This window comes from Metabacillus sp. KJ11-3, assembly GCF_055808295.1.
In genome coordinates this window covers 576,714-634,384 of sequence record NZ_CM147865.1, presented here as the reverse complement: position 1 = coordinate 634,384, position 57,671 = coordinate 576,714, and the positions used below count along the sequence as shown (strand labels likewise).

48 protein-coding genes and 2 pseudogenes (2 of these 50 cut by a window edge) are annotated in these 57,671 nt (G+C 36.0%); 14 read left to right on the top strand and 36 right to left on the bottom strand.

Translation table 11 applies throughout. From position 1 onward, the window contains the following. A protein-coding gene (locus tag AC0L8O_RS03270; protein WP_473448640.1) for an STAS domain-containing protein crosses the window boundary here: on the bottom strand, positions 1-15 show its beginning. Its footprint begins 1,026 nt before the window's first position; 15 of the gene's 1,041 nt are visible here — the first part of the coding sequence; its start codon is at positions 13-15; its stop codon lies beyond the left edge, outside the window. 134 nt (positions 16-149) lie between these two features. Between AC0L8O_RS03270 and AC0L8O_RS03265 the strand changes: the two genes are divergently transcribed. Next, positions 150-896, top strand: coding sequence for a YqcI/YcgG family protein (locus AC0L8O_RS03265; protein WP_473446580.1), 747 nt, complete (start codon positions 150-152; stop codon positions 894-896). A 120-nt stretch (positions 897-1,016) separates the two neighbouring features. After that, entirely contained in the window at positions 1,017-1,583 is a 567-nt protein-coding gene (locus AC0L8O_RS03260) for a cysteine hydrolase family protein (protein WP_473446579.1), read from the top strand. A 58-nt stretch (positions 1,584-1,641) separates the two neighbouring features. Here the strand turns inward: AC0L8O_RS03260 and AC0L8O_RS03255 are convergent, their stop codons facing one another. Next, positions 1,642-2,562, bottom strand: a complete 921-nt coding sequence (locus AC0L8O_RS03255; protein ID WP_473446578.1) for a DMT family transporter — start codon at positions 2,560-2,562, stop codon at positions 1,642-1,644. A gap of 107 nt (positions 2,563-2,669) precedes the next feature. Here AC0L8O_RS03255 and AC0L8O_RS03250 point away from each other — a divergent pair, with 107 nt between their 5' ends. Next, positions 2,670-4,079 carry an aminotransferase-like domain-containing protein gene (locus tag AC0L8O_RS03250; RefSeq protein WP_473446577.1) on the top strand — a complete coding sequence of 470 codons (1,410 nt, stop codon included), beginning with the start codon at positions 2,670-2,672 and terminating at the stop codon, positions 4,077-4,079. A 90-nt stretch (positions 4,080-4,169) separates the two neighbouring features. On the opposite strand, the gene AC0L8O_RS03245 is transcribed toward AC0L8O_RS03250, so the two are convergent. From AC0L8O_RS03245 to AC0L8O_RS03185, 13 genes are all read right to left on the bottom strand, one after another. Then, positions 4,170-5,432, bottom strand: coding sequence for an amidohydrolase family protein (locus AC0L8O_RS03245; protein ID WP_473446576.1), 1,263 nt, complete (start codon positions 5,430-5,432; stop codon positions 4,170-4,172). After that, positions 5,422-6,771: an amidohydrolase family protein gene (locus tag AC0L8O_RS03240; protein WP_473446575.1), complete on the bottom strand. Its 1,350-nt coding sequence runs from the start codon at positions 6,769-6,771 to the stop codon at positions 5,422-5,424. Before AC0L8O_RS03240 ends, AC0L8O_RS03245 begins: the two co-directional genes overlap by 11 nt. A gap of 1 nt (position 6,772) precedes the next feature. After that, positions 6,773-7,801: an ABC transporter substrate-binding protein gene (locus tag AC0L8O_RS03235; protein ID WP_473446574.1), complete on the bottom strand. Its 1,029-nt coding sequence runs from the start codon at positions 7,799-7,801 to the stop codon at positions 6,773-6,775. Positions 7,802-7,828: 27 nt separating this feature from the next. Next, positions 7,829-8,635 carry an ABC transporter permease gene (locus AC0L8O_RS03230; RefSeq protein WP_473448638.1) on the bottom strand — a complete coding sequence of 269 codons (807 nt, stop codon included), beginning with the start codon at positions 8,633-8,635 and terminating at the stop codon, positions 7,829-7,831. A 53-nt stretch (positions 8,636-8,688) separates the two neighbouring features. After that, positions 8,689-10,023 carry an FAD-binding oxidoreductase gene (locus AC0L8O_RS03225; protein ID WP_473446573.1) on the bottom strand — a complete coding sequence of 445 codons (1,335 nt, stop codon included), beginning with the start codon at positions 10,021-10,023 and terminating at the stop codon, positions 8,689-8,691. Between the two features lie 15 nt (positions 10,024-10,038). Continuing rightward, positions 10,039-10,830, bottom strand: coding sequence for an ABC transporter ATP-binding protein (locus AC0L8O_RS03220; RefSeq protein WP_473448636.1), 792 nt, complete (start codon positions 10,828-10,830; stop codon positions 10,039-10,041). A gap of 34 nt (positions 10,831-10,864) precedes the next feature. Further along, complete coding sequence (locus AC0L8O_RS03215) at positions 10,865-11,686, bottom strand: creatininase family protein (protein ID WP_473446572.1); 822 nt, start codon at positions 11,684-11,686, stop codon at positions 10,865-10,867. A 325-nt stretch (positions 11,687-12,011) separates the two neighbouring features. Further along, positions 12,012-13,892 (bottom strand): molecular chaperone HtpG, encoded by a 1,881-nt coding sequence (gene htpG, locus AC0L8O_RS03210; RefSeq protein ID WP_473446571.1) that lies wholly within the window; start codon positions 13,890-13,892, stop codon positions 12,012-12,014. Positions 13,893-14,029: 137 nt separating this feature from the next. Further along, positions 14,030-14,671, bottom strand: coding sequence for a YesL family protein (locus tag AC0L8O_RS03205; RefSeq protein ID WP_473446570.1), 642 nt, complete (start codon positions 14,669-14,671; stop codon positions 14,030-14,032). A 58-nt stretch (positions 14,672-14,729) separates the two neighbouring features. Further along, complete coding sequence (locus AC0L8O_RS03200) at positions 14,730-15,593, bottom strand: carbohydrate ABC transporter permease (protein ID WP_473448634.1); 864 nt, start codon at positions 15,591-15,593, stop codon at positions 14,730-14,732. A gap of 82 nt (positions 15,594-15,675) precedes the next feature. Next, a complete protein-coding gene (locus AC0L8O_RS03195) occupies positions 15,676-16,533 on the bottom strand; it encodes an ABC transporter permease (protein WP_473448632.1) in 858 nt (285 codons plus the stop codon). 183 nt (positions 16,534-16,716) lie between these two features. Beyond that, positions 16,717-18,327 (bottom strand): extracellular solute-binding protein, encoded by a 1,611-nt coding sequence (locus tag AC0L8O_RS03190; RefSeq protein WP_473446569.1) that lies wholly within the window; start codon positions 18,325-18,327, stop codon positions 16,717-16,719. Between the two features lie 370 nt (positions 18,328-18,697). Continuing rightward, entirely contained in the window at positions 18,698-20,989 is a 2,292-nt protein-coding gene (locus AC0L8O_RS03185; protein WP_473446568.1) for a beta-L-arabinofuranosidase domain-containing protein, read from the bottom strand. Positions 20,990-21,132: 143 nt separating this feature from the next. On the opposite strand from AC0L8O_RS03185, the gene AC0L8O_RS03180 reads away from it, so the two are divergent. Next, complete coding sequence (locus AC0L8O_RS03180; RefSeq protein WP_473446567.1) at positions 21,133-21,423, top strand: hypothetical protein; 291 nt, start codon at positions 21,133-21,135, stop codon at positions 21,421-21,423. Positions 21,424-21,473: 50 nt separating this feature from the next. Then, positions 21,474-22,004, top strand: a complete 531-nt coding sequence (locus AC0L8O_RS03175) for a helix-turn-helix domain-containing protein (RefSeq protein ID WP_473446566.1) — start codon at positions 21,474-21,476, stop codon at positions 22,002-22,004. A 41-nt stretch (positions 22,005-22,045) separates the two neighbouring features. Here the strand turns inward: AC0L8O_RS03175 and trhO are convergent, their stop codons facing one another. Then, positions 22,046-22,993: an oxygen-dependent tRNA uridine(34) hydroxylase TrhO gene (trhO, locus tag AC0L8O_RS03170; RefSeq protein ID WP_026562874.1), complete on the bottom strand. Its 948-nt coding sequence runs from the start codon at positions 22,991-22,993 to the stop codon at positions 22,046-22,048. A gap of 386 nt (positions 22,994-23,379) precedes the next feature. On the opposite strand from trhO, the gene AC0L8O_RS03165 reads away from it, so the two are divergent. The 4 genes from AC0L8O_RS03165 (at position 23,380) to AC0L8O_RS03150 (ending at position 26,375) form a co-directional block, all read left to right on the top strand. Beyond that, entirely contained in the window at positions 23,380-23,706 is a 327-nt protein-coding gene (locus AC0L8O_RS03165; protein WP_026562873.1) for a hypothetical protein, read from the top strand. Between the two features lie 98 nt (positions 23,707-23,804). Next, on the top strand, positions 23,805-24,875 hold the full coding sequence (locus AC0L8O_RS03160) for a PQQ-dependent sugar dehydrogenase (protein WP_473446565.1): 1,071 nt from the start codon (positions 23,805-23,807) through the stop codon (positions 24,873-24,875). A gap of 288 nt (positions 24,876-25,163) precedes the next feature. Then, positions 25,164-25,901, top strand: a complete 738-nt coding sequence (locus tag AC0L8O_RS03155) for a 3D domain-containing protein (protein WP_473446564.1) — start codon at positions 25,164-25,166, stop codon at positions 25,899-25,901. 288 nt (positions 25,902-26,189) lie between these two features. Next, complete coding sequence (locus tag AC0L8O_RS03150) at positions 26,190-26,375, top strand: hypothetical protein (protein ID WP_026562186.1); 186 nt, start codon at positions 26,190-26,192, stop codon at positions 26,373-26,375. A gap of 145 nt (positions 26,376-26,520) precedes the next feature. Here AC0L8O_RS03150 and AC0L8O_RS03145 read toward each other — a convergent pair whose 3' ends face one another. Next, the gene (locus AC0L8O_RS03145) at positions 26,521-27,051 is read right to left on the bottom strand and encodes a hypothetical protein (RefSeq protein WP_473446563.1); all 531 of its coding nucleotides are present in this window, start codon (positions 27,049-27,051) and stop codon (positions 26,521-26,523) included. Positions 27,052-27,462: 411 nt separating this feature from the next. Here AC0L8O_RS03145 and AC0L8O_RS03140 point away from each other — a divergent pair, with 411 nt between their 5' ends. After that, the gene (locus AC0L8O_RS03140; protein ID WP_034333088.1) at positions 27,463-27,555 is read left to right on the top strand and encodes a YjcZ family sporulation protein; all 93 of its coding nucleotides are present in this window, start codon (positions 27,463-27,465) and stop codon (positions 27,553-27,555) included. A gap of 116 nt (positions 27,556-27,671) precedes the next feature. Here the strand turns inward: AC0L8O_RS03140 and AC0L8O_RS03135 are convergent, their stop codons facing one another. The 6 genes and pseudogenes from AC0L8O_RS03135 to AC0L8O_RS03110 form a co-directional block, all read right to left on the bottom strand. Next, a complete protein-coding gene (locus tag AC0L8O_RS03135) occupies positions 27,672-28,067 on the bottom strand; it encodes a disulfide oxidoreductase (protein WP_473446562.1) in 396 nt (131 codons plus the stop codon). Positions 28,068-28,075: 8 nt separating this feature from the next. Further along, complete coding sequence (locus tag AC0L8O_RS03130; RefSeq protein WP_473446561.1) at positions 28,076-28,756, bottom strand: DsbA family protein; 681 nt, start codon at positions 28,754-28,756, stop codon at positions 28,076-28,078. A gap of 9 nt (positions 28,757-28,765) precedes the next feature. Then, positions 28,766-29,167 carry a DoxX family protein gene (locus tag AC0L8O_RS03125; protein WP_473446560.1) on the bottom strand — a complete coding sequence of 134 codons (402 nt, stop codon included), beginning with the start codon at positions 29,165-29,167 and terminating at the stop codon, positions 28,766-28,768. 132 nt (positions 29,168-29,299) lie between these two features. Then, positions 29,300-30,160, bottom strand: coding sequence for a M56 family metallopeptidase (locus AC0L8O_RS03120; protein WP_473446559.1), 861 nt, complete (start codon positions 30,158-30,160; stop codon positions 29,300-29,302). Beyond that, positions 30,157-30,575 (bottom strand): annotated as a pseudogene (locus tag AC0L8O_RS03115) (BlaI/MecI/CopY family transcriptional regulator). Before AC0L8O_RS03115 ends, AC0L8O_RS03120 begins: the two are co-directional and overlap by 4 nt. Positions 30,576-30,832: 257 nt before the next feature. Then, entirely contained in the window at positions 30,833-31,522 is a 690-nt protein-coding gene (locus AC0L8O_RS03110; RefSeq protein WP_473448629.1) for a TerC family protein, read from the bottom strand. Positions 31,523-32,152: 630 nt separating this feature from the next. On the opposite strand from AC0L8O_RS03110, the gene AC0L8O_RS03105 reads away from it, so the two are divergent. Both AC0L8O_RS03105 and AC0L8O_RS03100 read left to right on the top strand, forming a co-directional pair. Then, complete coding sequence (locus AC0L8O_RS03105) at positions 32,153-33,088, top strand: pectinesterase family protein (protein WP_473446558.1); 936 nt, start codon at positions 32,153-32,155, stop codon at positions 33,086-33,088. Positions 33,089-33,215: 127 nt separating this feature from the next. Beyond that, positions 33,216-34,001, top strand: coding sequence for an alpha/beta hydrolase (locus AC0L8O_RS03100; protein WP_473446557.1), 786 nt, complete (start codon positions 33,216-33,218; stop codon positions 33,999-34,001). A gap of 55 nt (positions 34,002-34,056) precedes the next feature. On the opposite strand, the gene AC0L8O_RS03095 is transcribed toward AC0L8O_RS03100, so the two are convergent. The 6 genes and pseudogenes from AC0L8O_RS03095 to AC0L8O_RS03070 form a co-directional block, all read right to left on the bottom strand. Further along, on the bottom strand, positions 34,057-35,406 hold the full coding sequence (locus tag AC0L8O_RS03095) for a glycoside hydrolase family 28 protein (RefSeq protein WP_473446556.1): 1,350 nt from the start codon (positions 35,404-35,406) through the stop codon (positions 34,057-34,059). A gap of 17 nt (positions 35,407-35,423) precedes the next feature. Beyond that, entirely contained in the window at positions 35,424-36,542 is a 1,119-nt protein-coding gene (locus AC0L8O_RS03090; protein WP_473446555.1) for a glycoside hydrolase family 88/105 protein, read from the bottom strand. Next, a complete protein-coding gene (locus AC0L8O_RS03085) occupies positions 36,520-38,133 on the bottom strand; it encodes a glycoside hydrolase family 43 protein (protein ID WP_473446554.1) in 1,614 nt (537 codons plus the stop codon). Before AC0L8O_RS03085 ends, AC0L8O_RS03090 begins: the two co-directional genes overlap by 23 nt. A 90-nt stretch (positions 38,134-38,223) precedes the next feature. Then, positions 38,224-39,735: an extracellular solute-binding protein gene (locus AC0L8O_RS03080; RefSeq protein WP_473446553.1), complete on the bottom strand. Its 1,512-nt coding sequence runs from the start codon at positions 39,733-39,735 to the stop codon at positions 38,224-38,226. 110 nt (positions 39,736-39,845) lie between these two features. Beyond that, entirely contained in the window at positions 39,846-40,469 is a 624-nt protein-coding gene (locus AC0L8O_RS03075; protein ID WP_473446552.1) for a YesL family protein, read from the bottom strand. A 47-nt stretch (positions 40,470-40,516) separates the two neighbouring features. Then, positions 40,517-41,373 (bottom strand): annotated as a pseudogene (locus tag AC0L8O_RS03070) (ABC transporter permease). Between the two features lie 429 nt (positions 41,374-41,802). Between AC0L8O_RS03070 and AC0L8O_RS03065 the strand changes: the two are divergent. Continuing rightward, positions 41,803-42,675: a carbohydrate ABC transporter permease gene (locus tag AC0L8O_RS03065; RefSeq protein ID WP_026562201.1), complete on the top strand. Its 873-nt coding sequence runs from the start codon at positions 41,803-41,805 to the stop codon at positions 42,673-42,675. Positions 42,676-43,084: 409 nt separating this feature from the next. On the opposite strand, the gene AC0L8O_RS03060 is transcribed toward AC0L8O_RS03065, so the two are convergent. The 3 genes from AC0L8O_RS03060 to AC0L8O_RS03050 all read right to left on the bottom strand — a co-directional run bounded on the left by AC0L8O_RS03060 (position 43,085) and on the right by AC0L8O_RS03050 (position 47,693). Beyond that, positions 43,085-45,364 (bottom strand): helix-turn-helix domain-containing protein, encoded by a 2,280-nt coding sequence (locus AC0L8O_RS03060; protein WP_473446551.1) that lies wholly within the window; start codon positions 45,362-45,364, stop codon positions 43,085-43,087. A 363-nt stretch (positions 45,365-45,727) separates the two neighbouring features. Beyond that, entirely contained in the window at positions 45,728-46,792 is a 1,065-nt protein-coding gene (locus AC0L8O_RS03055) for an alpha/beta hydrolase family protein (protein ID WP_473446550.1), read from the bottom strand. 166 nt (positions 46,793-46,958) lie between these two features. Further along, entirely contained in the window at positions 46,959-47,693 is a 735-nt protein-coding gene (locus AC0L8O_RS03050) for a rhamnogalacturonan acetylesterase (RefSeq protein WP_473446549.1), read from the bottom strand. Positions 47,694-47,878: 185 nt separating this feature from the next. Between AC0L8O_RS03050 and AC0L8O_RS03045 the strand changes: the two genes are divergently transcribed. Then, positions 47,879-48,760, top strand: a complete 882-nt coding sequence (locus AC0L8O_RS03045) for an AraC family transcriptional regulator (RefSeq protein WP_473446548.1) — start codon at positions 47,879-47,881, stop codon at positions 48,758-48,760. 32 nt (positions 48,761-48,792) lie between these two features. On the opposite strand, the gene AC0L8O_RS03040 is transcribed toward AC0L8O_RS03045, so the two are convergent. The 4 genes from AC0L8O_RS03040 to AC0L8O_RS03025 form a co-directional block, all read right to left on the bottom strand. Further along, positions 48,793-50,898: an ABC transporter ATP-binding protein gene (locus tag AC0L8O_RS03040; protein ID WP_473446547.1), complete on the bottom strand. Its 2,106-nt coding sequence runs from the start codon at positions 50,896-50,898 to the stop codon at positions 48,793-48,795. After that, positions 50,885-52,678 carry an ABC transporter ATP-binding protein gene (locus tag AC0L8O_RS03035; protein WP_473446546.1) on the bottom strand — a complete coding sequence of 598 codons (1,794 nt, stop codon included), beginning with the start codon at positions 52,676-52,678 and terminating at the stop codon, positions 50,885-50,887. The genes AC0L8O_RS03040 and AC0L8O_RS03035 overlap by 14 nt, the downstream gene beginning before the upstream one ends. Before the next feature lie 631 nt (positions 52,679-53,309). Then, entirely contained in the window at positions 53,310-54,095 is a 786-nt protein-coding gene (locus tag AC0L8O_RS03030) for an NAD-dependent epimerase/dehydratase family protein (protein WP_473446545.1), read from the bottom strand. 118 nt (positions 54,096-54,213) lie between these two features. After that, on the bottom strand, positions 54,214-57,671 hold the 3' portion of the coding sequence (locus AC0L8O_RS03025; RefSeq protein WP_473446544.1) for a GH32 C-terminal domain-containing protein. Its footprint extends 262 nt past the window's final position; only the last 3,458 of its 3,720 coding nucleotides appear in the window; the start codon falls outside the window, past its right edge; it ends in the stop codon at positions 54,214-54,216.

Here is a 57,671-nt window from a genome sequence, read left to right as displayed (position 1 = left end):
ACCACCTTTTCCCATCACATTTACCTTATATGTATTATAGTATGCAAATAAAGAAATTCCAATAGAAGGTAAATCTAAAGGAACAGTTAAAGACATTCACCTATCCCAATCCACATGAATAATGTGTACTGTGATAGGAGGTAAAAAAGATGGAACTCCTGAAAAGGGACTTAATAAACAAAGATAAATTGCCTTTCTGGAAAAGAGATGCTTTAGAAAAATTCGAAATGAAAATGATGGATAAAGATAAGCCTTTTCCATGCATTCCTGCTACACAAGGATTTTCCTTAAACCATTTACAATATGCATTTGTAGGAGATCCGAGAGAAGATTCATCTTCTTATGAATTGGCAGAATTGCTTTCATCTTATACATTGAATTCCAAAGAGCTAGGAAGATACACATCACTCATTGTCTTTTTCGAGACCCCACCTGACTTATGTGACACCTATAATGTAGAAAAGTTCGAACAGCTATTTTGGAAGCAGCTTAACAAGTTAACTGAATTAGATTCAGTCGAATGGCCAAATCACATCCCTTCTGATCCAACTCAACCTGCTTGGGAGTTTTGTTTCCATGGAGAACAATATTTTATGTATTGTGCCAGTCCAGCTCATAAAAATAGAACGAGCAGGTCATTTCCATATTTTATGCTTGCGATCACTCCCAGATGGGTGCTTGAATTATTTAATACTTCCCCGTCTTACTCAAAGAAAATAAAAGAAAACATTCGGAAACGATTAAATAAATACGACTCCATTTCCATCCATCCTGATCTAAATACGTATGGGAATTCGGATAATTTTGAATGGAAGCAATATTTTTTGCATGATGATGACTCGACATTAACTAAATGTCCTTTCCATAAGATAATAAATGAGGTCAAAAAATATTGATAAAAAGTTGAACTTCCCCATCTTTTCATTAAGTGGTGAAGTTTTTATTTTTCCAGAATGAAATGATTTATCAAGACCTACACTATCCTTAACTAGTAGATAGAAAGGAAGGGAATAAAATTGAGTCAACTATTTACACAACCTGCATTATTGGTCTTAGATGTTCAAAAGGGGTTTGATGATCCCTTTTGGGGAAAACGAAATAATGTACAAGCTGAAAATAATATTCAAACTTTACTAACTGAATGGAGAAAACGAGACTGGACAATCATTTATTCACAGCATTTATCACTTGATCCCCAATCTCCACTTTATTACAAAAATGCCAACCAAACAGAATTTATGGACATTGTAAGTCCACTTCCAGGTGAAATGATCATGCAAAAGAATGTAAATAGCGCCTTTATAGGAACTCAATTAGAAAGCTATTTAAAAAGCTATCAAATCAATTCTGTCGTTATTACAGGATTATCCACACAGCATTGTGTCTCAACGACAACAAGAATGAGCAGCAACCTTGGGTTCCAAACATTCCTTGTCTCTGATGCCACTGCTGCCTTTGAAATAACAGACCACACTGGGAAACGTCATACTCCAGAGGATATTCATCAATTTGAGCTTGCTACGTTACATAAAGAATTTGCAACGATTTTAAATACAGATGAAGTGATCACGCAACTTAGCTAAAATAAAATGTAAAAAATAGTCCGTATCACTTAATAAAGTGAGCGGACTATTTACAATGCTACATATGATTTCTTACCACTGACCTCCTGGCTGAAAAAATGTTACGTAAAGTCTGAAAGTTGATCAAGATAATACCAAAAATAATCGTTACAGCTCCTAATCCAGTGACAATTGAGAAATGTTCATCATATAGGAAAACCCCTAAAGCCAATGCAATGATTGGTGATATATAAAGCCATGTTGATGGAAATACCGGGTTTGTTTTTGAAACGAGCCAATAGTATAAGCTATGTCCTATCATTGATCCCGCAATAATTAAATAGATAAGAGATCCAGCAGATTCTGGTTGAAAAAATGCGCTAATTTGAATATCTTCTATGAAACTTGCTAATACGAGTAATAGGACTCCGCCATACATCATTTGGACAGCGTTTAACGCAATGGGTGAAGCTTCTTTATATCTTTCTGTTACTTTTCTCGTGTAAATTGTACCTGCAGCATAAAAAACTTCTCCAATTAAAATGGCCACACAGCCAGCCAGCCAAAAAGTGCTCATATCCATTGAAAGAGTTTCTTGCACAAGCAATAAAACCCCTATTATCCCTATAGCACACCCGAACACAGAAGGTAATGTCGCTTTTTGCCTTAACAGAAAACTTTGAATAAAAATAATCATCATCGGCCCTGTAGCTGATAAAACCGCTGCTATTCCGGAGGTTACATATTGCTCAGCCCAATATAATGTTGAAAAAGTCCCAAAAGTCAAACCAATACCTGAGAAAAACAGTTCTTTTCGAAATAATAACTGAAATAGGCCCTTATTTCTCATAATCATAAAACTAAAGATAAAAAAACCAGCCAGAAAAAACCGGACTCCTCCCGAAAAAAACGGTGTTAAACCTGAATCAATGCCAATCTTAATGGCTAAAAAAGTTGTTCCAAAAATGAAGCACATAAAACAAAAATTAATAAAGATCATTTCATTCTCCTCCTCTGCTTCATCTTAATAGAAGAGAAATAGAACAGTTTATTTTAAATAGAACAGATAGGGATATAAAATGGTAAAATCTTAATATAAGGGAGGAAATGAATGTGGAAAAAACAAAGGATAAACAGGATTATTTATTTAAACAAGTATATGAGTATGTCTTAAACCACATTGAACGAAATGAATGGAAAAAGGATGATAAACTCCCTTCTGTCAGGAGTTTAGCAGATCAGCTGAATGTTCATCGCCTAACGGTCTTAAGGGCATATCAGCTACTGAAACAACATAATAAAGTCTATGTGAAGGATAAATCAGGATATTTCGTTAGATCAGAACAGTCGGTTGATCCTACTAATACCGAACTCCCAATTATTTCAGCCTATAATCAAAAAAATCACTTATCTGATATACATCAGCATCAAGTAAAATATAATTTTTCTCAAGCACTTATTGACCCCAACTTATTGCCAAATCAATTTCTATCAGATTATGTAAAAAAAGTATTTGATTTATACCCTAAAGTACTTGCAACATATTCCACTGTACAAGGTGACGAGGAACTAAGAGAGGTACTGTCTCTTTACTTTGGAAAGCAATATAAAACTCCGCTTCATAAGGATGATTTATTAATTACATCCGGTTCTCAGCAAGCGATTCACTTAATCTCTGAAACTTTTGTTAAACCTAGAGACACAGTTTTACTCGAAAGACCAAGCTATAGTGCAGCAATTGATGTATTCAAAGCTCGAGGGGCAAATATTGCAACCATTGATATTAGCCAGAATGGTTATGATTTAGATCAGGTTGAAAGGCAGATGAAACTTTTTAAGCCTCGCCTCTTTTATCTGAATCCTACCTTTCATAATCCAACTGGTATAACAATTCCTCCAGAGCAACGAAAACAACTGGTGGACTTAGCTGAAAAATATAAATGCCTACTCGTTGAAGATGATGCATACTATGATACTTACTTTGATCAATGTCCCCCACTACCAATATATACATATGATACAGCTGGTATCGTCATTTATGTTCGAAGCTTTTGTAAATATATCTCTCCGGGGTTGCGGGTTGCATCAATCATCTGTCAATCACAGGCTACAATGAAGTCTTTATTATCATCTAAATCGCTAACAGATAACGGTTCACCACTTTTAAACCAGAAAATTTTTCTGCACTATTTTTCTTCATTGCGACTACAACAACATTTAGAAAAATTAAGAATAGCTTTACAAATTCGCAAGGAAATCATGGAAGAAGAGTTGGCTGCAACGAATTGGAAATGGCAAAGCCCAGATGGTGGATTAAATTTATGGATTGAACTGCCTAATGGAGTTTCCACGCAGGAATTGTACACAAAGGCAATTGAAAACGACATTTCCTTTGTACCCGGAGCCGTTTGTGATCCATTACAAGAGTCAACATCATTTTTCCGGTTGAGTTATTCCTATGTAAATGAAAAACAGATTCGAGAAGGGATTAGAAGATTAGTGGGTCTAACAAAATGAAGTTAAATAAGAAACTAAAAGCGACAAAGGAACCCCATCAAAATCAAGAGGCCTTTTAAACAGAAAAGGCCTCTTTTTAGACGCATATCATCAAGTCAAAGAGATTAAAGAATCCTTATACCAAATCGGTTCGGAAGGTTTCGTTTCCACAATTAGATGTCCATCTCGAATTACATAGCGACAAGCAGGCTGTTTACTCAGCATATCAACGACATTATCAACCGGGAGTATAATCATGTTTGCCCTATTACCAACTTCAATCCCATAGTGATCCTTTATACCAAATGCTTTTGCTCCATTTTTCGTAATCATATTGACCATATCAACTCTTTCAGCCTCACCTGACATATGAGCTAAATGTGCTCCCATATGTGCTGCTTGTAGAATATTTCCGTTACCGAAAGGATAAAAGGGTGTTTGTATATCATCGTGGGCAATACATACATTTACATCCGCTTCATTTAATTCTTTTATTCTTGTAATTCCTCTTCCTTTAGGATATGAATCGAAACGTCCCTGCATCGTACAATTTATTAAAGGGCACGATACAACCGTAATATCTGCTTTTTTCACAAGTGAAATGACTTTAGCTGCATAGCTATCAGAATAGTAAGCCATCGCATTTGTATGGCTTACTGTCACTCTTTCTCCCATTCCTTTGCTTATCGCCAAATCTGCTATGACTTCTAAAAAACGTGAGTGCTCATCATCCACTTCATCTGAAAAAATGTGGACAAATGAACCATAATGTTCCGCAATTGCAAAACACTCTTGTATTGACTTAATACCATTTTCACGGGTATGTTCAAGATGAGGGACAGCACTAACCGCATCTGCTCCTAGATGAACAGCTTCAACCAAACGATCTTTATTCTTAGGAGATGAAATAATTCCTTCTTGTGGAAAGGCAATAATCTGGATATCAATTATATGTTGTAATTTTGCTCGAAGTGAAATGATTGCTTTTAGAGCTGTTAATTCAGAATCAGATATATCAACCGCTGCACGCACATAAAGAATACCGTGTTGAATTAGTAGTTTAATCGCTTTTTCTGCTCGTTCAAGCACATCCTCATAAGTCAGCTTAGCTTTACGCTCCTGCCACAGCTCGATTCCTTCCATTAATGTTCCTGATAGATTTTTTAAATCTTTTCCTGATGTTAGCACAGTATCTAAATGGGTATGCATTTCAACAAAAGGCGGGAGGGCAATTCCTCCACCTGCCTCCCACTCTACTTTTCCATGAATGACATCCTCTGTCATTCTTGCAATCTTTCCATTTTTAATACCAATATGAAACAGTGAACTTTGTTCTAGTAATCTTACATTCTTAATAACTGTTTCATATACCATCTTCTCTCCCTCCAACACCTACAGCTTTTTCTGATATAAGAAATTGAGTCTCTGATGTTGTTCCGCTCACCCATCTTCCCTTATGATAAACGAAACGAGATGGAGAAAGATTTGCAAATAATTGATACATGTCTCTCCCTTCTAAAAGTACAAAGCTCGCATTTACCTTTTCCTGCACACCATGATTTTTCAGTCCATAAATTCCTGCAGGGGTCTCCGTCATCATCTTCATCACATGCTGAAGTTCACTTTCACTTCCTAAATGAGCAGTATAGGCTGTTAATAGACCAATTTGTAGTAAATCACATCTTCCAAAAGGATGAAAGGGATCATTGACATTATCTGAGGCTGTTGCGATTTCAACCCCACCGTTTAGGAATTCCTTTACTCTCGTAATGCCTCTTCGTATAATTCCTCTATCTTGTCTTCCTTGCAGATACATATTTGCACCCGGTAATGTAACAGCTCCTATTTTAGTAGCAGCCATCTCCTCTATTATAGTTGCAGCTCGTTTTTCATCCATTGCTGATAATGAACATAGATGACCTGCAACCACTTTTCCTTGATAATTGTATTCCTTCGTTTTTTGTATGATATGTTCGATCGTACATATAGAAGGATCATCCTGTTCATCAACATGCAGGTCAATAAATTTACCGAATTTCTCTGCCAACTGAAAGATGAAATCAATGTCTTCCATTGAATTTGGGGATAAATGTGGTGCTCCACCAATTCCGTCCACCCCATAGGATACCGCTTCTTCTATCACTTCCATCTGCTTTGTAGGACGGGATGATAGATAAGAAAACATAGGTACAACTTGTATTGACATGATTGAACGTAACTCTTCCCTCACCTCTAAAACAGCCTGCAGGTGACTAAGTGCTAACTTTTCATTCATATCCAATTCAAAATTCACATGTGTTCTAATATGAGTTGTTCCATAAGATAAAGATTGAATCGCTGCTTTTCTTACTCTCGCTTTGATCTCATGTTCTGAAAAAGATGCTGCCTTTTCACTATAATTTCTTATCGCCTCCTGCAGGGTGCCAGACCTATTAGGTACAGAAGTTAATGAAAATGCCTTATCCAGATGTGTATGGATATCAATAAAAGAAGGAAGAAGAAATCTTCCCTCAACATCAATGGCATTTTGTTCAGTTACATCACTTATGCATAATTTCGATATTTTTGCACCATGTAGCAGACTAGCAGAATCAGTTTGCTTTTGAATTGTTTCGTAAACACCATTTTTAATCGTTATAGAAAATAATTGACCTATTGAATCCTGTGGTAAACGTACATTATACAGGTGTAATTCATCTTGGTTATCTCTCATGTTATTGCTCCAGGAATTCCGTTGTAAAGGCTTTTGTAACATCAACTTCATTTTTTATAATGCCTAATTTTAATAGCTCCTCCTGTAGCATGCCCCAACGCTCTTCTGACATATACCCAAATCCATGCTCTTCAGCGTCTCCGCCAAAGATTAGTTCTTCTTCTGCTTTCGCTCCATATTCCATTTTCTCTAATGTTAATTCAGGGTTCGCTTCCTTAATATATGGATTCACATCTGCCCAGTTATCTCGATAGAATTCCCAACCCTTAACAGTTGCATCCATAAACGCCTGCACAAGCTCCGGGTTTTCTTTTATTACTTTTTCTGTAGTAAAAATAATGTTTGCATACGTTTCAAATCCTGAATCATGAATAAAGAGATAATCATTATTAACTCCTTGCTCATCTAATGAATATGGCTCAGATGTTACATAACCTTGTGTAACAGCATTCTCATCTTCAATAAATGTTGCTAGAGAACCAGTATATGACATTTCCTTTACTTCAGTGAGATCATATGCGGATTTGATATATTCCCAATATCCGCTTCCCGGAGCTGTATAAACCGTTTTACCATCAAGATCTTCAAAATCAGCCACAGTTCCTTCATGAGTAATTAATACTTGAGGGCTTTTTTGAAAGATAGCTCCGATTGCTACAAGAGGGATTCCTTTGTCACGAGCAATTAATAGATCTTCCGCTTGAGTATATCCAAATTGAGCTTCACCTGATGCAACAATTTGGGTAGCTGAAACTTGGGGACCACCAGGCTCAATCGTCATCTCCAATCCTTCTTCCTTATAAAAACCTTGCTGTAATGCTGCGTAGTTTCCTCCATGCTCAGGTTGTGCAAACCAATTGGTTACGAGTTTTGCCTCACCTAATTCTTTGCTTTCACTTGCTTTCGCTTTCTCATCACTATCAGAATTAGTACTAGAACTAGAAGATTCTGTGCTGCCACAGGCTGCTAGAAGGAATAGAGACAAAATACTAATCAACACACCAATCTTAGCCATTACTTTCCTTTTCATCGTATAATAACCCCCTGCATAATCGGTTTAGTTTTGTTTTTTCATTTCTGATTCATGCCAAGACCCTAGTAACAGCTTTGAAATCAAGTTCACAATGAGGAAAAAGACGATACCCAAGATGGCAGCTGAAATCCCACAGGCAAAGAGATAAGCTGTCTCTAACCTGGAGGAGGCAACAGTAATGGCATAACCGATTCCGCCGGCACCGCCTCCAATACCGGCGATATATTCTCCAACAATTGCCCCAATAACTGCTAATGTACAAGATATCTTCAAACCGGCCATTATATAAGGTAATGCAGCTGGTATACGAACCTTCCACATTATTTGCCATTTAGAAGCTTGATAGAGTTTGAGCAAGTGTATCATTCCACTGTTAGTAGAATTCAGGCCAATTAATGTATTAGATAGCATGGGAAAAAATCCAATCGTAAATGCTATAATAACGATCGCATTCATACCTGAACCAAACCAAATGACAATGATCGGAGCAATCGCCACAATAGGAATGGTTTGTAATAGAATGGCATAGGGATATAAGCTTTTCTCCAATAACTTAGAACTTGCCATAATAATAGCTCCTAAAACACCACCTACTACACTAAACACAAACCCAACAACAGCTTCTGTAATCGTCGTTAAGACAGCTGTGCTTAGATTTTCCCAATTGCTCACTGCAGCTTGAACGATATCACTTGGCTTTGGTAATAAATAGGTAGGAATTTGAAGGATTTGTGCTCCAAATTGCCAAAAAGAGAGAAATAAAACAAATACAACGACTGGAGGTATAATATTATTTGGAATATTCAGTTTTTTATTCTTACTTTTCTTCATAGGTACACTAGAAACCTCTAGTTGAGTATGTTCCATGAAAATAACCTCCTTTTCTATTGAACTATTTCTTTATTACTTGGAATTTTCCCGGGATTCAATAAATTGAAAGGATCATTTTTCTTTTTCATTTTTTCTATTTCTTTCATTCTTAAATTATAACCTCCAAATCCCAGCAGATAAGTATGGGGATTATTAATTTGGACCCCTACACTTTCGAAATAGTCAATAATTTCATTCAACCTATCTTCTGATTGATAAATGAGCACCGGAAGAGAGGCGGGAGTAATCTCACCCTTAATCTTAATAAACTCAAAATGAAATTGTACTTCATAGCCATATTTCTTACGAATGGCATCCATTTGCTCAAATATCCTATTCTTATCAAATCTAGCTTGTAAATAGGTGATATTCTCACCATGTTTATGTGCCCATAATGTGGCATGGTTCCAAGTAAAATCAGAAAGTTTCAACCCTTTTTGGTAGTTTTCAACAGGTATTTTAAACGTTATTTCTCCATAATATTCTTTAGCAAGCTGCTCTAACTTCTCTTCTGCCCCTTCACCAATTTCCAACATAACGATCGATTTCCCCTCTTGAAGGAATTTCTTTAAACCTGGGAAATGGGACGGAATTGGCCATTCACAAACTGATACTAATCGTTTAATAATCGCTTCGTTATGTGCAAGGGCATCACTAAACTCAACAGCCTTTTGAAATTCATCAAATGAAACAATATGCTGAGCCCAATCAGTCTTCGGTTCAATAAATAAAGTCGCCTCTACAACAATGCCTGTTGTTCCGTAGTTATGGATATATGTCTCCATTTCCTCGCCGCTTACTGTTAGTAGTTGCGGCTCCTCTTCAATGGTCATAACAGTAATAGATTGTATATTACCATCCCATAAATTTCCCCATCTAATAGACCCAATACCTCCTGATCCTCCACATAAAAATCCTCCTACTGTCGCTTTCATATAGGTACTAGGATAAATTCTTAATTCCTTTCCTTGTTGTCGCAGGTTTTTTTCTAATACACCAAGCTTCACTCCTGCTTGAACATGTACAGTGGCTTCTCTTATCTCTAAGATATGATCAAGCTTTGTTACATCTAAAACAATCCCCCCTTCCATTGGTATGGCCTGACCGTAATTACCAGTTCCCGCTCCCCTAACTGTAATAGGAACACGATTCTTCACGGCAAAGGCAACAATCTTTTCTACTTCATCAATTGATTCCGGCTGGACGGCACAATCTGCTCGTTTATCTTTTAATTGTTGATAAAGTACTGGGGAATACCAATAATAGTCTTTTGATAATCGTTCTTTAACAGTTTCTGAGATTAATACCTTTTCTTCTCCTATAAATTCAATTAACTGTTCAATCCACATACGTTTTCCCTCCTTTTAAAACTTTAAGTCTTGTGATACTTTTGCTGCAATATCACTAAATTGATGTGATGTTCTAATGTCTTCATTCCGCGGAAATGGGAGGGGGACATCTACTACAGATTCAACTTTTCCAGGACTAGGTGTCATAACCGCAATTTTTGTTGATAAATACACAGCTTCAAACACATTATGAGTAATAAATAAGACTGTCATCTTTTCGGTCTCCCAAATTCTTAGGAGTTCTGATTGTAAGTTTTGCCTTGTAATCTCATCCAGGGCCCCGAATGGTTCGTCCATTAATAATAATTTCGGTTTTGACACAAGCGCCCTTGCAATTGAAACACGCATTTTCATTCCACCCGAAAGTTCTCGAGGTAGCGCATTTGTATATTCTGATAATCCAACCATTTTAAGGACATGGTGAGCTTTCTCAAGCTTTTCCTGCTTTGTTACATTTCTGAATTCTAAGGGAAGCATGACATTATCTAATATAGAACGCCATGGTAAGAGTGTAGGTTCTTGAAAAACAAATGATACATCTGTGCTTTGTTGTCTTGCTAATGTTGGAGTTGTCCCAAGGATCTCCAGTTTTCCTACAGAATGCTCAATAATCCCGGAAATCATATTAAATATTGTCGATTTCCCACAACCGGAAGGACCAACAAATGATATAAATTCCCCTTCCTCAATCTCTAAGCTAACGTTTTGAACAGCTGTTTTTCCATTTGGGTATACTTTGCTCACATTTTCCATAAAAACAACTGGACGTTCTCGATTATGTTGCTTTGGTTTTGTTAATGTAGGCATTTCCTGCTTCAACACCATCGCCTCCTCTACCGTTTCACCATTTTTTTGTTAACCTATCAATATCAAAGTTACGCATTTCTCTTAATGCTTCAGCAATGGATTCAGAAATATATCGATTAATCTCCATCCCTTTCTCTATGGTGGCTTGTGTTGCATCTCCTGCAACTCCTGTAATAGAGATATCATTGATCACCCAAGCAAAATAGCTGGTTCCTTTTAAATAAAGATGCTTTGTATCCTCTGGCAATGTTACAAACTCAGTAGGAGATTTATCAGGGTGTACCCAGTTAGTTTTAAAGTCCAATACCATAGAAGTCTCTACATCTCCCCCATGTATGCCAAATTTTTGTTCACGCTCAGTGATGAGGTCATTTGTTTTCGATGAACCAGGATTTAATCGGAACACCATCATTCCTGTCTCAATTCTAATTTCTCTCGAGATCATATTTAATAAATCATGATTTCCGCCATGTGTATTAAATAAGAGAAGTCTTTTAAATCCACTTGCATGAACACTTTTCGCTATATCCGTGACAACAGCTTGTAAGGTAGCAGCAGATAATGTCATCGTACCAGGCATGCCTAGGTGCTCCGTACTCTTTCCATACGGCAATGGTGGCAATACCCAAATATTATCTTCCTCATCCAGCAATTCTAATGCCTGATTTAACAACCCTTCTCCAATCAAAGTATCCGTGTAAATTGGTAAATGAGGGCCATGCTGTTCAATCGCTCCAATAGGTAATATGATCAGTGCATCTTCCTTACTCAATTCCTTCACTTCCTCTGTTGTTAAACGAGGGAGAAACCTCTTTTCAAATGCAATTCCCTTATACCTTTCATTCAGCACCGCCATCAACCTCTCAATTAGGATTTTACATTTAGGAAATCACTTTCTGATTCGTTTGTTAGTTTTTCTAACAAACACTTCACTGCATATATCCTAAATTCTATAAAAGACCTAGTTTACGTTAATAAATGTAACATCTGTCCTCATTTTATTATAAATTTCTCTAATAATCATTGACGTATCTATTAAAAAGAAGAAATCCTTTTGTTCGAATTAACTAAAAATTCAGACTTCTTGTTAGATTATATGACATTGAACATCGATATTTATTCATAATTGAATGCAGAACAAAAACAACAGCCTCTTCCTTAAAGAAAGAGGCTGTTGTTTTTTACACCATCACTTTACACATATCATTTGTAAATTCAACTGGATCCTGAATTGGTAAGCCTTCAATTAATAAGGCCTGATTATATAGAAGGTTCGTATATAATTTCACTTTTTCTTTATCCTGATCAAAGGCGTTTTTCAATGATTGGAATACTTCGTGATTGCTGTTAATCTCCAACACTTTCTCAGCTTTTACATTTTGATTATCAGGCATTGCACTTAGAACCTTTTCCATCTCAATTGTTACTTCACCAACAGTTGATAAGCATACCGGATGAGATTTTAATCGTTTTGAAAGCTTTACATCGGATACTTTTCCTGCCAATACTTCTTTCATTAAATCAAAGAGATCTTTATTTTCAGTTTGTTCCGTTTCTGTTTGCTTTTGATCTTCTTCTGATTCGATTCCCAAGTCACCACTTGAAACAGATTTAAATTCTTTCTCACTATATGTCATGAGCATTTTGATCGCGAATTCATCAATATCCTCTGTAAAGTAAAGAATTTCATAGCCTTTTTCAGACACCATCTCTGTTTGAGGAAGTTTTTCAATTCTTTCGATTGATTCACCTGTAGCATAATAAATATATTTTTGATCCTCAGGCATTCTTGAGACATAGTCATCTAGTGAAACAAGTTTTTCCTCTTTTGAAGAGTGGAACATTAATAAGTCCTGAAGTACTTCTTTATTACTTCCAAAGTCATTGTATACTCCGAATTTCAGCTGTCTTCCAAAGGATTTATAAAACTCCTCATATTTTTCACGGTCATTTTTCATGAGGCTTTTTAATTCATTTTTAATTTTTTTGCTTATGTTTTTCGCAATAAACTTTACTTGGCGATCCTGTTGCAAAATTTCCCTTGAAATATTTAGAGATAAATCCTCAGAGTCTACCATACCTTTTACAAAGCTGAAGTAATCAGGTAAAAGCTCTGCACATTTATTCATGATTAAGACACCATTTGAATAAAGCTCAAGCCCTTTTTCATATTCCTTTGAATAAAAGTCAAAAGGAGTTTGACCAGGAATATAAAGAATCGCATTATAACGGACTGTCCCATCAACGTTAATATGAATATGTTTAATTGGCTTGTCAAATCCATAGTGCTTTTCTTGATAGAATGACTCATAGTCTTCATCTGTTAATTCACTCTTATTTTTTCTCCAAATTGGCACCATGCTATTAATAACTTGCTCTTCCGTATACTCTTCTAATTCATCATCTGTTCCCTCTTTTGGACGTTGTCCTGATACATCCATTTTGATTGGATAACGAATAAAGTCAGAGTATTTTTTAATAATCGTTTTTAACGTATATTCTTCTAAAAATTCATCATAGCTTTCTTCTTCAGCATTTTCTTTGATTTTCAGAATAATCTCTGTGCCTACAGTCTCTTTTTCATACGGTTCGATTGTATAACCTTCTGCACCTTCAGATTCCCATTTATACGCTTCATCACTTCCAAGTGCTTTACTAATCACTGTAACAACATCTGCTACCATAAAAGCAGCATAAAAACCAACCCCGAATTGCCCGATAATATCGTGGCCATCCTTTGATTCGTTTTCCTTTTTAAATGCTAAAGAGCCGCTTTTTGCAATTACACCCAAATTGTTTTCCAGTTCATCTTTCGTCATCCCGATTCCAGTATCAGTAATCGTTAGTGTGCGATTTTCTTTATTAGCTGTAATTTTAATATAATAGCTATCTTTATTAAAAGTTAGTGAATCATCTGTTAATGCTTTGTAATAAATTTTATCGATCGCATCACTGGCATTTGAAATCAACTCCCTTAAAAATACCTCGCGTTGAGAGTAAATAGAGTTAATCATCATTTCTAAAAGTCGTTTGGATTCTGCTTTAAATTGTTTTTTTGCCAATTTAACCTCTCCTTTCAATATTTCATGAACTTCATCACATTTAGCACTCTAATCACCAGAGTGCTAACATATACATTTTAATATCATATCATACTTTTTCTGTCAATAATATGAAAGGAATAGGGCAAATTTTCGTACTAACTAAAGGATTCTACTTCTTCGATATGAGAATGGTTGTTTTTCTTCAATGACGAAGATGTCATCTTCATCATAACAAATCCGATAAAGCTAACTCCAAAGACAGGTATTAGCCCAGGAATAAGTGAAAATAAAAAATAGATAAGTAACATTGAAACAAATAAGAGGACAGTTTTGATTGGTCTTCCTATTACAAGAACAAAGGCATACTTATAATACTCTAGAAATTTCAAATTATAGTGCACAAAAATAGGAAATAGATAGAAAGTGATAAACATGTATAAAACAAGGAGTAAATAGAGTGCAATCGTTACTACTTGATGCATAAAAGTGGTGTCAACCTGATGTAAAACCCTCACGTCAAGTAAAAGAGCCGCCCCTATAATTGCCCAAACATATCCAAGTATATTACCTCTAAAAAACTCTGATTTATATGTTTTCCAGAAGAGATGAAAGATCCGTACTTCTTCTTCCGGTTCCATCGTTAATTTCCTTAAAACTGCAAAAAGGGCGACAGTTGCAGGAAAAATCCCTAATAAAAACGCGCCAACTAGTGAAAATATAAACCATAAACAGTTTAATAGAAACAAATTCAAACACCATTCTCCTAATTGAACATACTTAATTCCTAATGCTTTCATCTTCCTGCCCTCCATATAAAAAGCTATCGATTGATTATCAATAGCTTTGTTCTCTTTTTTATCCCTTTACTGATCCAATCATGACTCCTTTTTCAAAATACTTTTGGATAAATGGATAGACAATTAAGATCGGAAGAGTTGAAATAATGATAACCCCGTACTTAATTTGATCCGCATATCTTTGTGCATATCCACCAGCTGCACCACCACTTCCCGCTCCTTCGGCGAACACCTGATTAGAGAGCAGAATATCTCTTAATACAATTTGCAATGGCTGTAGACTATAGTCTCGTATATAAATTAATCCTGTAAAGAAATCGTTCCAGTGCCACACTAAATAGTAAAGTCCAATAACAGATACAACCGCCTTTGAGAGAGGCATCACAACCTTAAGGAAAAATGTAAAGTGATTACATCCATCAATTGATGCGGCTTCATATAATTCATTTGGTATGTTTGTCTCAAAAAATGTCCTAGTAATGATTAAATTAAACACATTTACTGAGAAAGGAATAATAAACACCCACATGGTGTCAATTAGCTGTAAATCTTTCATTAATAAGTACGTTGGGATTAACCCTCCATTAAAAAACATTGTAAAAACAAAGAAGAACATCAAAATTCGTCTTGCACGAAATTCTCTTCTTGATAACACATAGGCAGCTGGCAGTGTTAGCAATAAATTAACAAACGTACCTAAAAGAGAGTAAATCATTGTGTTTTTGTAACCAACCCATATCCTTGCATCCTGAAAAATTTCTTGATATCCAAATAAACTAAACCCTTTTGGAAATAACAGTACTTTCCCTGTAGAAACAAGGGTTGAATCACTTACAGAAGCGATTACAACAAAATATAGCGGATATGCGATAATTAAAAATACAATCGCACATATTACATAGATAAATAGATCAAAAATCATATCATTTATATTTTTCCCTTTTTTCGTAAGTAGTGCCATAGCAGCTCCTCCCTCCGTAATCGGATACTAGCTCAAAATCACTTTACCAAAGGCTAATATTCGAAAATCTTTTTGCTATATAATTCATTGTTAACAGTAAGGCAAAATTAATTAATGTATTAAACAACCCAATGGCTGCTGCATAACTAAATTGATTTGAGATTATCCCAATTTTATAGACATATGTTTCGATTACTTCGGAAACTGGCAGATTTAATGGATTTTGCATTAAAAAGATTTTTTCAAAACCTGTACTGATAATGGAACCCATATTTAATATCAATAGAATAATAATTGTTGGGATAATCGCAGGTATTTCAACATTCCTAATTATTTGCCAGCGATTTGCTCCATCCATTTTCGCTGAATCATATAACTGCGGATCAACACTGGATAATGCCGCTAAATAAATGATGCTATTCCACCCAACATGTTGCCAAACATCAGATAACACATATACTGGAACAAATGTATTGGTAGATGCTAATAGATTTACATCCTGAAATCCAAATGCGTTCATGATATGTCCAACGATTCCTGTGTTAGGAGATAATAGGACATTTAATAATCCAACAAGTACCACAATGGAAATAAAGTGGGGCAAATATACGGTTGTTTGGAGAACCTTTTTTCCCCTTTTCCATTTAATCTGGTTGATGAGCAAAGCCAAAATAATTGGTGCAGGAAAGCCTACAATAATGGTTGTTAAACTTAATATAACTGTATTTCTCAATAAATCTGTAAACATATGGCTTTCAATGAATTGAATAAAATACTTTAAACCTACCCATTCTCCCCCGGTCAGTCCTTTTGTAAAATCAAACTCTCGAAAGGCCAGCTGAATCCCGTACATTGGGATATAGTTAAAGACAAATACAATGATAATTGCAGGAAAGATCATGATCCATAATTGATAGTCACGTTTAAATGTATTAAAAATGGTAGGCTTTTTTTCCAGTTTTAGATTTGGTGCACTATTCGTTTTAGTTGTTCTCGTGCTTATAAAGGCCATATACATTCTCCTTTACTGAGGAAGACCGGGCTGCATTAAAAAATGTTGCAACCCTGCCTCCTTAGGTAATCATTACTCCAAATTACTCATATATTCATCATAATACCCTTGGATAATTTCAGTGTTTTTATTGATTCCAATCTTATCTAGTTCTTTTACATAATTATCCCACTGTGAATCAATTCCGCCTTTTGTGATCCATTCAGAGTATTTTGCCATGGCTAGATTCATAATTTCTGTGTTTGCCAGACTTAATGTATTGTTGTCTTCATCACTGTATTTAATAAAGGTTCCAGGGAAAACATCTTTCTCTTTATCTAAAGATTCAAAGACTTGTTGTAATGGCTCTGTTTGCTTTCCTACTGATTGCATATCACTTCCAAGTGTAAGCTCTAAAGAATCTGAAATATACATTGGTCCATTATCAGCCCAGGTTGTTGTCCATTTCCAAGTTCCAGGATCCATTTCTTTATCTTCAGGTGGCAGAACAGAGTAAGTACCATCACCATTGTCCGAAATGTTTGTTCCCAGTGAACCAAATAACACCTGCATACTAACTTCCGGATCATATAATTCATTTATAAATTTCATCGCTGCTTCTTTGTTTTTACTTTGAGATGACATTTGAATAAGATTAACACCGTAGTTTAGGTTGTTATAATCATAACTCCAGGAAAGCTCTTCTGTTGAATCAGCTGAAACTTTTAAAGGCGCCATTGGTTCATATTGTGGGGCAAGTGTATTACCGAATCTGTCAGTTACTTCCCATCCAAATGTATAGCCTACCTTTGCTGTGTCTCCATCTCCACGTGCAACGGACTGGTATTTTGTATAGTCTTGTGTAAATACTTCTTTATTGATTAAGCCTGCTTCCCAACATTTATTCAGAAATGACACAAGCTCTTTATACCGTTCATCAACCAGGAAATTTTTCACTTTCCCATCTTCCACAAATATCCCCGTTCCACTTCCATCTCCTATTGTGATCCCCATACTACCTAGTAGAACTGTTGGTTGAAAATGCCCAAAACCAGTTGTCCCAGTTGGCGAAAAGTCCATAGGAATTTCATCTTTTGGATCTCCATTCCCATTTGCGTCTTTCTCTTTAAATGCCACTAACACTTCATAAAGTTCATCCCAGTTTGTTGGCATTTCCAAGCCAAGATTTTCTAACCATTGCTTGTTAATAAATTGTCTAGTTGCTGTTTCCGGCCAAAACCTTTGATATTTTGGCAGACCGAATATTTCACCTTCTCTTTGTGTTGATAGTGCCTTTAATTCAGGCTTCTCTTCAAACATCTTTTGAACGTTTGGAGCATGCTCTTCAATCAATGGAGTTAAATCTTCAAACAAACCATTAAATTTAGCAAATTCAGCATCAGTAATAGCATTTGGACCAACGATTAAATCAGGTATATCACCTGCTGCCAGCATAGCCCCCTTTTTTTGGGACCAATCAGCTGATACTTCCTCCCACTTAATTTCAACACCTGCTCTTTCTTCTGCTTCCTGCAGCCATTCCATTTTCGATAATTCCTGTGTTAATGCGTGTTTCGTAATTAGTGCAGTAAGGACTACTCTGCCATCTTCTGTTTGTTCCACTTTTTCGGTATTGCTACAACCTACTAATACAGATGTTAAACATAAAAAAATAACTAATAGAAAGACCGTCATTTTTTTCATCCTAGCATCCCCTTTGTTTTTTATTTCGAAACAGATACTATGCAACCCCTTACATTTTTTCTTATGAGCATACATCCATTTCTTTTATAGCTAGTTTTCTTATTGATTTCATTATGAAAGATTTATTAAATGATGAGAATTCACAATTCCTCAGAAAACATATCTTTTCTTTGGATTTTATAAAATGAATTAATTGGGGTGTTGCTCTAAATTGAGATATGGAAAATGGGTGTGGGTGAAAAAATTGAGTAAGTGATTGAATAATCTTGAATAGTGATTGAATTAATAGGAAAAGTGCTTTAATAGATTCTTAAAAAATCAAAAAAAGAAGACTATGTCGATATAGCCCTCTTCACAACAGCAATCAGCTCTAATTCTCTTGGAAAATAGTATTCGTAGTCACAATTCTTATCTCGTATATCCCCCCTGCAATTTTGTTTTCTTCAGAAGCAAATTTCACCTCTACCGTTTCCTTTCCATTCGTTAAGGACATCGGAATCTCATAACAAACGGAAAACAATTCTCCAGGTTTATTCTTTTTAAGAACTTGGTGAGCAATCACTGTATCATCGATGAAAATATCAAATTCGCGCACGTACATTTTTCCATCGATATGCCGATCCGTATCATCCCCATTATAAGTCACGAATACGTACATTTGCGTATCATTTAGTACCTTCATTTCATAACTAAAAAAACCATTATTGAGACTTTCTCTCCATCCACAATTATATAGGTTTACATACCCTGATCTTGAATTCTGTTTTTTAATCGAATGCTCTACTTCAGGTTGTTGCTCATTAGGTCTGACAGCATCTATCGTTATACGATTAAGAATATCTATTTTTTCCTTTTTTTTCGTCAAAAATGTTTGATACTTAGAATGACTCATTATATTCCAATACAATGTATAACGCTGATGATGCAGCTTATAAAACGGTATGAGTGTAACCTGTTTATTTCCTGGTTGGCCAATTGAATTTGTCTTAAATGTGAGGGGCTCACCTTCAACAGGTTTTACCCAATTCCTTACATTCATGTCATCTGTGATAAGATCCGGCACATCTATTAATGGATGATTATTTAATTTCAAATGATCATCCAATATGTCTGTTTCCGGAAACTTCTCTGTACCAAGTGCTCCTGCGAGTACAATTGGTCCATAGAGAATTGCCGCTTTTATAGGATCTTGTTTCATCGGTGATGAGTAAACTTCCAATGGGACTTTGATATCAATTATATCTCCCTTATTCCACTTTCCTTCAAGTGTGATGTATCCATTTTTTGTACTAGTATGTTTGTCTTTTTGATTAACTGTTACTGTTACAGGACCGGAAATCCAATTAGGTACCCTTATTTGGAACGTTAAATGTACGTTTTCTGCCTGCTCAACAATTAATTGAGTTCGGTCAGATTCAGGGAATACAGTTAGTTGTTTTACCGACATTTTTTTCTCTTCAATAGAAATTTGCGATGCGATAAATAAATTGACAAATAACTCATCCCCGTTTTGATAGTAGATATTCTTTGTGTATCTTGCTGGGTTTTCCATCCCTGTTCCTGTGCAGCACCAAAATGATTGATCTGGTGTACAATACACTTTAAAATGTCCTGGTTGTGTTGAGACAAAATAAGTTTTCATGCCTGTGTCTGGATCTTGTGAAGCTAGAATATGATTGTACAAAGCTCTTTCATAGTAATCGATGTATTCTACCTTTTGGTTAATGCGGAATAAGCATTCTGTAAGTTTTAACATATTATACGTATTACATGTTTCTGTCGTTGTCACACCTAATTCTTCTTTATCCTCTGGACCAAAATGTTCCCCTATGCTATTTCCACCAATTACATATGAGCGGTGCTTTGTGACTTGATTCCAGAAAAACTCAGCCATATGTTTATATTGTTTTTCACCTGTAACTTCATAAAGTTTCGCTGCCCCTATCACCTTTGGAATTTGCGTATTTGCATGTTTTCCTGCAAGGTTATCGATTCCTCTTGCCAATGGGTCTAAAACCTCTTTGTGACAGAACCTTTTGGCTAGCTCTAGATAAGCATCATTCTCCGTGATTTTATATAAATCAACAAAGACTTCATTCATTCCTCCATGCTCACAAATAAGCATTTTCTGAAACTGCTCTTCATTTAATTGACTTAGTCCTTTACATGCCCAATCTGCAAGCTTCCTTACAACAGTTAGAGCTTTTTGATTGCCTGTTAATTGGTACGCATCAATTAACCCTGCATATATTTTATGAATGCTGTACCACGGAACCCAGCTTCCTCCTAATGAAAAATGATCCACTTCAAAACTCCCGGAGAAAACGTTATCAAAACAAACTCTCGGAAAACCACTTACATATCCATCTTTATCAAAAGATTGAATATGAGCAAGTTCATCGATTGAATAAGCTAATTTCTCTATTAACCGTTCATCCTTTGTTACAGAATACATTGTGGAAGCAGCTGATAACCAATGACCTATCGAATGACCTCTAATTCCTCTGGTTTCCCATCCACCATATGTCGTTTTTTTGGGTGTTTCACCTGCAGCCTCATAACATGGAGCAACAAGTCGATCAACATCAAGATATATCAAATACTCCATCCCTTTTTCCTGGGATTCCTTGAAAACCCCATCTAAAAGTGTAACATTCACCATTATAAAGTCCTCCCCTTTTAATCGTTATATCTTCTATTGTGAAGAAAAGAAAGCAAAAACTGAATTCACAATTCCATATAATCCATATCTTTTTTTTGTTTTTTCGTGATAAAGTATAAAAAGAAAGTTAGGGAGGTTGGACAATGAATAAAGTCAGTTTATATACATACACTTTACCGTTAATAAGAGAAATCGGTCATATGTGGGATGATGAGGGAATTTTAGATCATCCTATTCGTCTTATGGAAACACTTAATGTGTTTATTTACGTTAAAAAAGGGGATATACAAGTGATTGAAGATGATGTGGAGTTTCATTTACAAAGTGGAACATATCTTTTTCTTAAAAAAATATTCCGCACTGGGGAACAAAACTTTATACACCTGGTACAGAATGGTACTATATTCATTTCTATGATTCATTCGATTACATAAATGTAGAAACTTCAGGGGAATATTCCAAATATCAGCACTCAACACTCATAATGGAAGAAACCTACCTTTCAAAAATGACTCTTCCAAAAACCGGGACTGTGAAAAATCCTGAATATACAGAGCTTCAGCTGAAGAAACTGTGTGAAGAATACTTGTCACCTCATACGCTGCGACCTTTAACAACATCCTCGATGACCTATCAATTTTTCATAGACCTATATAGTAAAAAACTAGAGGAATCCAACAAAACAAAACAACATCGGATTGTAGGAAAAATGATCGATCTTTTCAGTCACTCTTCATCTAAAAAATTATCTAGTAAAGAAATTTCCGACTCTATTGGAATGAACTATGCCTATTTATCAACTCTATTCCGAAAAGAAACAGGAAAAAGCATCACTCAATTTCAGGATGAATTACTAATTGAAAAGGCGATTAAAATGTTGAAAGAAAAATCCATTAACATATCTGAAGTAAGTGATTCTTTAGGTTTTTCAAATCCGTTTTATTTCAGTCGGGTATTTAAAAAAGTTACGGGTGTATCACCCACTACCTATTTAAATGAAATATATCGAAACTAAAAATCCCTCTCACAAGAAAGGGATTTTCACATGACTAAATATTAAACTAACACTGCCAGTCTTTCTTTTACTTCTTCTTCTGTTAACCCGTGCTCTGCCACGTAACGGTTTCGCTCATGAACTCGACATTCATGGCTACATGCACGTAAATGTTTATGTTCATTTTCTTCTGAGCACAGAATTTTTTTGTTGCACTCAGGGTTTCCACAGTTAACAAATCGTTCACATGGTTCACCAGTATAATAGTCTTTTCCGACAACAGTCGGCTCCACTCTATTTACAGGAACGATAAGTCTTTCGTCAAACACATAACATTGTCCATCCCAGTCTTTCCCCTGTACTTCCGGGTCTTTTCCATAGGTGACGATTCCGCCGTGAAGCTGTGCAACATCTTCAAAGCCTTCTTTACGTAACCAGCCGGAAAACTTTTCACAACGAATTCCGCCAGTACAATAAGTTAGGATTTTTTTGCCTTCAAATTTTTCACGGTTGTCTCGAATCCATTCCGGCAGTTCTTTAAATGTATTTATATCAGGTAAAATCGCATTTTTAAAATGACCTACAGCATATTCATAGTCATTTCTAGCGTCAATAACAACTGTATCTTCTTGTTGCATTGCCTCTTGAAATTCTTTTGGACTATAATACTTCCCTGTTAACTCCAGTGGATTGACATCATCTTCCAATCGAAGGGTCACAAGCTCCGGACGATGACGGACTTTGATTTTTTTGAACGCATGTCCATTCTCTTCATCTATTTTATAAACCATATCGGCAAAACGAGGGTCTTCTTTCATGTGTGCCATATATTGCTCTGTTTGTTCAACAGTGCCGGATAAAGTTCCATTGATGCCTTCATGAGCAACTAAGATTCTTCCTAATACCCCAAGATTTTTACAATACTCTAGATGCTCTTGAGCAAACTCCTCAGGGTTTTCGATTGTAACATAGTGATAGTATAATAAAACTCGATATTCTTTATTTTCCATTTAACTCTCACCTTCTATATTATATTTGCAAGATATACATACAGAGATGGTAACTTGCTGTTACGTTAACCAAAAAACGTAACATCTAATTAAAACAAATAATTTAACTAAAATCAACCGGTCAGATTTGGATAACCTGTTAAAAGTACGGGAACACCGATCATTTCTCTTCTCCTCTAAAAATAGAAAAACTTGGCTTATCACTAAGTCCTAATGGCGAAAGCCTTAGTTTTTCTTATACTATCAACCATAAAATCTTATACTTGATAGTACAAAAAAAGCTTCACCCACTGCCTTCTTACCCCCATAAATTACAAAGATTCAAGAAATATTGTATAAAGATATGTCATTATATTTTTTCTTATTTCAGGCAGAGGAGGACTATTATGGAGACCAACGTAAAAGATGCGTTAACTGAATGGAAGGAAGAAATGCTCAAGCAAAAGATCGAGCTTGATGAAGAATACGAAAGAGTAAAGAACGAGCTGCAAATCTACTCCTATAAATCCGGAATAACAAAACAAGTCATTCAGTCTACTATTAATGATGAAATTATCGAAACAATTAAAACGACCTATCAAGTACCATTTGTAGAAAAATATGATGAACTAAAGCAGTACATAAGAATATTAGATGAGAAAAGAAAAGTATTTCAAATGTTTGTCGATAAAATTGAAAAAGTCAGTGAATCTGGAGAAAATGATTCCGTGTAATAGACAGGAGAAGGCTACATGCCTTCTCCTTTTTGATTCCACATTCCAAAATTGGTATAATTGGATCAAATTACCAACATAAAAAATGGAGTGATGATGTGTTTAATAAGGCTGTCTATTTGATGATCTTGTTTTTATTTCTTTCAGGTTGTTCCTACGATGAAACCCCAAAGAACCAAATACAAGATATCGAAACAACAGGAAAGACTGTTGAAACTTTAGCTAAAAATCTGGATATACCATGGAACATAGCAAAGCATAATCAAACCTTCTATCTCACTCAACGCGCAGGAAAAATCATAGAAATATCTGGAGATACAAGAAAACAACAAAAGTTATCTCTTTTAAAACATGTTCATCATGAGGGAGAAGGTGGATTATTGGGGTTTGTGTTAGCAACTGATTTTTCATCCAGCCATAAAGCATATGCCTATCACACATATAAAGAAGGAAATGAAATAAAAAATCGTATCATCGTTCTTAAAAAAGAAGATGACTCTTGGATTGAACAAGATACTTTAGTAGAAAATATCCCCGGTGGAAGAATTCATAATGGCGGGAGAATAAAGATCGGTCCTGACAGCATGCTCTATGCTACAACCGGAGATTCAGGTAATCCCGACTTGGCACAAGATAAGCAGAGTTTAGCAGGAAAAATTTTACGTATGAAACTTGATGGGGCGGTTCCAGATGATAACCCTATTCAGTCTTCTTACCTTTATTCTTATGGACATAGAAACCCTCAAGGTCTTGCATGGGATGAAGATGGTAACCTCTATAGCACTGAGCATGGGCAAAGTGCACATGATGAAATTAACTTGATAAAACCTGGACAAAATTATGGATGGCCAGTTATTCAAGGAGATGAAGAAAAATCCGGTATGGTTACACCTATTTTTCATACAGGAGAACAAACCTGGGCACCATCCGGTATAGAGTATTGGAATGGAAGTCTTTATATTGCCACACTCAGAGGTGAAAAAGTCCTACGTTTTGACTTATCTTCTAATCAGGTTTCGTCTTTTCACGAGGGTAGCGGCAGAATGCGAGATGTGTTAATAGAAGAAAATCACCTTTACACTATCACTAATAACCGAGATGGCAGAGGAACACCTCGTAAAGATGATGATAAACTTCTCAATATTCCTTTAACAGCACGAGAATATTAATGAACATGAAAAGAATCCCTCTTCTAAAGTGGGATTTTTTACTGTGGAATCATTTTATTCGGGAATTAAAAATATTGTACTATTTATATTTTCCCAATAATGTAAAATTTTATAATAAAAATCGAAAAAACCATCTGAATTGGATATTGTTGGAACGGTTTGTAACTTTGCTAACATCTAGCTGTAACAACGTAAACAAACTGTTAAGTGCTTGTTCTTTTAAACTTTCTTTTTCGTGGTAAGATGAATTCATTGATTAGCACAACCGCTAACAAGGAGGTAAACAACATGAAAAGAAAGTTGATTTCGTTTATCACATTCGCATCATTGACAGCAGGATTTTCAGTACAAGCTGCTGCAGAAGAGATTACAGTAAAAGAAGGTGATACTCTCTGGGATATTGCCGAACAAAATGAAGTTGAAGTTGAACATATAAAAGAATGGAATAACTTATCAAGTGATAAAATTCTTCCAGAGGATCAGCTGATTCTTAATGATTCTTATGAAGTAAAATTAGGTGATACTCTCTGGGATATTGCCGAAGAACACGAAGTAGATATAGACGAGCTTGAGCAATGGAATGACCTTGATTCCCACATTATTAAACCTGGGGAAGAGCTCCAAATCAAGCATTCTGAAGCAAAAAAAGAAACTACTGAGCCTGTTGCTACAACAGTAAAAAAGGTTCAAAAAGTTAAGAATACAGAAACAACAGAAACAGAACAAGAACCAGAAGGTCAGGAAATGACGGTAACCGCAACTGCTTATACAGCAAATTGCGAGGGATGTTCAGGTACAACCGCGACTGGAATTGACCTAAATGCAAATCCAGATAAAAAGGTTATTGCCGTTGATCCTTCCGTTATTCCTCTTGGTTCAACTGTTGAAGTTGAAGGATATGGAACTGCGGTTGCAGCAGATACTGGCGGAGCAATTAAAGGCAATAAAATAGATGTCTTTATCCCTTCAAAATCAGATGCTGTAAACTGGGGTAGAAAAGAAGTAAAGATTAAAGTACTTGATTAATAAAAACGTAAAATGGTTGTGTTATTTATAAACTCAAGTTACCTATTATCATAGTTTCAAAGGGCTGTCTCAATTGTGACAGCTCCTTTCTATATCATCACGACAATCTGCACCAGATTAGAAAAACATGGCTAATAATGTCAAGTCCTGCAATATTACGATCCGTTTTTTATTTCTTAGAAAAATCATGTAGAGAATTGTAGATAAATTTTTGAAGGAGTTTTAAAAGATTTCTAAAATTAATGTACATAAGAGGAAAAGTAATTAAATAGAAAGGGGACATTGTTCGTGAGAGATGATTTAAGCTTGCAACAACTTGCAGAAGGTATCCCAAAATCACTTTTGAATGCATCTGATAAAGATATAGAAAGCTTCCAGCATATTATTGAGGAGACAATAAAATTACGAGAAGGACACCGAAATTTGCAAAAGCTTATAAAAAGCTTCTCTACCAATGGCATTCAACGTTCATAATAAGAAAAGTGCAAGCGCCTTGGTCAGCACAGGCCAAATTACCTAGACCCTTGAGGGGCTAGGCGCTGGAGCTAGACACCAACACTAAATACAAACCTCTAAACACAAAACGACCTACCCATTTTCAGGTAAGTCGTTTTGTCTTTTAGTCGTTAACCTCTGTACTTAAACTTGATGGAATTAACCCTACGTCCTCAAATACTTTACCGAGTTTTTCATCAGCTTGAGTGAATCTTTCATTTGCAGCATCTAATGAAGGAGCATCTTTGGCCAGCTCTTCTGCTTTTGTTTGATAAGATGCTGTTAAATCTTCTATAGCTGATTCAAGATCTGCTTTTTGATCTGCTAATTCTTCAGGAATTTCAATTGTCTTTAATTGTTCAACGACTGCTTTAGCAGATGCTTCTGCTGAAGTTTTCATTTCTGCTGTTGGCTCTTCTTCTGAAGCTTCATATGCATTTAAATCTCCATCATGTTCATTTATAACCTTTGAAGTTGACATATAGAATCGCATCATTGCACTTTTGGCATTTTGCTCCTTATCTGCCCCTTCTCCTGCGGTAGCACCTTCACTTTTTGTATTTTGTGATTCTGTTGATTCTTCTGTTTCTCCTGCACAAGCTGTTAACCCGATGGCAAACACTAGTGTAGAAAATAAAAACCAAAATTTTCTCATTTTAACTCCTCCAAATCGGAATAGTATGTAGATGAAGATCTCCATTTAATTCCCAAATATTAGAATGATCTTCCACCTTCTGTATTATAGGAGGAACCTGAAAGAATTTCAACCATTATTTCACAAAAACATCAACATCACTTATACCACTTTCGTAATTAAAGCACTTTCATTAGCAACATAACAATACTCTGCGCCATTTGTTAATTTTCAGCTAACATACTCTCTACAATTGAGCTCTTAATAATTAACGGTACATACAAAAATCAAATTATATATTATTCTCCGAAAATGTACCTATATATATTTAGTACAAAATCATCACTTTTGTTATAACTCCATGTCTGTCCCTTTCAAACAAAACCCTTCATTCATAGAATACATTAACACTGAAGGAAAGGCGGTGATAGAATGGGTGGTTATAACGGTGGAAACAGCTTTGCTTTAATTGTCGTATTGTTCATCTTGTTAATTATTGTAGGTGCAGCATATATTGGCTACTAATTCTTTTCCTTCTTTTCATTACCTTCAATAGCTAGGAATCTTATGGGACATGAGATCCTCCTCAAAAAAAGTGAAGGTCTTCGCCATTCCTGCGGCGAAGACCTTCATCTTTAATCCTATCTTCTTATGATAAACATGTTAATTGTGATGCATGTAAAACTGATAAATGCCAAAAAAGGAATTGTAATAAATCCCAGAACATTTATATATTCTCCTGAACAAGGTATCCCACTTGTACACATTTCAAGTTTTTGCATAAACGGAAGCTTCTGTAGAGAATAATGATAGAATGATATAGCCATTCCAATCATAGCTATCGGTAAAACATACTTATAGACAGTTCGTTCTCCATAATAAAACGCAACACCTAAAATGAGCGTTAGCGGGTACATAAGAATACGCTGGTACCAACATAAAGTACATGGTATATAATGAAGAACTTCACTAAAGAAAAGACTCCCCAACGTCGCAATAAGAGAGACAATCCATGAAAAAAATAACCATTTATTCATTCGTACACTTATTCCCCTTCTATAGCTTCTTCAACCATTTCCTTAAGATCTTCATAATTGTTTCCTTCGAATTTTTGACCATTCACGTATAATGTAGGAGTTCCCGTTATGCTTAAATTGTTTGCTTGCTTCATATCCTCATCCCATGCCGCTTCTGATTCTTTTTGATGAAAAGCAGCAACAACTTTGCCAGCTTCTTCATCAGTAACAATTTCTTTTAATGTCTGTTCTAGAAATTCTTCTGTAAAAACATCCATTCTCTCATATTTTAGGTCTTCTGGCTGCTTCTCAAAAAGTAAATGATGAAATTCCCAAAATACGTCATTTCCCAACTCCTTGAAAACAGCCTCTGCAAATTTTGCTGACCGAATAGAATCGACATTAATAAAAGAATAATTAACGAAGTAAAATTTTGCTTGACCATTTTCTACAAAGTCCTTCTGAATTTGCGGAACAAATTCCTCATGAAAATTTTTGCAAATAGGACATTTATAGTCTCCAAATTCTACGATTTGAACAGGAGCATTGTCATGACCCAAATATGGTTGATTTTCAATGTTTAATGCCTCTACTGTTGTACTAGAGGAACTTGATATAAAAATCAATGCAGCCATACAAATAACGAGAATACTAACGATCCAAACGATTAATTTATGTGGTTTACTCTCTTTTTTCTTATGAGAAGCCATTGTTTCACCTTACTCTCTTCCCTTTTTTCCTATCTTAGATTCCAAAGATAGAGATGACGCAGGATAAAAAACGAAGAAGATAGCCATTACAGCATAAGCCAAATCCAGTTCAAACCCTGATCCTTGACCATTTCCCATAAAACCTGAGGATAGTTTCACTTTTAATGTTGCAACCAACATTATGATAAAAAATAGTGCTGATATGTACCGTGTGCCAAACCCAACAATTAAAAGTAATCCTCCAACTAATTCAATAGCTGCAACTATATAAGCTGCAAAGCCCGGTAACCCGATACTATCAAAAAAACTAGCTGTGTTACCGACACCACCTTGAAACTTTGCAAGTCCATGCATAAAAAAAGCAAAACCCAAATAAACCCGAAGAATGAACAAGCCTACTTCCAATCTCATTTTTAATCTCCTCTCACCAAAACACTACATATTGTAGTGTTTGTTTCCAAAAAATATAGTACGTCTCCACTCTCAACTACACTACTTATTGTAGTGTAGTTGAACTTTTCGGTCAAGCGTAAACATAGTAAACTAAACCACCATCATCAAAATCATCAAAAATGCAATCATATTGATAGAAACAATTATCGATATGAGCGGACATTTAACAGGTATTGTAGACTCAGGTTCTAATAACTGTTTTATACGGTAATTTACAGATCCAGATCCGTCTGAAAATGGTACGAAAACTGGAGCAGAGCCTCGATTTTGGATATAGGATTTTATTAGTTTTATTAAAGCACTTCCTAGTCCAACCTCAGACCCCATACATTTAACCGCATATTCGTCAGCAACCAGTTCAACCATTATTTTATAATTTTCATAACACCATTTTGCTATCGGAATGTACCACATAACCTCTGATATGAGTTGTAAAAGAAAGACTTTGAACGGATCATTGTATTTTTGATGCGCTGTTTCGTGGTGAATAACAGCCTCAAGCTCATCCTTGTCCAACAATTCGATAAGATTGGTTGAAATGATAATGATTGGCCGGATAAATCCTACTGTATAAGCAACAGGCTCTTGATTTTGGATCACATAAATATCTTTTTTCCCGCGATTAAATCGTGTATTCATTTTTTCCGTTATCGAATGATTTAACTTTTCTTTCATTCTACTTTTCATTTTAGAGTAATAGCAAACCTGCTTTATGATTTTTATACATACCATAATAAAAGTCCATACAATAAACGAGTTTACCAGAAATAAAACGAGATGATAAAGAATCGTATTTCCACTAAAGAGACTAATACAAAGCTGAAATACATTGTAATGAATAAATGTACCAAACACATGATGATATAAATACAACCCCATTTGGATAAATAGAACGATTGCTAAGAAAAGACCTAATCCAAAAACCATTAAGGATTTATATCTCCAAGTCATTGTTTCTTTCCTTTCTTTAGTTGGTCAATTTTTTCTTCTAGTCGATTCAGTAATTGTTGATCGACTTCTGTGAGGGAATCCAACATATGATTCACTACTAAACCGCCAAACTCATCTAATAAATTATCTGTTAATTTTTTCGATTGTTCCTCAATAAATTCCTCTTTCGTTTTAACCGGTTTAAAAAAAGAGGTTCTTCCTTCTAATTTTTTTGAAGGATTCCTTTTTCCAGAAGACGGTTCATCACCGTCATAACGGTATTAAAATTAATGGGTTTCTCTACCTCAAGCTGTTGTTGAACCTGCTTTATGCTTTTCTCAGAGCCTTCCCAAAGAATATCCATAATTTTAGCTTCTAAAGGACCAAAAAAACGATTTAACCCTACTTGATCGAATCGGAAGTTATTAATATTCATACTGATCTCACCTTTCATTACATATTGTAGTGTAAGAGAATACATAAGACAAGAATTAAGAAAAGCGCAAGCGCCTTAATTAGCCCCGACAAGCATAAGACGAATAGGAATAGAAGGTGTTCTTTGCCTTCAATTCCTATTTGTCTTTTGACCTCGAGGGCTAGGCGCAGGAGCTAGACACCTACACTAAGTATAAGATTTTATTATTTCTTACCTATAAAAAGACCAACCTTTCAATAAGGTTGGCCATCTTAGGATTAATTTGAACCCGTTTTTAATAGAACGGTTTCTTCTTGATTTTTTGCTGCTTTAGACTGAACATATTTAGCTGTGAGGATAACTGCGGCAATAACAAGGATTTCAAATCCATATTTCACAAATCCATTCTCAAACAGCCCACTTAAGAAATGTTCACCGACAATCATTTTAGATGCAGTCCATGCAAGTATACCCGCCCCAATTGTTATAATAATCGGGAAACGATCGATCCATTTCAATATGATTGTACTTCCCCACATAACCACAGGAACTGAAATTAATAGTCCGATTACTACTAATAGCATATTTCCGTGAGAGGCACCCGCTACTGCCAAGACATTATCGAGTCCCATTAATGCATCTGCTATGATAACCGTTCGAAGCGCTGCCCAAAAGTTATCCCCGGCTTTTACATCGTCATGATCATCATTATCAACAAGCAATTTGAATGCAATGTAGACTAGTAATAGTCCGCCAATAAGGTGAAGACCCGGGACCTCCAATAACCAAACAACAGCTAAAGTAGCCACGATACGAATAATAATTGCTCCTAAAGATCCCCATAAAATTACTTTCTTCTGTTGATGTTTTGGCAAGTTTCTTGCCGCTAATCCGATTAGGATGGCATTATCTCCGGCTAAAACTAAATCAATCACGATAATAGATAAAAGTGCAGTGAGAAATTCCATTTCCATTAAGATTACCTCCTGTTTGCTAGATAAAATCTTTTATAAATAGCTAATTAGAACTAAAGCGCAAGCGCCTTGATCAGCCCGACAAGCATAAGACGATTTAGAATAGAAGGTGTTCTTTGCCTTCAATTCTAAATTGGCTAGACCATAGAGGGGCTAGGCGCTGGAGCTGGATGTCAAAGCGCTTTTCTACAGTACAGGTATTTTATAAATTCCTATACAAAAATAAAAGAGACCTTTGCCGATTAGGCAAAGGTCTCGCTAAGCACAATGTATGCCAACAAAGCCGATGAACAATGTTCATGTAATGACGACTTTATTTCAGGATAATCCTGACGCTACTCCCCTTTACATTGGAAGTGTTCGCTATTTAAACTATCTTTCATTATACCTTATTTTATGGGCCAACGTCTATATATTTATCTCATTCTATAAAAAACAGGATCTTTTCAGCATAATCATTATCTTATATTCGTTTCACCAGATCACTTATTATCAAATGATTCCATCAAATTAAGAAAGATTATAGATGTCATCCCGGATATAAGCTATTGTAAAGATAGACAACACAAAAAAGGATTTTTTACCTAGCAGCAAGTATATAAAGTACAGGGGTGGAGTAAATACATGAGAACTATCGTGGTATGCAAGGAAGGTAATGGCGACTTCACAAGTATTCAAGATGCAATTGATTCAGTACGGGTTCTTACACTTGAACCTGTCAGCATTTATATTAAGGCTGGAAAATATGAGGAAAATGTAGTCATTCCTGATAATAAGCCGGATATTCATTTAATAGGGGAAGATGTTGAAAAAACAATCATTAGCCATCATTTATATGCCGAAATGATTGACTCTAAACAAAAGAAACTTGGAACATTTCGGACACCTGTTGTTTCTATACACGCTGATAACATTCAACTGGAAAATATCACAATTGAAAATACAGCAGGATATGGTAAAGAGATTGGGCAGGCGTTAGCTCTATATGTCTCTGGCGATCGCGGTGTCTATCAACATGTTAGATTACTAGGTAACCAGGACACACTTTACTCAAGTCGGGGTCGGCAATATTTCTCGAATTGCTATATTGAAGGTCATGTTGATTTTATTTTCGGCTCTGGAACTGTTGTTTTTCAACACTGTGAAATTCATAGTTTACGTGATGGATATATAACAGCTTCTTCCACACCAAAGGATTCAACATTCGGATTTATCTTTTTTGATTGTAAATTAACCGGTACTGCAAATGACAATTCTGTTTATTTAGGAAGACCTTGGCGCCCCTATGCACAAACCACCTTTATTCGGACATGGATGGGGTCACATATAAAACGCGAAGGATGGGATAACTGGAGCGACAAAGAAAATGAAAAAACATCCAGATACTATGAAGGAGAAAGCTACGGTCCGGGTCGTGCAGATGAACATCGTGTGAATTGGGCAACAAGCTTATCAGATCAAGACATTGAGGATTTAAGACTTGAAAAAATATTCGAGAGTTCAGACAACTGGGTTCCAAAAGAAATGCGCAAGCGCCTTGATCAGCCCCGACAGGCATAAGACGATCAGGAATAGATGACTTTTTGTCTTCAATTCCTGAGTGGCTTATGACCGCGAGGGGCTAAGCACTGGAGCTGGACACCAAAACTAAGTTTTAAAAAATATAAGGTTTAAGGAGGTTTATTTCATGACAAATTTATTATGGAATCAAAAAACACCATTTCTTAGTTCTGAAGATGAATTCACTCCAACGATTACTCCGTACCTAATCAATCGTAAGGAAAAACATGGAGCGGTCATCATTTTTCCAGGTGGCGGTTATCAAGGTCGTGCACATCACGAGGGAGAGCCAGTTGCAAAATGGTTAAACACACTGGGTATTTCTGCATTTGTATTAAACTATCGTGTTTCACCTTCGAGACATCCAGCTCCATTAGCGGATGCTCAGCGTGCTATTCGCTATGTTCGACATCATGCAGAAGAATGGTTCATTGATAAACAAAAAATTGGGATATTAGGATTTTCAGCAGGTGGACATCTAGCATCAACTGCTTCAACTCACTTTTTACAAGGATGCTACGAATCTAGTGATCGTATTGATGAAGAAAGCTGTAGGCCGAATATTGCCATTGTCTGTTATCCTGTTATATCATTTACACATTTTTATCATGAAGGCTCTGTTCAAAATTTACTGGGAAATAACTCGTCAGAGCAACTGCGTCTTTCATTATCCAATGAAAACAATGTTACCGCTGATACACCACCGACTTTTCTCTGGCACACAGCTGATGATGGCGCAGTTCCTGTTGAGAATAGTTTACTCTATGCACAATCATTAAGTAAAAATAATGTTCCCTTTGAACTGCATATCTTTCCGAATGGACGTCATGGTTTAGGACTTGCCGAAGAGGACCTTGTAGTGGGAAAATGGACAAATTTATGTGAAAATTGGTTGAAACAACAAGGATTTTAATATGACAAACTTAAAAAGACTTTGTCCTGTCATGGACAAAGTCTTTTATTGGCTATTAGGATGTTACATTTTTCAACTCAATCATAGAATCATCTGAGCTTGTTTTTTGTTTGCATTGATTAAATTCGATGTCTTCACCATTTTCTACATAAAATGCAGGTCCTTCATGATTACTGATTGTTACTCTATGAAAACTAACACCTTTGACGTTTCCGCAGAAGAAGCCGCGTTGTTTCATCGGCTTTAATTCGGACATCATGGCAGGCATACCTGGTTCTGCATCATCAGCCATATCGACAGTGACATGATCAAATGTCACATCTTCCACATACATCTCAGGCAGGCCGTATAAAAATCCTGCCGCCGCACTTACTTCTCTTGCGGTTATATTTGAGAAATGTATTCTTCTAAAAACAGGAGTTTCATCCGTTACTGGATATGGATTTTTATCCCATACATATTTTTCTTTACCACGTGGTCCACAGAAATAATAGAGGTTTGCAATAAACGGACAAATAACACTTTTCATCACAATATTGCTTACACGAATATCTTCTATCACACCGCCGCGGCCTCGTCTCGATTTTAGACGAATTCCTCGGTCTGTTCCTTCAAATACACAATTACTAACCGTAACATTTCGAATATCACCGCTCATTTCACTCCCAAGGACAACCCCGCCATGTCCATGGATCATCGTGCAGTTTGTAATTGTGATATTTTCGCATGCTACACGTTTTTCGGTGTCTTCTGTTCCCGCTTTAATTGCAATGCAGTCATCACCAACATCAATATGGCAATCTGATATTCTAACATTTCGGCATGACTCTGGATCAATGCCATCTGTATTCGGAGAATCGCTCGGATTTACAATTGTAAGATTATGAATTGTCACATCTTCACAGCAAATGGGATTTACCGTCCAGCTAGGAGACTGAATCATCTTTACTCCTGAGATTACTATATGTTTGCAAGAATCAAAGCTTACTAGCTTTGGACGCGGGTATTTATTTTCCTTTTTTCTAAAAAGATCCCACCAAAATGCACCATTCCCATCCAATGTCCCATATCCTGTTACAGATATGTTTTCACTGTTCTCTGAATAAATGCATGATGCATATACATCTCTTTTAACCCCTTCCCACCTTGATTGGACAATTGGATACTCATTTATATCAGTACTAAATAGTAGAGTAGATCCAGCCTCTATATATAGATTCATATTGCTTTTTAATATAATGGCACCTGTTAGAAATCGACCAGCCGGGACATAAACCGTTCCTCCTCCAGCTTCCTCACATGCGTGAATTGCCGCGGCAATCATCTTCGTATTAACAGTCTTTCCATCCCCCACCGCACCATATTGCGTAATATCATGCAGGCTGGTTGTACTTGTTGGAATCATTTTTCTCTCTCCTTTCTCTATTGAATGCTTTCCATTTCTGCGGCTGCTAAAATAAAAGCTCCAATTCCTTTTAAGTCATTTGTTATAATCGGCTCACTAATATAGTATTCAAATGTTCCATCTCGTTTATCTGGCCCGCCCAGTCCGGCTACCTGGCAGTTTTTATTTAAATTAACCAAGCCTGCACTTGTTTCCGTAATAAATTCGTTTATAATCCCCTCATAAACCTGATGGGCTAACTCCTCCCATTCTTTTGGTAGATACCCTTGCTTTACTCCCTTTGCAATAGCATATAAAATCATGCATGAAGAGGAAGCCTCAAGATAATTTCCCTTTCGATCCCCTTTATCAAGGACCTGGTACCAAACTCCTGATTCTTTGTCTTGTACATTTTTAAGTGCAAGTAAAACATCTGTCAGTAATACCAGCAATGCACCTCGGTCTTTATGATTCTCCGGAAGGAATGTGAGTGTATCAACTAACCCCATCACAAACCACCCCATTGATCTTCCCCAGAAATTCTTTGAATGGCCGGTTTCCGGGTTGCACCATGGCTGTATTTTTTTCTCGTCAAATGCGTGATACAGAAGACCTGTCTCATGATCTTTTGTATTTTTCGCACATAGTAAAAATTGCTTTGTTATATCATCAAATTCCTCTATTTGTCCGAACTCCTTTACATACTCAGCGTAAAATGGGGACCCCATATACAGACCGTCAAGCCAAATTTGATGTGGATATACTTTCTTATGCCAAAAAACTCCCTCGGAAGTGCGGGGATGTAAATGCAACTGTTTTCTTAACAGGTCGATTGCCTTCTTATATTTCGTTTCTCCCGTTTCTTTAAACAAAGTAAGTAAAACCTTTCCATTGTTTATATGATCAATATTAAAGTGTTCAATATTGTATGCCCGGATATCTCCTTCTTCATTGACAAAAGCATCCATGTTTTTTTTCATATAATGAAAATACTTCTGATCACCTGTTTTCCTCCAGACAAGCTCCGTCCCCTTTAACACAACACCATAGTCATACGACCACTTATCATTTTGAACCCCTTCACACAAAAGCGGTCTTCGGACAATAACAGAGTCTATCATTCTTTGTGACCAATTAAGCGTTTTTGTTTCCACCATTATTCAACCCTCTCTCTTGATTGTTTTCCTTATAACTAAAATAATGAAAATCAGCATGTTTGTTTGTCCCCAAAAGATCCTGTACACACACCCCAACAAAGTTCCCTGTAAATCCGTTCCCCTCATCAGAAAGGTGGGCCATACTGATTGGAACGTCAATTCTTTCCCAATCATTAGCGTTAGACTTATAAAAGAATGTTGCTTCCTCATCATGTAAAATTGCTTTGAGTTTGCAGCTCTTTGAGTCGTTTACAGGAACCCACAGATCTAACTGTTCAAACTCTCCCCACTCACATTTCATAATATTGAGACATTTCCCTTTTTCTTCATCATGTGAAAGATAGAAATAAACATAATTATCAGTATTGTAATAAAGAACCAGACCTGCCATCTGCATAAATGTTTCTGGATCAAATTCGATGTCTGTTTCCACTTCACATGAGAAATGCTGCTGTCGTCTTGCAACTAAATGCTGATCATTCAGGGAGTGAAGCGATTCTCCTCCGTTTAATCGCAGGCATCCTTTTCGTTCCTTTAATGAGCACCAGGATTCATCAGGAGCTTTGCGGATGGTATTCCATGTTATATGTAATGATTCATGTTGAAAATCATCATATTCATTTTGATCATGTGGAAAAGGATGTTGAGGAAGATTAGGTGCGATGACTTCTACTTGTGCTTCATTTCCTCCGTTCTCAAGTCGAAGCCAGCCATCTTCTGTCCATTTCACACGCTGGATAGCAGTTTCCCGGCCTAAAATGGAGTATTTCCCTTTCACAGGTCTGCTGCATAAGTGGGCCATAAACCATTCACCCGTTTGTGTACAAACTAAACTTCCATGTCCGGCCTTTTGCAATGGTAAATGTTCGTCATGTGCAGAAGTTAACATTGGATTTTGCGGATCAACCTCATATGGACCGGTCAATTCTTTAGATCTTGCAACGGTGACAGCATGTGTTTTACCTGTGCCACCTTCAGCAGTTAGTAAATAGTAATAACCATTCTGTTTATAAATATGGGGAGCTTCTGTTTTCCTTAAATACGTCCCATTAAATATTTTATACATTGGACCGATCAATTTTTTATCCTCCGGAGAATACTCCTGCATCACAATCCCTGCCGATTTATTTCTCCCATCCATTCGATAATCCCACTCAACATTCAAAAACCATTTCCGACCATCCTCATTATGAAATAAAGATGGATCAAAGCTTCCACTGTTTAAAAGGATAGGCTCTGACCAAGGACCTAAGATATCGGTTGCTGTAATCAAGTAATTATGTGCATCCTTAAATGGATACTTACTTCTTTTAACATCAGTGTAAACCAAATAAAAAACACCATCATGATAGCTTAAAGCAGGAGCCCAAATACTGCATGAATCCGGATTGCCGATAAAGTTATGATGCTTATTCAAAATATTGGTTAAGTGCCTCCAGTTTTGTAGGTCTCTAGAATGATAGACTGGCACTCCCGGATACCATTCAAAAGTTGAAGTAACAATATAGTAGTTTTCCTCCACCCGAACAATACATGGGTCAGGATTAAATCCCGTCAAGACCGGATTCTTTATATACGACCTTTCCTCCATATAAAAGCTCCTTTCTTATATGGAACGTATTCAGAAAAGAAGATTCTTTCCCCATTAGGGAGAAAGAATCTTACCTTTACCAATTCATCATCAACCTTGTGCTTTCTTATAAGCCTCTTCGTATTCTTTTGCCATTGCATCTCCACCTGATTTCTTCCACTTATCAACTGCCTCATCAAAGGCCTTTTCATCAATTTCACCCATAATGTATTTGATTGTTGCATCCACAATTATTTTCTCTAATTCTGTTCCACGTTCATTTGCTGTTTCTGAATCAAGCGGTACAGTAGGATCGAGGACGGCAAACTCGGCATTTTCTTTAATTAGCTCATTCACCAGTTGTTTAGAAGGGTCTGCGTCGACAAGTGAGTGAGTAATCTCACTAGGTCTTGAGCTGGAAAATGGTTGTACGTCTTTTTGCCATAAATCATTGTCTAAAATAGTAAACGCGCCATTGCTATCCGTTTCATAGTGAGTTCCTTCAATACCGCCTGTCATCATCATAAACACTTCTTCATCAATTAAATCATTAATAAATTGCAGTAAGCGCTTTAACTCAGCTTCTGTTTTCACTTCTGATTTAGGGAAAGCCATTAATCCCCCTACACCACTATTTTCCGACCAAATATGATTTCCACCATCAGGGCTTTCAATTTTGTTTACTGGCACGATCTCCATCTCATCTTGAATACCCTCTGCCATTGTTTTTAAATTCTTAATATCAACCATACCTGTATAAATTCCCGCTTTACCTTGTGCGAATTTTTGTTGTTGATCTGTTTTAGCTGTTACGGCAAAATCCTGGTCCAAATAGCCATTTTTATATAAATCTCTTGAATAATTCATAGTATCTTTATATGCTTGTGTCTCAAATTCCGGTGTAAATGTCCCGTCTTCTTCAACTTTCCATCCGTTTGGTGTTCCAAAGTAGGAGCTTAATGTTTTGAAACTGCTGTACCTAAGATCACTTCGATCACTGAAAGCGACTGTATCATCTTTTCCATTGCCATCCGGATCATCCTCTGTAAACGCTCTTGCAACTTCAAATAATTCATCCAATGTTTTTGGGACTTCAAGTCCTAAATTATCTAACCAATCCTTACGAAGCAAAAGTCCGGAACGTGCTAAATCTTTTTGAAATGGTACGCCATATAATTTTCCATCGATAGATGCAGCTGTTCGAATGTCTTCAGATATTAGTTTCAAATTATCGTAATCATCCAAGTACTTTTCTACATCCCAAAACATACCGGTTTTTAATGATTGCCTTACAGAAGAATTTGTCATCATTGTTAAAGAAACAATGTCAGATAATTCTCCGGAGGCAAGTGCGGCTGTAATTCTTTCTTCTTTAGATGCATCAGGTACCCAATTAAAATTGATCGTCGAATTTGTCGCTTCTTCTATCTCTTTTAACACGACATCTGTTGGTGGAGAAGCTGTATGCAGGATCGCTGTCCAATTCACTTCAACCTTTGATTCAGGATCATATTTTTCTGTATCTCCGCTTGCTTGTTCATTATTATTAGAACAAGCCGCAAGAAGGATTTGTGATGCTACTAATACATTTACCCCAATTATTTTGGCTAGCTTCTTTTTCATCTTCCATCTTCCCCTTTCTGACTTTGAGCTTTTTATTTTTCTTTTTTTGATTATGCAAGATATCCCCCGTACTCTATGCTTGTTTTCTTATCCACCCCCTTAAAATTATTTTAAGATTGATTCTCACTTTTTAAGAGCACAGCCTGACTTTCAACTTTTATAAATACTTGGTTTGTCATCCACATAATGACGTAATTCCCAATACTGATCCCAAAGAACACAAGTGCACCTGAATTCATAAAGAGAACGAAATAAATGACCGCCAATGAAAGAAGCAGGATCAATGTATACTGTAAATATGAAATCCCAAATAAGACAGAGCACTTGATTTTAACAATCGTGCTTTTCCAGTCATAGTGGGCCATAATGGGAAACACATAACAAAGTGAGACAACATAAACAAAGCTGACAAAGATCACTAATACACGCAAATAAAAAGACTGAACATACAAAAGATCAACATATAAAATCCAGCCGATGACAAGATAAATCATGCCAACAACAGACGCCTCTTTAAAGGAAGAGCGATAGGCTTTCCAGAATGTCGAAAAAATGGGAATATCACTATTTCCTCGAATCCACTGCCTTATGACGGTATACAGTGCTAATGTGGCTGGACCGATTCCTGCTAGAACAAGGCCCAGCAATGTAAATGCGATCCATAAGATATTGAGATATACCAGCTGTAAAATACGGATACATATGTCATTTAACCGCTCAGCCATTTTATCCATTATTCACACTCCTTTTTCCCTCATGATACCGTTATCAATTCTTCCCATTAGTAAAGACCGTCCTCCCCAAATTTCTTCGCTAATTTATTTGCGCCAATAACCAGAATTAGTCCCACAAGTCCTTTAAATAAACCAACCGCTGTACTATAGCTTAATTGCCCATTTTTAAGTCCGGCCGTATAGACATACGTATCAAAGATTTCCATTGATTCTCTATTAAGCGAGTTTAAAAGAAGATAAACATGCTCAAAACCTAAGTCTAATGTTTGACCGATTTTTAAGATTAATAGAATAATAATAACCGGACGAATTGCAGGCAATGTAACATGCCAGATTTGACGAAGACGATTGGCGCCATCCATTTTTGCGGCTTCATATAATTGTGGATCAACAGCTGTCACTGCCGCCAAGTAAATAATGGTTGACCAGCCCATTTCTTTCCAGATAATTTGCAGGATGTAAATCGCCCTGGTCCATGCATCATCTGTTAAGAAATCCATTTTCTCGCCGCCTGCTTTAGCAATCAATTCATTAATAACTCCCCCTCTACTGTTAAGAAGACGTAAGAAATCGATACAATAATAACCCATGACATAAAATGCGGGATATATATAACAGTTTGAATTGTGCTTTTGAAGAATTTCCCTCTTACTTCATTTAACATTAATGCCAATATGATAGGAATCGGGAAAAAGACAAATAAATTTAATGCAAATAAAAACAGTGTGTTTGTTAACAACATAAAAAAGGTTGGTTCTGTAAATAAGCGAATAAAATGTTTAAAACCGGCCCAGGGACTTCCTGAAATTCCCAAAAACGGCTGGTAATCCTGGAAGGCGATGATCAGTCCTCCCATTGGTACATACTTAAAAATAATGAAATACAAGAGACCTGGCAATATCATAAAATACAAATATTTATTTCTGCCTATACTTGCAATATTCTTTCTTCTGATTTCCCGCTTGATTGCTTTCTTATCTGGAACAGTTTGCACGCTATGCTGATCTTTTATAGGAATCATTGTTTCCCTCACTCAGAAATCCTCCCTCAATTTTTCTCCGTATATGTTTGTACCATTCAAAATTAATCTATTTCATAGCGTAACGTCTACAATCATTCTGTCAGGAACCATTCTCCGACACCGATTGTAAACGCTTTCTGTTGTCGATATGATCTATTGAGTACTTTTAACCGGTCATGATTATTCTTAGTAAGATCCATAATCATGGCATGAAATAACTACTGTGGAAATGATTATAGACATGCTTATTTTTCGGTTGCTATATTGGAAGTAGAAATATAGATAAATATAAATTGAAATGGAGGGTTTCGATTGAAGTATGAAAGTTCTTTAGGCAATCGTATTTTTAATTTCCTTAACTATACGGTCCTGCTGCTAATTGGGTTAGCTTGTTTTCTCCCATTTGTAAACGTTATCTCAAGTTCCTTCGCAACAACACAGGAGGTTGTTGAAAAAACATTTATACTTTTTCCAACAACTTTTACTTTGGATGCTTACCACTATATTTTTTCTACACCTACGATTTTTAGGAGCTTTGCCGTCTCAATCGGTGTTACAGGTGTTGGTACATTCGTTAGTATGGTTTTAACTGCTTTCATGGCTTACGGATTATCGAGAAAGTACTTATATGGAAGGAAAGGGATCAACTTTATCGTAGTCTTTACCATGCTTTTTAGCGGAGGGATGATTCCTACCTATCTTGTCGTAAGAAATTTAGGCCTTATTGATACGTATTGGGCACTAATTTTGCCAGTCGCAATTAGTGCATTTAACTTAATTATTATGAGGAATTTTTTCCAAGCAATTCCGGACAGCTTGGAAGAATCAGCAAAGGTTGACGGATACAACGATATGATGATTTTCTTCAAAATTATCCTGCCGTTATCTCTGCCTTCAATCGCAACAATTTCATTATTTTACGCGGTGTCATATTGGAATGAATATACAAATGCGATTCTTTACTTAAATGATTCAGGTAAATGGCCTATTCAAGTGTTACTGCGTCAAATTGTTATCGTATCAAGCGGCATGCAAGCAGATAATTCCGCTGTTGATATCGTTCCACCGGCACAAACAATCAAAATGGCCGTAATCGCAGTTGCAACAATCCCTATGCTTATCGTCTACCCATTCCTGCAAAAATACTTTGTAAAAGGTGCCTTTGTAGGCTCTGTGAAGGCTTAATAAGAGTAAGAAGAAAATACCTATGTGAATAACAATAAAGACTACTATATTCGATACGGTAGTCTTTATTATTTTTAATTGAATGTTTTAGAAAGAATTGTAGATGTAGATTACTTTTTAATAGATAGTGGAATGGAGCGGAAGACACTCGACTCCTGTGGGGAAGTAGAGGAAAGGCTGACCCCCGCAGGCAAAGCCGAGGGAGGCTCAGCTTCCTCCCCGGCGCATGGAGTGTCTGTAGTGCGCAAAGTAACAGCCTGTTCTATAAAGGCTTTAGAATAGAAATATACGGAGCGCGCTTTACACAGCAAAAACATCCCCTATAATGTTCAAATTACAAGTTATATAAAGGGGATGTTTCATATTACTCTTACTCTGTTAATTTTGATAAAACAAAAAGAAACTTTCATCAACTTTTCTTATAAACCAATGTCTCACCACAATGCAATTCCCTATATTTCCCTGGTGTTATTCCTTCATATTTACGGAAGGAACGGATAAAATTTTGAGAATTATTATATTGCAGCTTTTCCGAAATTTTCTTTACTGACATATCTGTTTCTTTCAGCCATTTTTTCGCCATATCATATCGATACAATGCAAGATATTCACTAAAAGATTGATTGAACTCCTTTTTAAAAATGCTGCTTAAATAATTTTTATTATAATGAAGACGAGCTGCTATATTTTCTAAAGAAAGTTCTGTATCAAATTCATTTTGAATAATATGAACAATTTTATCTGAGATTGTTTTATATTGATAATCAGTACGTTCAGTAATCGCATTGATCATAGGATACACGATTTTATGCTTTACAAACATTTCAATTTCTTCGGAAGTTTTCATTTCAGAAATGGCATTATACAATGTTTTATGATCCTCAATAATTAACGTGTCCATACCCAACACATGCATAAAGCTAACTAAATCATTGATAAACCGCATAATATTAACTTCAAGTTCATGAGGATTATGATTATTTTTAAATAAATCTGCAAGCAGTTGATGTAACGTTTCTTTTGCTTTTTTGTTTTCTCCTAATTTAATTGAATCAAACAATTGATTTTCCAGTATTTTAGGGAAATATGTTTTAATTTCATTACTATTAAAAATAGCAGAAACACTTTCATAAAAAATAATCGATTCTTTTCCTACCTTTAAGCGGTACTTAAGTGCATCAATTCCTTGTTGAAGTGCAAGCTTACTGTCCCCTAAATCTTTAAATGGGCTACTTATTCCCACACTAACGGTCAGATTGAAAATCTCTTTGACCACTTTTTGTATTCTTTCCATATAGTTGTTTATGACTAACACATGCTGATCTGTATCCTCGTTTTGGCAAAGGAAAATAGTTGCTTGAGTCCTTGAATCAATAACAGCGGGTGATAACTGCTCATCCTTATTAATTATCTCAGAAACAAGCTGATTGATTGAAAATAAAAGGACGTCTTTGTCCTTTCTTGAATAATTATTGTTTTCAAGATGATCAAATTGAATAGCAAGAACATACAAACTTTTCCACTTTTGTGGGAATTTAAAATCCTGCAGTTGCTCTTGAATTTCCTGGTCATTCATACGTCCGTGAAAAAGATTTAACATAAATAATGTTTTTAATTGTTCATGCTGGCTTGTAATTACATTTTCAAGGGACTGATTTTTATTTATAACTTCACGAATCGATCTTCCGATAAGTTCAAATTCATCTTTACAATCATTTTTTTGTATTTTAGGAATGAATTTCTGCAGTTCACGAATTGGTTTAGAAAAGTAGTCTGAGCTAACATAGCCTATTATAATAGTCACTGATAGCATAAAAACACTCATCAAAACAGTTCCTATAATGGTTGGCTTCATTGCTTCTGTAAACTCCGAATCCTTTATTTTTGTAACATATAACCATCCATTGTATCCTGATTTTGAATAAACCAATTTATATTTTTGCTGTGTATCAACTGGATAGATTCCAGCTTGTCCTTGGTGGTGATTTACTAATTCAGAAATAATAGTTTGCTTAATTTCTTTTTCCTGTGGTTCTGCGTCATTTTGATAGATTAGTATTCCATCTTGATTATAAATATAGACAGGGTTTGATTCAGCTTGATTATAGATTAGACTTGATAATGACTTTAATGGGATATGTACAATGAGAACGCCGTTTTTTGTTGACTGATAGTAGGGGGTTTGTTTGATAAGCATAATCTCATTTTCCACTTTTTCTTCCTTCAACCATGTAGAGGGGTGTGGAAGTGACATATAATTTGATACAATGTAATCCATTTCTGTTTTAGTAACTGTTTTTAATCCGTATTGATTTATCTTCCAGTTTCCTTGTAAGCTAACTAATTCTATGGTTGTTTGACTTGGTCCGAATGATGAAATGTAGTTTAATTGTTTATCAATTGCTTGATAAATATCAAAATTCTTTACGGTTAAAGGTTCTTTTATATATTGCTTAAATGAGGAATCATGAACATAGGAATTAAGTGAATAATCTAATGTTTGCATTTTCTGTTCAAGCGTATTCATGATTTGAACAACATTTTCCTGCTTCTCCAAAATAATCTTCTCTTCAAATGAAGCTTTGGTAAAAAAATACGCAAAGCCATTAAATAAGATCACAACTAGAGTACCTGCTAAAACAAAGGGTAAAAAAATGCGATAAAAATATTTTGGTTTTTGTTTCAACATTCATCACCTCTCTCTACCAATAAAACGCTTACATTAGTTATCATTATATGATTCCACTATTTTTAATGTCAATATGCTGTTACACTCATATACTGTCATTTTCACAATCAACTACCTCCTAATTTGACAACGCTTACAAATAAACCTACTTTATTTTCAATAAAATCGCTACAATCATCATAACAGTTAAATCAAATTGGAGAATGAAAATAGGGTTTCATATAAAAAAGTGATCTAGTGAACATGACATAACGTAATGATTATATAAAAAAATCACCAGATCAAAAGGTAAAAAGAGCGGTTCTATATAAAATTCTCTTTTTACCTTCTTCCATATCTTCATATCTAATGCTATGAATCATTCTATTCATCAGATCTTGCCAAGTTTTTTAGAAGCCAGTTATAGGACTTGTCTCCACAAATTTCGTGCTTTCCATCAAAAAAGTGTCGATCTATATAATTTCCCGCATTAAACCTTCTGTAAATTTCATTAATGGTTTCCAACGCTTCTTTTGCATGATTAATTGGAAATACTGTATCATTTTTTCCTGACTCAATATACAAAGGTCTTGGTGTAAGTAACCCCAACAACTCAGGCAGTTCACCTAATTGTAAAATTCCTGGAATATAATTATCAAGGCAATGATTTCGATCCATAATGCTGCCTTTAAATGTATTTGTATAGCCGGAAAGGACAGTAGCTTTTATCCGTTCATCGACGATTGAAGTAAAGGCTGCTACAAGACCCCCGCCAGAGAAACCAAAACATCCAATTCTGTCTTGATCAACCCTATCAATCGTTTGTATGTAATCTAGGACTCTTCTGCATTCAAAAACCCTCAATCCGGCAATCGTTTTTCCCATTAATAGCAATTGACTTGCAATTGAGAAACATGAACTACTACTAGGCTCGCCAGATTCAGCATCTTTTGCAAGCTTTCGTTCACCAAACCCGATTAACTCTGGAACAACAACCACCATCCCTTTTTGTACAAGTTCTATTGCACAATTCGTATGAATGCCCGGCTCTCCTTCTATTTCAGTTCCATTATGATGTAACCCAACCATTTCTTTATTTCCGTAGCCATGACCATGAAGTGCAAGTACGGCAGGAACTTTTGTGTTTGTTTTTTTCTTTGGGAGAAGGACATAAGTTGGACAACAAAGTTGATCAATGGTTGTGATGTCTATTTTTAGACGCCAATAGTCAGCTTTTTCCGTTTTCTCTATAAGTCTAGGATTCAATGAGTGTTCTTCTGGATATGGAAAACGACCAATCAATTGTTCAAATTTTGATTTTGTTTGTTCTTGCCAGTGTTGGTCATAAACTTTAGCTTTTGAAACAGTGTCATGATATAAATGTTCAAGAAAGTGATCGGGATTTAACAAAGTGAACTCTCCTTCTTTTTCTAAACTAGTTCGTTCCATTGCGCTCCAGACACAGGATTCGCCGGGGAGGAAGTCAAGCCTCCTCGGCTTCGCCTGTGGGGTCTCGCCATTCCTCTTCTCCCGCAGGAGTCGAGTGTCTTCCGCTCCATTCCACTGTAGCTTTTTCAAAAAAATTCAGAACCTACAATCTATTAGTAAAATTACTTCAATATATAATATATTTTTCAATTGGTAAATCCAAATCTCGAATTCCTTCAACTATTAATCTTGCAACCGCAAGGGCTCCGTTTTCAGAAAAATGAGTGTTATCTTGTAGTCCATTCGGGTAATTAGGATGTACACCTGGATCAAGCCAAAGAAAGATTTCTTGGGTGTTCTCAGTACCTATGTTTTCAAAGTATACTTTGCTTCGTTTTCCTAAATCGATTACCGGAACATTTTTTTCCTTTCCTAGTTGAAGGATCACTTCCGAATAATTGCCATGTGTTTCATTTACACTTCCATGCTCATTAAAGCTTCTTCTTTGCACAGGTGTAAGTAAAATAGGTGTTGCTTTATGCTTTTTGGCTACATGAATATACTGTTTCAAATAATATTTAAAATCTGTAAATGGATCTGTAAACCTTTCATCTGTTTTTGAATCATTATGCCCAAATTGAATAAATAGGTAATCGTTTTCCTTGATATGTTCATTTATTTTCGTTAGTCTTTTTTCTAAAATAAAACTTTTTGAGCTTCTTCCCGATGCTGCTTCATTTGCAATGGTTATATCATCAGTAAAGAATTGGTATAATACCTGCCCCCACCCTGCTTGTGGAGCTCTTTCTATTGGATATGAAGAAGCAGTAGAATCACCTGCTATAAAAATGGTTGGATTTTCATTTTGAGATATTGTATTAACCCCCCAGCTCCTGATATAGATTCCTATTTCCATTTTCATTCATATGTATGATGATGTCTAATCTCTCTTTAGCGATGAACAAATCATATGTTTTAATGATTACTATGTGATCTTAAGAGTATGTTTCGGATTCTAAGTACCAGGTAAAAGATTTGTTCTATTTTCATGGGTTTTGCGTATGGATAGTATGATAAATGCAGTAATTTGGAAAGGGGGATTGTCATTTGTGTCACAGCATGAGAAACCTTTCATCTTCCTTAAATAAGCTTATTTTTTCAATATTATTAGCTGGACATAAAACATGTCCTCCCGATTGGGTTCGGAAAAATAAAAGGCCTCGTTATTACTCCCTTTGGTATGTAACAAAAGGAAGGGGAGAAGTCGTCATTAACGGAAAGAAGCATAAATTACAGCCAGGCAGACTTGTTATTTTTACTCCTCAAATGGTATGTGATAAGAAGTCATATCGTACGAATCCATTGGAATTTTATTATGTTCGTTTTTCCTATGCCATGGCTTTTGAGGATAAAGATGTATGGCAATTTAAACATTCACAGGATGTCCCTTTTCCTCTTAAAGGAGTTTATACAATTAGCAATCATTCCGCCGTAACAGTTTTACTTGAGCAGCTAAGCTCATTAGCAAAAAGACAAGGGACAACCGTTAATATGCAGCAAAGAATTGTTTTTGGGGAGCTGTTATTAACTTTTGTAGAAGATTTCAATTCTCAAATGCTAAGCGGTGATAGCAAAAAAGCGATTGAAGGAACAATAGAGTACATGATTAATCATTATAAAAATACAATCACCTTGTCCGAACTTTCCCAAATTGCCGGACTGAGTACCAGCCATTATTCCAGACTTTTCAAAAAATATATCGGCTTAAGTCCGATCGATTATTTAACACATCTACGGATCGACCGTGCAAAAGAACTACTTGGCTTATCTGACGTAAAAATAAAAGAAGTAAGCCAGACCGTTGGATATGGTGATGAATTATATTTTAGCAGAACCTTTAAACGAATTATTGGGGTTTCCCCTTCTCAATATTGTGAAGATCACAAACAGATTAGCGGAGAGCTTTCTAATCATACAGACAAAAGGTAGAGCTTCCTCCTTCAAGCCCTACCTTAATTTTTTTATACCCGAACTCTCGATCGATTTGCTTTGCTCTGACTCTTACATAGTTGATAATACATGTTCCTTGATTTAAGAAGCTCTTGATGGTTCCCCATTTCCACGATCTTCCCCTTATTTAACACGATAATTTTATCTGCATGCTGAATGGTTGATAATCGATGGGCAATGATGATTGTGGTGCGATCTTTAGAGATTTTCCTTAATGTTTTTTGGACAACCGCTTCTGTTTCAGTATCAATATTTGCTGTTGCCTCATCAAGGATTAACACTTTAGGGTTGGCAATAATTGCTCTTAAAAATGATAAAAGCTGATTTTGCCCTGTAGATAATACAGTACCTTGCTCAACTAGCACAGTTTCATATTGGTTTGGTAAGGTGCGGAAAAAGGCGTCAATATTGACAGATTTTGCTACATTAATGATGTCTTCATTCGTAATATCCTGCTGATTTAACCGGATATTATCAAAAACAGTCCCTGAAAAAACAAAACTATCCTGTTGAATAATTCCGATATGTTTTCTCAACTCTGACAATTGAACATCCTTTATATTTACATCATCTAAGCAAATCTTTCCCTTTTGGATGTCATAAAAACGGTTAATAAGCTGAATAATCGAGCTTTTTCCAGCACCTGTTTCTCCTACAATTCCAACCGTCTCCCCCGGTTGAATATGAAAATGAATATCTTTCAACACCCATTCCTCATTCTTATAAGCAAAAGATACATGGTCAAATCGTATTTCCCCTTTAATATCGCTCCCTAGTTTTTTCGGTTTATGAGGATTAAGGATTGTTGATTTTGTGTCCAAGGTCTCAAAAATACGTTCTGCTGACGCTAGTGCAGACTGAATTTGATTGAACTGATCAGCAAGTGCCCTTAGCGGCTCGAAAAATTGCCTCACATAATGTGTAAAGGCATACACAATTCCGAAAGTTATAGCACCTTCTAAAACATTTCTTCCTCCAAACCAAACAAGTAATGCAAGTGAAAGATTACCGAAAAAACCGATGGAGGGATTAAAAATGGAATTCAAAATCGTCTGTCGCATTCCTGCTTTATAATGACGGTCATTCAACTCATTAAATTGCTCAAGTTGTTTTTCTTCTCGAACAAAGAGCTGGATAATACTCATACCTGATAAATTTTCAGCAAGAAACGAATTAAGCCTTGATAAAATAAGACGAATTTTTCGCTGTGCCTTTCTCATAACCGTTTTAAAATAAATGGTTGTGATCATAACAGCCGGTATAACAATTAAACTAACTAATGTAAGCTTTACACTGAGGTGTAACATGATCAATATAATGCCTAAAAGAATAAGGATTTCCTTAATTAAGTTAACAATAACCTGTGAATATAATTGATTGAGAGCCTCTACATCATGGGTAATTCTTGTGACTAATCTTCCGATTGGGTGCTTTCCATAAAAAGAAATCGACATATTTGAAAGGTGCTTAAAAATAGTCTCTCTAATATCATATATAATTGACTGTCCAGTATATTGCAGCGTATTTTGCTGATAAAAGGTAAGAACAGCGGAACTAGCGATGAGAATAAAATAAATCGCCCCCAATACTAGTAGGCCTGTATAATCCTGCTCTCGAAATTGATTCATTTCCGCTTGACTCAAATGATTGACCGGAAAAAGCTTTCCATCAATTTCAATTTGATTAGTCGATAAATGGAGTTGATATTCCTCTGACTTTGATAATCCATCATTCCAGCCTTGAACCAGATAATGAGTATTCTCAATTGAAACAATCGCTGCCTTCTCTAAGTCTTGGATCTCCTGTTCATTTTTAGAACCTGGTAATCTAATATATACTTTTTCTTCTAAGCTAGCTGTTTCCTGAAACTTTATATCAAGATGATTCAACCTGTTTTTCGTATCATCTGCCTCATCCTGATTTCCAACAACCATCGGTGAGTAGATTCCATTTATATACGTGTCTATCGCTACTTTAATAATATAGGGCTGGGCGAGGCTGGCGATGACAATCAACCCTGTGATAAAAATAGATAAGATTATTTTTTTCCAATATGGCTTTGCAAAGCCAAGCATTCTTCCTAATAACTGACGGTCACTCATATTAGCGATGTTCATTCCCCCACTTCTTTAAACGAATTGTTCTCTCGTTTGAGGTTTCTATGACCATTTCATTTGATTGCTGAACATACATATTTTTATAAACCCCTTTTTTTCTAAGAAGTGTTTCATGTGTACCTTGTTCAACAATTTGCCCTTTATCCATTACAATAATTTGATCGGCATGCTGTATCGTTGAAATACGGTGACTAATCATGATCGAAGTTTTCTCCTTCATTTCCGCTTTCAAAGTGTATAGGATCCTTTCCTCCGTTTTTGCATCAACAGCACTTAAACTATCATCAAAAATTAAGATCGGTGAATTTTTTATTAACGCACGAGCAATGCTTACCCGCTGACTTTGTCCACCTGATAATGAGAGTCCCCTTTCCCCTAATGCCGTTTGAAAACCTTCAGTAAACCCTTGAATGTCTGCATAAACTTCAGCCTGGCGAGCTGCTCGAAAAACATGTTTCGTTTGATAATTTTTTGGATCGAAGGCAATATTATCTTGAATAGTAGAAGAAAAAAGAAAGTTTGTTTGTGGGACATATCCAATTGAAGATCTCAAAACATGAAGTGGGAGTTTTCGTATATCGTAATGATCAATAAAAATAGTGTCTTTAGGTGGATTATATAGTCGTAATAGAAGATTGACTAAGGTCGATTTCCCACTGCCAATTTTCCCCACAATTCCTAAACTTGTTCCTTTTTTAATCGATAAATTAATATTTTGAAGAGCGTCTAGTTGGCTGTTTGGATACTGAAAAGATAGATTTTTGATATCAATGTCTCCACTCAGAGCCATAACAGGAATGACATCTTTTTCATCTTTAATGGTTGACTCTGTCGCAAGCACATCAGATAATCGTTGATCAGCAGCTTTCCCTTGTTGAAATAAATTGATCACTTTTCCAAGGTTTTCTATTGGTGAAATAAGCAGGGACAGGTATGTATTAAATGCAACAAATTCCCCAAGCGTTATCGTACCCCGCATAACCAAAATAGAGCCAAACACAATAGATAGTAAGTAACTTAGTCCTACAATTCCCTGACTAAGTGAAGTGAAAAGTGAATTTGCACGGATCAGTTGTTGATTCGCCTTTATATTTTGATCATTTTCCTTCATAAACTTTTTCATTTCTTCCTGCTCTTGAACATACGTTTTAATAACCCTTATTCCGGTACAAAACTCTTGAACACGGCTTGTTAACGTACCAATAGCTTCTTGTACTTTCGTTGAATGCATTCGAATTTTGATTCGAAAACGATAGGCCAAGTATGTTAAGGCCGGCAATGGAATGAAGACGAGTAAAGTAAGGGACAAATTAATCGTACCTGCCATAAGAAAAATACCAATTGTTATTAAAATAAATGCTTCAATCATTTGAAAAACACCTTGCATCCCAATTTGACGAAGCACATTCACATCGTTTACAGCATGAGCCATCAGGTTGCCGATTCTTTGATTTTGATAATATTCCGCAGGAAGCTTCTCCCAATGCTGAAAAAAACGGGTACGTAAATCACGTTCAAGCATTCTCGATAAGCGGAAAATATAAATACGGCCGCATGAACGAAAAACGAAAATCCCCAGACCTAACCAAATAAAGTAAACGGCTAACTCCATCAGATCACTTGCTGTGATCGTGGCATATTGAATTCCATTCGTAAACTCCTCTAACACCAAAGGAACCATTAATTGAAGAGCAAGGGAAATTGTTAATAACACTGCTCCCAGCATATACTCCCATTTATGTTGGAGAAAATACTCTGTAAATAGCGCTCGCTTTTTCACCAAACCCCACCTTCATACTTATTGTAGTGTTAAGGTTACTCTTTCTTTACGTGATTAACAATGGATTTCCTCATCATGTTATATGGATTATTTTGCTCTGTAGTAAGACTGCGGTTAAACATTACGGTTTATTCAACCACTTTCGGTGGTGATTACGGTTACATTTTATAAGATTCGATCGACTTTAATGATAATTGCGGTTACATCCAGGAGAATTCAACCAAACTCCGAGCACAGTAATCCTTTCAACCACTTTCAATGATGATTACGGCTACATTTCGTAGGATTCGACCAACTTTGTATTTGATTACGGTTACATTCCACAGAATTCAACCAAACTCCGAGCACAGTAATCCCTTTTCAACCACTTTCAATGATGATTACGGCTACATTTCATAGGATTCAACCAACTTTGTATTTGATTACGGTTACATCCCACAGAATTCAACCAAACTCCGAGCACAGTAATCCCTTTTCAACCACTTTCAATGATGATTACGGCTACATTTCATAGGATTCAACCAACTTTGTTTATGATTACGGCTACATTCCACAGGATTCAACCAACTTTGTTTATGATTACGGTTACATTCCACAGAATTCAACCATACTACAAGTAATCGCATCTTTTTCAACCTTTATCCAGTCCATCTATGTTCCTATTCAGCACATCAACTGCATTAACTTCTGATGAAAACCCTAATTCCTCCCATGCATTTTCTGTTGACCATGGTTTATTCGGGTTATCGGAAACACCGTAATATGTTCCGTATTTTACCGTCGATTGGAGAGCCAAGTGAAAAAGCTGTATGGTATCCTCATGTGATAGTAAGGTATGGTGCAATCTTTGTTGTTTTTTTACTGATTCATATTCATCCTTTAATACACTGCCGATTCGTAAGTTGATGACAGACAAATTATTTTCTTTTTCTCCTGCAAAGATATGTCCTATATTTTCAGATGCAAGCTTTAATACACCGTATAGTCCTGTTGAAAAAGGGTAATCATGAATGGAAATTTTTCTATCTAATGTTGAACGTCCATCTTTTTCATAGTAATCTGTTGCGTGATTGCTGCTTGCATAGACAAGCTTTTTTATTCCTAATGCAACGGCTGTGTGTAATAGATAAAATGAAGCTACAAAGTGTATGTTTGTCATTTTATGAAATTGGTCAATATTCTTTAAATCATCTTTTGATTTAATCGTTAATAAGTTGATCATCGCATCCGTATCTTTTGGTATATTTTCCAGTAAGTCCTGATAGTTTGTTGCATCTACTTCAATAGCATGACAAGGTAAAGAAGTAGAATGTACATTTTTATCAAGAATAACAAAGTCATATGTATCAGAAAGACCATTCACTAATATACTTCCTATTGTCCCTGCTCCACCGATGATCGTTACCTTCTTTTTCATTCTTTCACCTACTTTTAGACGTTTTAGTTATAGAGTGTGAAACATGGTCCATATCATATTCTTACCCCAAAAAAACCCTTTCATAACTTTTCAGCTGAAAGGGTCTTATCACATTATTTTAGTCTTTCAAAGGTTTCCTTGCTTCAATCAGTCTCCAATTCTGAGATCGCTTAGAATTTTTTTCATTAATTTCCACAACTGTTCCATCTTCATTACTTTCTTTCGGAACTTCTAATACTTTCCCACTATTTACTGCATAGAAGGTGTATGTGCCATCCCCATTTGGAGTTAGGTACCATTGTTGATTTCCATAACCAAAGTATTCCCAAATTTGCACGTCATCACCATTTGAAATTCCCGATGCATCGAGAACTTTATTACTTTTGGAAGACATAACTTTGTAGCTGCCTGATTGATTTATTTCGATATCCCATATTTGTTCTATCGCATTTTTTTTCGGTTGAATCGTTACTTTTGATCCATTTGATGTTCCCGCAACAGACAATACCTTCTCGCTTTTTGCATCTACAATATGAAAGGATGCTTTACTTTCTACTATTGTTGTTCCCACTACTTTTCCATTTTTCGTAGAAGCAGTAATCATTGATCTTCCATGTCCAACTATTTTAATCTCAGAATTGTTATGATCTATTTTTTTCACTTCAACGATGGATGGATTGCTTGATCTCCAGTTTAACTTTTGATTTTTATCAGAATAAGGAAGACCAACCGCTGAGAGCTTATGTGTCTCACCTATTCTTAGTGCAAGCTTTTGATGATCCATAACGATCCTGTTAGATGTCATACTGTTATTTGATGCATCCTTCCAAATTCCTCTTAAAGGATAAATTTCCAAAGAAACAATCTTTACATCGCCGCCTTTTGAATAAAAGCTCATTTCATCACTGGCACCGTCTGGAAAGATAACATTTGAAAAAACAGCCTGACCGTCATTCACAAATACTTCTGCAGATGATTCATCTACATACATCCTCATTTTTATTCGGTTATGATCTGGCTTGACCTTTGTTTCATGTCGTGTAGAAAATTTCTCAGAAAAGTCGATTTCTCCAGATTTTGATCGATCAAAGAACGCTGTTGAATTTGTTACATTGTAGACAACATCTGTTTGTTGTGTTTCTGATTTTCTTAGCTGAAAACCAAATTCCTCCGCTCTGTTTTTTTCAGGTAATTCAATTTCCGCTACGATTTCAAATGCAGTAGCCCTCATTTCTGAGAGTATGTTTGCCGTGTTAGGTTTTACAAGCTTGTTACTCCAGGATGTATGACTTCCTCTTAACTGTTTTAATTCTTCTATAGGTTGTTGAACTAAGCGAACACCTTCCCCAGGTACCGTTTTTAACATGACTTCACGTGGTATTGACATTTGGCCCTGCCAAGGAGAAGTCGGGAAGCTAAATGGGTAATCCCAGTTACTCATCCAACCTAAAGAAATTCTTCTACCATCTGAAGCTGGGATATCAGAAAAAGACATTGCAGCATACATTTCTTTTCCAAATTCATTTTTTAAGACAACCCCAGCTTGATGGTCACTTACAAATTGTTTTCCATCAAACGTTCCGACAAAGTATTCAGAATCAGAGCCGTTTGTATTTGGATTTGCCCCGGTACTGATTGAGAGTACCCACTTTTTCTTTCCGTTATCACCATCAACAGGAAGCTGAAAAAAGTCCGGACATTCCCATACTCCGCCTCTGACATAATCTCCATAGCCAAACGATTCAATCATCTCCCAATTCAATAAATCCTTTGACGTAAAGAAACGGATATGATCTCCACCTGAAATAACCATCACCCATTGATTATGGTCTTCATCCCACACAACTTTCGGATCACGGAAGTCCCAGCCTTCCCCACCATAGAATTCACCTATATTCGGTATGATCGGATTTCCATCATAAAACTCCCATGTTCTTCCTTTATCCCGGCTATAAGCTACGCCAACCTTTTGATCACCATTATGTTTAGCTGGATTAAAAGATGTATAAAAAGCAATTAATCCCGAGCCTTCTTCATTAAATAAACCTGAAACATTATCCTTATCCACTACAGCAGAACCGGACCATGCATGCCCCATTTCATTCCACGGAATAGCAATCGGCAGCCGCTTCCAATGAACTAAATCTGTACTAACTGCATGTGCCCATTTACCGCCATCTTGGTGAAAAAGATGGTATTCTCCTTCATAATAAACCAAGCCATTTGGGTCACTGGCTGCACCTCTTGCCTGGGTATAATGATACTGTGGCCGATAGAGCTCTTCATAATATTCATCAAATTTAGTTGCATAAACATGTTGAAAATATGCTGTACCATTATACACATTTAAACCAAATTTCCCACTGGAATATGTTGAATCCTGCTCTGCGATCACAGGCTCCGCATATCCATCTAAATACAATTTCATTGTTGGACCTTTTGCATGGATCTCAAAATGATAGGTCTTACCAGTTTCAATCTTTCTCTCAGCAATGCCAATTGTTCGATCTCCGCTTAAGTCTAATAAACGGACCTGATTTAAATTAGGATCCAGCTTTATCATATACCCTTTTGTCGCATCTGAATTTGCACGAAAAACAAAGTCCGCAGTACCATATGGAGTCGAAGGATCTACCTTTAAATCACCTTCCAGAATAAAATCCGTTTCCTCCGACTCTGCCACATAATAAGTGTTTTCTGATTCACGACTTTTGCCCATAATCCCTTCAAGATGTGGAAGCCATTCCCCATTATATGTTTGCCATCCTTCTAAGTTCGTAGATAAATCACTCACTTGAATATTCTGAAACACAACATTTCCATTACTAACCTTAAGCCCTACTAGACCTTGATCATAGGTTTGATCTTGAGCAGTGATAATCGGATTTGAGCTGTTCTGCCAGAATATATGTAATGATTTTCCTACCGCTTTTACTCTAATGTGATATAGCGATCCTATATCAATCGGTTCGTTATAGTGTGAAATAATTTTATTACGTTTTGTATCCACCAATCGAATTTGATCTTTACCAGCATCTATTTCCAAACCATATCCTTGCAATCCTTTTTGATCTGCTCTAAAAAGTAATGTCCCGATACCACTTTTGTCATTAATCATCACATTCGCTTCAAAGTTGAAATCGGTTACTTTTGTTTTTGTTATAGCATAGATATTTTCATTTAATTTAGCACTTCCTGTTAACCCTTGTGAAGTTGCCGACCATTGATCTGTCAATCTCCATTCACTTAGATTTGTTTTCACCTCATGCACGAAAACTTGACTAAATTTTGCTGAACCATGATTAACGTTAAAGCCGGTAAATCCCTTTGAATGTTTATAATCTTCTAGATCAGCAACGATTCTATCATTCAAGAATACTTTAATTGATGGACCATCTGCTGCAATTTTCACCTTATAAGTGACATCTTCTTTTAACTGCTTTTTCACTTGTTTTCCGATAAGCTTACCTGTTTTTATATCAACTAATTGAACGCTGTTTTTCTTTGAATCTAACCTTAACATATATCCTTCGGTTCCCATTTCATTTGCTCTAAAAACAAGTGAGCCGGAGGATG

Excerpts from the sequence above, each read along its gene's own strand:
- AC0L8O_RS03265 (WP_473446580.1), top strand. The coding sequence starts at position 150 with ATGGAACTCCTGAAAAGGGACTTAATAAACAAAGATAAATTGCCTTTC.
- AC0L8O_RS03255 (WP_473446578.1), bottom strand. The coding sequence starts at position 2,562 with ATGATCTTTATTAATTTTTGTTTTATGTGCTTCATTTTTGGAACAACT.
- AC0L8O_RS03250 (WP_473446577.1), top strand. The coding sequence starts at position 2,670 with ATGAATGTGGAAAAAACAAAGGATAAACAGGATTATTTATTTAAACAA.
- AC0L8O_RS03245 (WP_473446576.1), bottom strand. The coding sequence starts at position 5,432 with ATGGTATATGAAACAGTTATTAAGAATGTAAGATTACTAGAACAAAGT.
- AC0L8O_RS03240 (WP_473446575.1), bottom strand. The coding sequence starts at position 6,771 with ATGAGAGATAACCAAGATGAATTACACCTGTATAATGTACGTTTACCA.
- AC0L8O_RS03235 (WP_473446574.1), bottom strand. The coding sequence starts at position 7,801 with ATGAAAAGGAAAGTAATGGCTAAGATTGGTGTGTTGATTAGTATTTTG.
- AC0L8O_RS03230 (WP_473448638.1), bottom strand. The coding sequence starts at position 8,635 with ATGAAGAAAAGTAAGAATAAAAAACTGAATATTCCAAATAATATTATA.
- AC0L8O_RS03225 (WP_473446573.1), bottom strand. The coding sequence starts at position 10,023 with ATGTGGATTGAACAGTTAATTGAATTTATAGGAGAAGAAAAGGTATTA.
- AC0L8O_RS03220 (WP_473448636.1), bottom strand. The coding sequence starts at position 10,830 with ATGCCTACATTAACAAAACCAAAGCAACATAATCGAGAACGTCCAGTT.
- AC0L8O_RS03215 (WP_473446572.1), bottom strand. The coding sequence starts at position 11,686 with ATGGCGGTGCTGAATGAAAGGTATAAGGGAATTGCATTTGAAAAGAGG.
- AC0L8O_RS03205 (WP_473446570.1), bottom strand. The coding sequence starts at position 14,671 with ATGAAAGCATTAGGAATTAAGTATGTTCAATTAGGAGAATGGTGTTTG.
- AC0L8O_RS03200 (WP_473448634.1), bottom strand. The coding sequence starts at position 15,593 with ATGATTTTTGATCTATTTATCTATGTAATATGTGCGATTGTATTTTTA.
- AC0L8O_RS03195 (WP_473448632.1), bottom strand. The coding sequence starts at position 16,533 with ATGATCTTTCCTGCAATTATCATTGTATTTGTCTTTAACTATATCCCA.
- AC0L8O_RS03190 (WP_473446569.1), bottom strand. The coding sequence starts at position 18,327 with ATGAAAAAAATGACGGTCTTTCTATTAGTTATTTTTTTATGTTTAACA.
- AC0L8O_RS03185 (WP_473446568.1), bottom strand. The coding sequence starts at position 20,989 with ATGGTGAATGTTACACTTTTAGATGGGGTTTTCAAGGAATCCCAGGAA.
- AC0L8O_RS03180 (WP_473446567.1), top strand. The coding sequence starts at position 21,133 with ATGAATAAAGTCAGTTTATATACATACACTTTACCGTTAATAAGAGAA.
- AC0L8O_RS03175 (WP_473446566.1), top strand. The coding sequence starts at position 21,474 with ATGGAAGAAACCTACCTTTCAAAAATGACTCTTCCAAAAACCGGGACT.
- trhO (WP_026562874.1), bottom strand. The coding sequence starts at position 22,993 with ATGGAAAATAAAGAATATCGAGTTTTATTATACTATCACTATGTTACA.
- AC0L8O_RS03165 (WP_026562873.1), top strand. The coding sequence starts at position 23,380 with ATGGAGACCAACGTAAAAGATGCGTTAACTGAATGGAAGGAAGAAATG.
- AC0L8O_RS03155 (WP_473446564.1), top strand. The coding sequence starts at position 25,164 with ATGAAAAGAAAGTTGATTTCGTTTATCACATTCGCATCATTGACAGCA.
- AC0L8O_RS03145 (WP_473446563.1), bottom strand. The coding sequence starts at position 27,051 with ATGAGAAAATTTTGGTTTTTATTTTCTACACTAGTGTTTGCCATCGGG.
- AC0L8O_RS03140 (WP_034333088.1), top strand. The coding sequence starts at position 27,463 with ATGGGTGGTTATAACGGTGGAAACAGCTTTGCTTTAATTGTCGTATTG.
- AC0L8O_RS03135 (WP_473446562.1), bottom strand. The coding sequence starts at position 28,067 with ATGAATAAATGGTTATTTTTTTCATGGATTGTCTCTCTTATTGCGACG.
- AC0L8O_RS03130 (WP_473446561.1), bottom strand. The coding sequence starts at position 28,756 with ATGGCTTCTCATAAGAAAAAAGAGAGTAAACCACATAAATTAATCGTT.
- AC0L8O_RS03125 (WP_473446560.1), bottom strand. The coding sequence starts at position 29,167 with ATGAGATTGGAAGTAGGCTTGTTCATTCTTCGGGTTTATTTGGGTTTT.
- AC0L8O_RS03120 (WP_473446559.1), bottom strand. The coding sequence starts at position 30,160 with ATGACTTGGAGATATAAATCCTTAATGGTTTTTGGATTAGGTCTTTTC.
- AC0L8O_RS03110 (WP_473448629.1), bottom strand. The coding sequence starts at position 31,522 with ATGGAATTTCTCACTGCACTTTTATCTATTATCGTGATTGATTTAGTT.
- AC0L8O_RS03105 (WP_473446558.1), top strand. The coding sequence starts at position 32,153 with ATGAGAACTATCGTGGTATGCAAGGAAGGTAATGGCGACTTCACAAGT.
- AC0L8O_RS03100 (WP_473446557.1), top strand. The coding sequence starts at position 33,216 with ATGACAAATTTATTATGGAATCAAAAAACACCATTTCTTAGTTCTGAA.
- AC0L8O_RS03095 (WP_473446556.1), bottom strand. The coding sequence starts at position 35,406 with ATGATTCCAACAAGTACAACCAGCCTGCATGATATTACGCAATATGGT.
- AC0L8O_RS03090 (WP_473446555.1), bottom strand. The coding sequence starts at position 36,542 with ATGGTGGAAACAAAAACGCTTAATTGGTCACAAAGAATGATAGACTCT.
- AC0L8O_RS03085 (WP_473446554.1), bottom strand. The coding sequence starts at position 38,133 with ATGGAGGAAAGGTCGTATATAAAGAATCCGGTCTTGACGGGATTTAAT.
- AC0L8O_RS03080 (WP_473446553.1), bottom strand. The coding sequence starts at position 39,735 with ATGAAAAAGAAGCTAGCCAAAATAATTGGGGTAAATGTATTAGTAGCA.
- AC0L8O_RS03075 (WP_473446552.1), bottom strand. The coding sequence starts at position 40,469 with ATGGATAAAATGGCTGAGCGGTTAAATGACATATGTATCCGTATTTTA.
- AC0L8O_RS03060 (WP_473446551.1), bottom strand. The coding sequence starts at position 45,364 with ATGTTGAAACAAAAACCAAAATATTTTTATCGCATTTTTTTACCCTTT.
- AC0L8O_RS03055 (WP_473446550.1), bottom strand. The coding sequence starts at position 46,792 with ATGGAACGAACTAGTTTAGAAAAAGAAGGAGAGTTCACTTTGTTAAAT.
- AC0L8O_RS03050 (WP_473446549.1), bottom strand. The coding sequence starts at position 47,693 with ATGAAAATGGAAATAGGAATCTATATCAGGAGCTGGGGGGTTAATACA.
- AC0L8O_RS03040 (WP_473446547.1), bottom strand. The coding sequence starts at position 50,898 with ATGAACATCGCTAATATGAGTGACCGTCAGTTATTAGGAAGAATGCTT.
- AC0L8O_RS03030 (WP_473446545.1), bottom strand. The coding sequence starts at position 54,095 with ATGAAAAAGAAGGTAACGATCATCGGTGGAGCAGGGACAATAGGAAGT.